Source organism: Enterobacter cloacae complex sp. SHL020, from assembly GCF_049236945.1.
In the GTDB taxonomy this organism is placed as follows: Bacteria; Pseudomonadota; Gammaproteobacteria; order Enterobacterales; family Enterobacteriaceae; genus Enterobacter; species Enterobacter dykesii.
The window spans coordinates 1-57,671 of the sequence record NZ_JBMKJF010000009.1; the positions used below are offsets into that span (position 1 = coordinate 1).

42 protein-coding genes, 1 tRNA gene and 3 pseudogenes (1 of these 46 running past the window's edge) are annotated in these 57,671 nt (G+C 55.8%); 20 read left to right on the plus strand and 26 right to left on the minus strand.

The annotated features are described in order from the left end of the window. The 4 genes and pseudogenes from ACOTZB_RS18420 to ACOTZB_RS18435 form a co-directional block, all read left to right on the plus strand. Positions 1-8,496 (plus strand): annotated as a pseudogene (locus ACOTZB_RS18420) (filamentous hemagglutinin N-terminal domain-containing protein); the annotation flags it as partial. A 2,691-nt stretch (positions 8,497-11,187) separates the two neighbouring features. Continuing rightward, a pseudogene (locus ACOTZB_RS18425) lies at positions 11,188-14,460 on the plus strand (hemagglutinin repeat-containing protein); the annotation flags it as partial. Between the two features lie 246 nt (positions 14,461-14,706). Then, positions 14,707-15,333: pseudogene (locus ACOTZB_RS18430) on the plus strand (hypothetical protein); the annotation flags it as partial. Continuing rightward, positions 15,333-15,833, plus strand: coding sequence for a contact-dependent growth inhibition system immunity protein (locus ACOTZB_RS18435; RefSeq protein WP_421628182.1), 501 nt, complete (start codon positions 15,333-15,335; stop codon positions 15,831-15,833). The pseudogene ACOTZB_RS18430 and the gene ACOTZB_RS18435, both read left to right, overlap by 1 nt. 193 nt (positions 15,834-16,026) lie before the next feature. Here ACOTZB_RS18435 and ACOTZB_RS18440 read toward each other — a convergent pair whose 3' ends face one another. The 4 genes from ACOTZB_RS18440 to ACOTZB_RS18455 all read right to left on the minus strand — a co-directional run bounded on the left by ACOTZB_RS18440 (position 16,027) and on the right by ACOTZB_RS18455 (position 19,559). Beyond that, positions 16,027-17,115, minus strand: coding sequence for an AAA family ATPase (locus tag ACOTZB_RS18440; protein WP_109845917.1), 1,089 nt, complete (start codon positions 17,113-17,115; stop codon positions 16,027-16,029). Between the two features lie 146 nt (positions 17,116-17,261). Then, on the minus strand, positions 17,262-18,221 hold the full coding sequence (locus tag ACOTZB_RS18445) for a YbgA family protein (RefSeq protein WP_193805413.1): 960 nt from the start codon (positions 18,219-18,221) through the stop codon (positions 17,262-17,264). A gap of 102 nt (positions 18,222-18,323) precedes the next feature. Next, positions 18,324-18,734, minus strand: a complete 411-nt coding sequence (gene uraH, locus ACOTZB_RS18450; RefSeq protein ID WP_421628084.1) for a hydroxyisourate hydrolase — start codon at positions 18,732-18,734, stop codon at positions 18,324-18,326. Between the two features lie 99 nt (positions 18,735-18,833). Continuing rightward, the gene (locus ACOTZB_RS18455) at positions 18,834-19,559 is read right to left on the minus strand and encodes a MerR family transcriptional regulator (RefSeq protein ID WP_029740778.1); all 726 of its coding nucleotides are present in this window, start codon (positions 19,557-19,559) and stop codon (positions 18,834-18,836) included. A 117-nt stretch (positions 19,560-19,676) separates the two neighbouring features. On the opposite strand from ACOTZB_RS18455, the gene ACOTZB_RS18460 reads away from it, so the two are divergent. Beyond that, on the plus strand, positions 19,677-20,201 hold the full coding sequence (locus ACOTZB_RS18460) for a lipocalin family protein (RefSeq protein WP_008500115.1): 525 nt from the start codon (positions 19,677-19,679) through the stop codon (positions 20,199-20,201). Positions 20,202-20,204: 3 nt separating this feature from the next. Here the strand turns inward: ACOTZB_RS18460 and ACOTZB_RS18465 are convergent, their stop codons facing one another. Genes ACOTZB_RS18465 through ACOTZB_RS18490 form a run of 6 tightly spaced genes read right to left on the minus strand, consistent with a single transcriptional unit; the run spans position 20,205 to position 26,244 of the window. After that, entirely contained in the window at positions 20,205-21,215 is a 1,011-nt protein-coding gene (locus tag ACOTZB_RS18465; protein ID WP_421628183.1) for a fimbrial protein, read from the minus strand. After that, positions 21,215-21,733, minus strand: coding sequence for a fimbrial protein (locus ACOTZB_RS18470; RefSeq protein WP_126330398.1), 519 nt, complete (start codon positions 21,731-21,733; stop codon positions 21,215-21,217). The genes ACOTZB_RS18465 and ACOTZB_RS18470 overlap by 1 nt, the downstream gene beginning before the upstream one ends. Continuing rightward, positions 21,724-24,249 (minus strand): fimbria/pilus outer membrane usher protein, encoded by a 2,526-nt coding sequence (locus tag ACOTZB_RS18475; protein ID WP_421628085.1) that lies wholly within the window; start codon positions 24,247-24,249, stop codon positions 21,724-21,726. The genes ACOTZB_RS18470 and ACOTZB_RS18475 overlap by 10 nt, the downstream gene beginning before the upstream one ends. A gap of 23 nt (positions 24,250-24,272) precedes the next feature. Further along, positions 24,273-24,950: a molecular chaperone gene (locus ACOTZB_RS18480; protein WP_421628086.1), complete on the minus strand. Its 678-nt coding sequence runs from the start codon at positions 24,948-24,950 to the stop codon at positions 24,273-24,275. A 53-nt stretch (positions 24,951-25,003) separates the two neighbouring features. Further along, complete coding sequence (locus ACOTZB_RS18485; protein ID WP_126330404.1) at positions 25,004-25,588, minus strand: fimbrial protein; 585 nt, start codon at positions 25,586-25,588, stop codon at positions 25,004-25,006. A gap of 53 nt (positions 25,589-25,641) precedes the next feature. Beyond that, positions 25,642-26,244: a LuxR C-terminal-related transcriptional regulator gene (locus ACOTZB_RS18490; protein ID WP_421628088.1), complete on the minus strand. Its 603-nt coding sequence runs from the start codon at positions 26,242-26,244 to the stop codon at positions 25,642-25,644. 706 nt (positions 26,245-26,950) lie between these two features. Between ACOTZB_RS18490 and ACOTZB_RS18495 the strand changes: the two genes are divergently transcribed. The 8 genes from ACOTZB_RS18495 (at position 26,951) to ACOTZB_RS18530 (ending at position 32,468) form a co-directional block, all read left to right on the plus strand. Next, positions 26,951-27,712, plus strand: coding sequence for a winged helix-turn-helix domain-containing protein (locus tag ACOTZB_RS18495; protein WP_126330408.1), 762 nt, complete (start codon positions 26,951-26,953; stop codon positions 27,710-27,712). Between the two features lies 1 nt (position 27,713). Continuing rightward, positions 27,714-28,193: a hypothetical protein gene (locus ACOTZB_RS18500; protein WP_023309865.1), complete on the plus strand. Its 480-nt coding sequence runs from the start codon at positions 27,714-27,716 to the stop codon at positions 28,191-28,193. Between the two features lie 189 nt (positions 28,194-28,382). Continuing rightward, positions 28,383-29,321, plus strand: a complete 939-nt coding sequence (locus ACOTZB_RS18505) for a GlxA family transcriptional regulator (protein WP_421628185.1) — start codon at positions 28,383-28,385, stop codon at positions 29,319-29,321. 85 nt (positions 29,322-29,406) lie between these two features. After that, positions 29,407-30,453, plus strand: a complete 1,047-nt coding sequence (locus tag ACOTZB_RS18510; protein WP_421628089.1) for a class I SAM-dependent methyltransferase — start codon at positions 29,407-29,409, stop codon at positions 30,451-30,453. Between the two features lie 66 nt (positions 30,454-30,519). Next, positions 30,520-30,963, plus strand: a complete 444-nt coding sequence (locus ACOTZB_RS18515; protein WP_421628092.1) for an acetyltransferase — start codon at positions 30,520-30,522, stop codon at positions 30,961-30,963. Between the two features lie 127 nt (positions 30,964-31,090). Next, complete coding sequence (locus ACOTZB_RS18520) at positions 31,091-31,633, plus strand: type IV secretion protein Rhs (protein ID WP_421628093.1); 543 nt, start codon at positions 31,091-31,093, stop codon at positions 31,631-31,633. After that, positions 31,630-31,974: a putative T6SS immunity periplasmic lipoprotein gene (locus ACOTZB_RS18525; RefSeq protein WP_421628095.1), complete on the plus strand. Its 345-nt coding sequence runs from the start codon at positions 31,630-31,632 to the stop codon at positions 31,972-31,974. Before ACOTZB_RS18520 ends, ACOTZB_RS18525 begins: the two co-directional genes overlap by 4 nt. Before the next feature lie 11 nt (positions 31,975-31,985). After that, positions 31,986-32,468, plus strand: a complete 483-nt coding sequence (locus ACOTZB_RS18530; RefSeq protein WP_421628097.1) for an Hcp family type VI secretion system effector — start codon at positions 31,986-31,988, stop codon at positions 32,466-32,468. Between the two features lie 628 nt (positions 32,469-33,096). On the opposite strand, the gene ACOTZB_RS18535 is transcribed toward ACOTZB_RS18530, so the two are convergent. Next, on the minus strand, positions 33,097-33,438 hold the full coding sequence (locus ACOTZB_RS18535) for a SymE family type I addiction module toxin (RefSeq protein ID WP_421628098.1): 342 nt from the start codon (positions 33,436-33,438) through the stop codon (positions 33,097-33,099). 128 nt (positions 33,439-33,566) lie between these two features. Between ACOTZB_RS18535 and ACOTZB_RS18540 the strand changes: the two genes are divergently transcribed. Beyond that, positions 33,567-33,731 (plus strand): YlcI/YnfO family protein, encoded by a 165-nt coding sequence (locus tag ACOTZB_RS18540; protein ID WP_421628100.1) that lies wholly within the window; start codon positions 33,567-33,569, stop codon positions 33,729-33,731. Positions 33,732-33,733: 2 nt separating this feature from the next. On the opposite strand, the gene ACOTZB_RS18545 is transcribed toward ACOTZB_RS18540, so the two are convergent. The 3 genes from ACOTZB_RS18545 to ACOTZB_RS18555 all read right to left on the minus strand — a co-directional run bounded on the left by ACOTZB_RS18545 (position 33,734) and on the right by ACOTZB_RS18555 (position 35,653). Then, positions 33,734-34,417 (minus strand): MAE_28990/MAE_18760 family HEPN-like nuclease, encoded by a 684-nt coding sequence (locus ACOTZB_RS18545; protein ID WP_421628102.1) that lies wholly within the window; start codon positions 34,415-34,417, stop codon positions 33,734-33,736. Next, positions 34,414-35,466: a DUF262 domain-containing protein gene (locus ACOTZB_RS18550; RefSeq protein WP_421628103.1), complete on the minus strand. Its 1,053-nt coding sequence runs from the start codon at positions 35,464-35,466 to the stop codon at positions 34,414-34,416. Before ACOTZB_RS18550 ends, ACOTZB_RS18545 begins: the two co-directional genes overlap by 4 nt. Positions 35,467-35,558: 92 nt before the next feature. Then, positions 35,559-35,653: transfer RNA gene (locus ACOTZB_RS18555), tRNA-Sec, on the minus strand. A gap of 288 nt (positions 35,654-35,941) precedes the next feature. Between ACOTZB_RS18555 and ACOTZB_RS18560 the strand changes: the two genes are divergently transcribed. After that, on the plus strand, positions 35,942-37,333 hold the full coding sequence (locus ACOTZB_RS18560) for a glycoside-pentoside-hexuronide family transporter (protein ID WP_421628104.1): 1,392 nt from the start codon (positions 35,942-35,944) through the stop codon (positions 37,331-37,333). A gap of 12 nt (positions 37,334-37,345) precedes the next feature. Continuing rightward, positions 37,346-39,664 (plus strand): alpha-xylosidase, encoded by a 2,319-nt coding sequence (gene yicI / locus ACOTZB_RS18565; RefSeq protein ID WP_421628106.1) that lies wholly within the window; start codon positions 37,346-37,348, stop codon positions 39,662-39,664. A gap of 157 nt (positions 39,665-39,821) precedes the next feature. On the opposite strand, the gene ACOTZB_RS18570 is transcribed toward yicI, so the two are convergent. After that, the gene (locus ACOTZB_RS18570; protein ID WP_421628108.1) at positions 39,822-41,510 is read right to left on the minus strand and encodes an AsmA family protein; all 1,689 of its coding nucleotides are present in this window, start codon (positions 41,508-41,510) and stop codon (positions 39,822-39,824) included. A 119-nt stretch (positions 41,511-41,629) separates the two neighbouring features. Next, positions 41,630-43,021 (minus strand): xanthine/proton symporter XanP, encoded by a 1,392-nt coding sequence (gene xanP, locus ACOTZB_RS18575; RefSeq protein ID WP_023309879.1) that lies wholly within the window; start codon positions 43,019-43,021, stop codon positions 41,630-41,632. A 225-nt stretch (positions 43,022-43,246) separates the two neighbouring features. On the opposite strand from xanP, the gene gltS reads away from it, so the two are divergent. Continuing rightward, positions 43,247-44,449 (plus strand): sodium/glutamate symporter, encoded by a 1,203-nt coding sequence (gene gltS, locus ACOTZB_RS18580; protein WP_042714437.1) that lies wholly within the window; start codon positions 43,247-43,249, stop codon positions 44,447-44,449. 2 nt (positions 44,450-44,451) lie between these two features. Here gltS and recG read toward each other — a convergent pair whose 3' ends face one another. The 5 genes from recG to gmk are packed head-to-tail and all read right to left on the minus strand — an operon-like array spanning position 44,452 to position 50,318. Next, the gene (gene recG, locus ACOTZB_RS18585) at positions 44,452-46,533 is read right to left on the minus strand and encodes an ATP-dependent DNA helicase RecG (RefSeq protein WP_421628110.1); all 2,082 of its coding nucleotides are present in this window, start codon (positions 46,531-46,533) and stop codon (positions 44,452-44,454) included. Positions 46,534-46,536: 3 nt separating this feature from the next. After that, positions 46,537-47,226 carry a tRNA (guanosine(18)-2'-O)-methyltransferase TrmH gene (trmH, locus tag ACOTZB_RS18590; protein WP_033147052.1) on the minus strand — a complete coding sequence of 230 codons (690 nt, stop codon included), beginning with the start codon at positions 47,224-47,226 and terminating at the stop codon, positions 46,537-46,539. 4 nt (positions 47,227-47,230) lie between these two features. Next, positions 47,231-49,345, minus strand: coding sequence for a bifunctional GTP diphosphokinase/guanosine-3',5'-bis pyrophosphate 3'-pyrophosphohydrolase (spoT, locus tag ACOTZB_RS18595; protein ID WP_023309883.1), 2,115 nt, complete (start codon positions 49,343-49,345; stop codon positions 47,231-47,233). 19 nt (positions 49,346-49,364) lie between these two features. Further along, on the minus strand, positions 49,365-49,640 hold the full coding sequence (rpoZ, locus tag ACOTZB_RS18600) for a DNA-directed RNA polymerase subunit omega (RefSeq protein WP_000135058.1): 276 nt from the start codon (positions 49,638-49,640) through the stop codon (positions 49,365-49,367). A 54-nt stretch (positions 49,641-49,694) separates the two neighbouring features. Then, on the minus strand, positions 49,695-50,318 hold the full coding sequence (gene gmk / locus ACOTZB_RS18605; protein WP_010426438.1) for a guanylate kinase: 624 nt from the start codon (positions 50,316-50,318) through the stop codon (positions 49,695-49,697). Between the two features lie 251 nt (positions 50,319-50,569). Between gmk and ligB the strand changes: the two genes are divergently transcribed. Then, positions 50,570-52,240: an NAD-dependent DNA ligase LigB gene (gene ligB / locus ACOTZB_RS18610; protein ID WP_421628113.1), complete on the plus strand. Its 1,671-nt coding sequence runs from the start codon at positions 50,570-50,572 to the stop codon at positions 52,238-52,240. A 2-nt stretch (positions 52,241-52,242) separates the two neighbouring features. Here the strand turns inward: ligB and ACOTZB_RS18615 are convergent, their stop codons facing one another. Both ACOTZB_RS18615 and ACOTZB_RS18620 read right to left on the minus strand, forming a co-directional pair. Next, the gene (locus ACOTZB_RS18615) at positions 52,243-52,860 is read right to left on the minus strand and encodes a trimeric intracellular cation channel family protein (protein WP_023334014.1); all 618 of its coding nucleotides are present in this window, start codon (positions 52,858-52,860) and stop codon (positions 52,243-52,245) included. A gap of 206 nt (positions 52,861-53,066) precedes the next feature. Next, positions 53,067-53,930 carry a YicC/YloC family endoribonuclease gene (locus ACOTZB_RS18620; RefSeq protein ID WP_023309886.1) on the minus strand — a complete coding sequence of 288 codons (864 nt, stop codon included), beginning with the start codon at positions 53,928-53,930 and terminating at the stop codon, positions 53,067-53,069. 125 nt (positions 53,931-54,055) lie between these two features. Between ACOTZB_RS18620 and rph the strand changes: the two genes are divergently transcribed. Together rph and pyrE are read left to right on the plus strand one after the other, a co-directional pair. After that, a complete protein-coding gene (gene rph / locus ACOTZB_RS18625; protein ID WP_010426431.1) occupies positions 54,056-54,772 on the plus strand; it encodes a ribonuclease PH in 717 nt (238 codons plus the stop codon). Positions 54,773-54,839: 67 nt separating this feature from the next. Next, positions 54,840-55,481 (plus strand): orotate phosphoribosyltransferase, encoded by a 642-nt coding sequence (gene pyrE, locus ACOTZB_RS18630; protein WP_126330432.1) that lies wholly within the window; start codon positions 54,840-54,842, stop codon positions 55,479-55,481. A gap of 40 nt (positions 55,482-55,521) precedes the next feature. On the opposite strand, the gene slmA is transcribed toward pyrE, so the two are convergent. The 3 genes from slmA to coaBC all read right to left on the minus strand — a co-directional run. After that, on the minus strand, positions 55,522-56,118 hold the full coding sequence (gene slmA / locus ACOTZB_RS18635; protein WP_010426428.1) for a nucleoid occlusion factor SlmA: 597 nt from the start codon (positions 56,116-56,118) through the stop codon (positions 55,522-55,524). Positions 56,119-56,238: 120 nt separating this feature from the next. Beyond that, on the minus strand, positions 56,239-56,697 hold the full coding sequence (gene dut / locus ACOTZB_RS18640) for a dUTP diphosphatase (protein ID WP_008502691.1): 459 nt from the start codon (positions 56,695-56,697) through the stop codon (positions 56,239-56,241). Continuing rightward, positions 56,675-57,671, minus strand: the 3' portion of a protein-coding gene (gene coaBC / locus ACOTZB_RS18645) for a bifunctional phosphopantothenoylcysteine decarboxylase/phosphopantothenate--cysteine ligase CoaBC (RefSeq protein WP_024906629.1). Its footprint extends 215 nt past the window's final position; the window shows 997 of its 1,212 coding nt (coding positions 216-1,212); its start codon lies off the right edge, out of view; the stop codon is at positions 56,675-56,677. The genes dut and coaBC overlap by 23 nt, the downstream gene beginning before the upstream one ends.

Sequence of the window (57,671 nt, forward strand, 5' to 3'; positions counted from 1 at the left end):
GTCGCGGCGGCGCTTACGCCGGCCGGGCAGACCACGGTCGATCGGGCGGGGAACGGGGTGCCGGTCGTCAACATCGCCACGCCGAACGGGGCGGGCATTTCGCATAACCAGTTCGGTGAGTATAACGTCGGCAACGAGGGGCTTATCCTCAACAACGGCACGGACCGTTTAACCCGGACTCAGCTGGGCGGGCTTATCCAGAACAACCCCAGCCTGCAGGCCGGGCGGGAAGCGAAAGGCATTATCAACGAAGTCACGGGCGCCAGCCGCTCGCAGCTGCAGGGCTACACGGAAGTCGCCGGCAAGGCAGCAAACGTTATGGTGGCCAACCCGTACGGCATTACCTGTAACGGGTGCGGATTTATCAACACCCCGAACGTCACCCTGACCACGGGGAAACCGCAGTTCGACGCCAGCGGTAACCTGCTGGCGCTGGAGGTGACAAAAGGCGCCATCACGGTTGAAGGCCAGGGGCTGGACGCCAGCAAGAGCGACGCGCTGTCGATTATTGCGCGCGCGACGGAAGTGAACGCCGCTATTCACGCGAAAGATTTGACCGTGACTGTGGGCGCCAACCGGGTTGCCGCCGACGGCAGCGTCACGCCGATTACCGGTGAGGGGGCCGCACCCGTGGTGGCCGTGGATACCGGCGCGCTCGGCGGGATGTACGCCAACCGTATCCGTCTTGTTTCCAGCGAAAAAGGCGTCGGGGTTAACCTCGGGGATCTTAACGCTCGCCAGGGTGATATCACGCTGGATACCAACGGTAAGCTGATGGTGAATAACAGCCTTGCAAGCGGTAGCCTGACGGCAAAGGCGGATAGCGTTGTGCTCAGCGGCGATCATAAAAGTACGGGATCGATGCTGATCAACAGCCGTTCAGACGTGGCGGTAACGAACGGCAAACTGCTTAGCGACGGGGAAATTACGCTTGCCGGTAATGGAAAGCTAAGCGTCGCTAACGGTACGTTAACGGCGGGTAAAAACATCAGCTTGACCTCTGGTTCGCTTACCGCAGATACCACGAGTGAGGTTAATGCGGCTGGCGCCATTCAGGCTAACGTCGCAGGGGCTGCAAACCATGCGGGTAAGATGGCGGCAGGCAGCGGTATCATTCTTTCCGCAGGCCAGATTGCTAACAACGGGAAAATGACCGCAAACGGCGATCTGAACGTGAAGGCGGGAAGTTTTACCAATAGCGGTGCGGTACAGGCGCAGAAAAATACCCGGCTCGAACTGGGCTCGTTTAACCATACCGGTCAGTTGCTGACCGGCGGCGTGCTGGGGATCTCAACGGGGGATGCCTGGATTGACGGCATGCTCAGCAGTGATAGCGATCTGAGCTTTAGCGGTACCGGCGCGCTGAATATCGGGCAAAACGGGCAATTGTTATCCACCGGCAGGCTCGGACTGCAGTCTGACAGCGTTATAAACAACGGGCTGGTCAGTGGGAAACAGAATCTCGTGCTCACCAGCCGTCAATTCAGCGCTGTTAAGGGGAGCACGCTGACCAGCGGGGGCAGCCTGCAGCTCAATGCGGGTGATGCGCAGATCGCCGGGGAGGTTCTGGCCCAGGGCGGCCTGTCCTTCAGCGGCGACCGGCTCACGACGCTGGCGAGCGGGCAGCTTCAGTCGCAGGGCGATATGCTGTTGCAGGCGCATAGCGCCGCCGGGCTGGACGGTGTCCAGGCTGCAAAAGGCAACCTGACGCTCGCTACCGGCAGCTTAACGCATCGCGGTACGAGCCGCGGCAGCAACGTTTCTCTGCAGGCTAACCAGATTGACACCAGCGGCTCTCTGCAGGCGGATAATGCCATGGCGCTGAGCGCCGAAACCATTGTTCAGCAGGCCGGAGGGGCGCTGCTGGCGCAGAAAGCCCTGCAGCTTAATGCCAGCCAGTTGATCAACAGCGGTTCGCTGGATAGCGATGCCTTAACGCTTGCCATTACCGGGCATACGGATAACCACGCGAGCGGCAAAATGACGGCCCGCAACGGACTCACGCTGACGGGAAATACCTTAACCAACGACGGCCAGCTGGCTGCAAGAACGCTGGCGCTGACGCTGAATAACGCGTTTACCAACACGGCCTCCGGCAGCGTGCTCGCCGAAAATACGCTCGATCTGACCGCACCGGTGCTGAATAACGCCGGAAGAGTGGCCTCATCCGCTCTGAACCTGAACGCGAATACCCTCGACAATAGCGGCCTGCTGCAGGGTGGACAAACGTTGCAGCTCGCTTCCGCAAGGCTGGCTAACCAGAGCGGGGGGAAAATCATCAGCGGCAGCGGGCTGATGCTGAATATCCCGCAACTGGTGAATGCCGGGCTAATTTCGGTGAAGCAGGGGCTAACCATTGAAAGCCTGATGCTGACGAACAGCGGCAATCTTGAAGCCCATTCAATGGCGCTAAACGCGGGTCAGAAATTAAGTAATCAGAAAGGCGGCGTACTGCTGGCGGAAGCGTCGCTGGCGCTGACCAGCCCGGAGTTTGATAACGTGGGCAGCGTTCAGGGCAAAACGCTGACGATTGACGCCGGGGAGTGGAGCAACGAGGGGCAGGTTTCGGGGCTGGACAATCTGTCGGTCAATGTCCGCGATACGTTTACTAACCTCGCCGACGGGCGGCTTGTCAGCCAGCAGGGCGGCCGCGTGAACGCCGGGCAGTTTGCTAATTTCGGCGGCGTCACGGCAGGTAATCTGAGTATTAACGGCAACAGCGTGAATAACGACGGCTGGTTGCAAAGCGGCGGGGCGCTGGATCTGAATGTCGGTGCGCTGGCCAACCGGCTTTCCGGCACTCTTCAGGCAGGCAGCGGCCTGTCCATTACCGTACAGCAGCTGGTTAATGCTGGCGCGATCTCCGCTCAGCAAGGCGTAGCCCTTGATGCGTTAACGCTGGATAACAACGGGCGGATTGAAGCTCAGGATCTGCAGCTGACGCTGCGCGAAAAGCTGAATAACCTGGCTGAGGGGATCGTTCTGGCCCAGCGCAGCCTGAATCTCGTGACGCCGCAGCTCAATAATGACGGACGACTGATGTCGGAAAGCGCGACGCTGAACGCAAAGACGCTCGTCAATAGGGGGTTGATGCAGGGGAGCGCGGCACTTGTCGCTGACGGTGATGAGTTTAACAATGCCTCCGAAGGCGAAATTGTAAGCGGCGGTACGCTTACGTTCAATGAGGCCCAGCGGTTCAGCAACGCCGGCAAGGTGCAGGGCGAGACGGTTGGTCTGAATACCAGAAAGGCGGATAACAGTGGGCATATGCTGGGATTATCTGCGCTTAGCCTGAGCGGCACCGAAAGCCTGACCAATAGCGGTAATTTGCTCAGTAAAGGAAAACTGAGCCTTACGGGCGAGCAGCTGGATAACCAGGGGCAGATCGCGGCGCCCGAGCTGAATATCAACACCTGGCAGATGAACAATAACGGTTTGCTACAGGGTGACCAGCTGTTTGGTTTTACCGCCTCCTCACTCCATAACCTGAAGCAGGGCAGCATTATCAGCGGCAGCGGGCTCAGGCTTGCCATTCCCGACTTGGTTAACGCTGGTTTGATTTCAGTCATCCAGGGGCTGGCTATCGAGGCCGCGACACTGGACAACGCCGGGAACATCGAGGCGAAGGATTTACAGCTAACGCTGCGCCAGCAGCTGAATAACCAGGCGAAAGGTGTGCTGCTTGCAGATGATACGCTTCATCTGTCGACGCCTGTGTTCACCAACCGGGGGCAGCTGATTAGCCGCTCAGGCACGATAATCGCCGATACTCTGTCAAATGCGGGGTTATTGCAGGGAAATCAGGGGCTTTCCGTCAGCAGCCAGACGCTGGATAACCTTTCAGAAGGTCAACTCCTGAGCGGTGGTGCGCTTACCCTGAATTCTGTGCTGGGAAAAAACGCCGGTCGCCTGCAGGGGGATACGGTTCAGGCGAGTGCGGGGCGGCTGGATAACAGCGGCCAGGTGCTTGCTATCAACGGTCTGTCGCTCACCGCCGGGGAATTGAATAATACTGCAGGCGCAGAAATGAGCGGCAGCGGAGGCAGTTTACATGTTGATCGGCTGGTCAACGCCGGACTGATTTCCGTCAGTCAGGGGCTGGCTATCGACGCGCTGACGCTAACGAATGGCGGCAATATTGAAGCGGGCAATCTGGCGTTAACGTCGGTACAGACGCTGAATAACCAGGCCAGTGGCGTACTGCTGGCGGACAATACCCTCTCGCTTGACGCTACCAGCGGTGATAACGCCGGGAAGCTTATCAGCAGCAACGCGCGTCTTGCGGTGAGTAGCTTAGCAAATAGCGGGCTGATTCAGGGCAACCAGTCCCTCAGCCTGCAGGGCAGCCAGCTTAACAACATGGCCAGCGGCCAATTGCTGAGCGATGGCGATGTCGGGCTTAACGTTGCCCGCCTGGAGAATGCTGGTCGGGTTCAGGGGAAAAACCTGACGCTTACGGGCGGACAGTCTGGCGGCGTTAACCGCGGACAAATGCTGGGCCGCGAGGCGCTGAATATCCTGTTCTCCGGAGCCTTCAACAACGACGGGCGCCTTATCAGCCAGAATTCCCTCAGCCTGAAAAGCGGGGCGTTTGCTAATACCGGCGTCATTGCTGCCGCGACTATCGACGTCGACAGCGCGGCGGCGCAGGCAAAAAACAGCGGGCTAATTCAGGCCGACGGCAAGCTCAGCTTTGCCGCCGCCTCAGTGTCCAACCAGAAGAGCGGTTCGCTGGTGGCAGGCGATGATATAGCGCTTACGGTGCCTGCGCTGGTCAATGACGGGCTGATTTCGACGGGGAAAAAACTGCGCCTGGACGGGACTTCTCTTGATAATCGCGGTGATCTGGAAGCGCTGAATGTGCAGCTGAATCTGTCCGGTCAGGTAAACAACCTGCCTGAAGGACGTCTGTTTGCCGACGATCTGCTGACGCTTAACGCCGGAGGCTGGCGTAACGACGGACAGCTTATCGGCAACAACGTCATTATTACGTCCGGCCACGGGCAAAATAGCGGCCTGCTGCAGGGGGATACCGGTCTTAAACTTGCCGTTACCGGCCTCGATAACGATCGAGCAGGCAAGATAGTAAGCGGCGGGCTGCTGGATATCACCGGCCTGCAGCTGAATAACAATGGCCTGATGCAGGGGCAGAACGCCCTTCTACACGGCGCGGATTTCAACAATGCGGGTTCGCTGACAGGCAAAAGCGATCTGACGCTGAATGTGGATAATACCGCGATCGTCACCGGGCAAATGCTGAGCCAGGGCAAGCTGCAGCTTGCCGCCAATCATCTCGATAATAGCGGTATTCTGGCGGCGAATGCGCTGAGCGTAAGAACCGGAGAGCTGAACAATACCGGGACGTTGCAAAGTAATGGTGCCCTGGATCTCGTGGCGGACGCGTTCAGCAACGTCGGTACGCTTCTGGCCAAACAGGCGCTTAATCTTACGAGCGCCATGCTGACTAACAGCGGTGTGATTCAGGGCGACACGCTGACCCTCGCGGTAAAAAACGCTCTGACCAACCGGGACGCGGGCAAAGTGCTTGCCACCCAGGGGCTGGCTTTTGACGGCAATACGTTAACCAACAGCGGCACGCTGGCGGCAGATAATGCGCGCCTGGCTCTCGGGATCCTGAACAATAGCGGCCTGGTGCAGGGTAACAGCGGGCTGGCGATCCAGGGACAAGTGGCACAGACCTCGGGCCTGAGGAGTGCTGACGCCGCGCAGACGCCTGCTGCCAGAGTGATTAATAACCTCATCGGCGGACAGCTGTTAAGCGGCGGTGATTTGACGCTTGCCGGGGATCAGGGTGATAACGCCGGCACGTTACAGGGCCGGACGCTGAATGTTAAGGCCGCAAGCTGGAATAACGAGGGGACGCTGCTTGGTCAGCAAGGCGCGAGCCTGAACGTCAGCAGCAAGCTGGCAAACAGCGGAACGTTACGCAGCCAGGCCGGGTTTGATATTCACGCAGGCACTTTAGAAAACAGCGGGCAGCTGGCGGCGGGCACGCTTAACCTGCAATCGGACAGCATCAGCAACAGCGGTTTATTGCAGGGCAGCGCGGCGTTGACGTTCAATACCAGGGCTTTGGATAACCTTACCGGTGGACAAATTCTGTCCGGCGGTTCACTCAATCTCAATCTGCCGCAGTTTACCAACGGCGGGCTCGTGCAGGCGAGTCAGGATATGACGCTGACGACCGGCAGCTTTGACAACCTGGGCACATTGTCTGCCGGAGCGTTAAACCTTAACGTCGCGCAACAGCTGAATAACCAGAGCGGGGGCAGGCTGCTGGCGGCTCGTGAGCTTAGCAGCCAGAGCGCTAGCCTGACGAATAACGGCGTGCTTGCCGCGAAGAGTGTCGATCTCACCAGCGGTCAGATCGACAACAACGGCATCCTGCAGGGAGACAGCGTGCTGGGGCTGCACACGCCGCGGCTCAACAACCTTACGAATGGGCAAATTGTTAGCGGCAGCTCGCTGAATCTCTCCATCCCGCAGATGGTCAACCTGGGGCTGATGTCTGTAAAAGAGGCGCTGATCCTATCCGGAGCAACCCTGGATAACCAGGGCACGCTACAAGGGAGCCGCGTGGGGCTTAGCTTCTCCGGCGACGTCGTGAACCGCGGCAATGCGCGTCTGGTGGCACAAAAAGATCTGACCCTGAGCGCGGCCAGCCTTAACAACCAGGGCACGTTAGCGGGAGATTCGGTGAATATCATCACCAACCTGCTGAACAACGTCGGCTTGCTGCAGGGTAACAGCGCGCTGGAGCTGAACTCCCTCACACCATCCACCCTGGTGCTTAACAATGAAACCGGCGGGCAAATTATTACCGGCGGGGCGCTGACGCTCTCTTTGCCGCAGCTGACCAACCAGGGGCTGCTGCTTTCGCAGCAGGGGCTCACGCTTAATCTCGATAATCTCGATAACCAGGGCATCGTGCAGGCGCGCGATCTGGGCCTGAACATCGGCAACCTGCTGACGAACCAACAAAGTGGACGGCTGCTCGCTCAGCAGGGCTTGACCCTGACGGCCGCACGGCTGGATAACGCAGGTCAGCTGGCGGCGAGTAATGCCGCGCTGGCGGTCAATATCCTGAACAACCGCGGCGTGCTTCAGGGCGACAGCGGGCTGTCGATTACCGCACCGACGCTGAATAACCTGACGGGCGGGAAACTGCTTACCGGCGGACAGCTGACGCTTAAGGCCGGTCAGCTCGCGAATGGCGGGATAATGCAGGGGCAACGGCTCGGCGTGAACGCGAGTGGCTGGAACAACAGCGGCAGCGCGCTCGGTACCGACGGGCTGACCGCTCAGGTTGATAACCAGTTGACCAACACGGGTCGACTGCTTGGCAAGGGGAGTACGCGCGTCACTGCGGGGGCGCTGAATAACCAGGGCTCTCTGCTGGTTGACGGTGACCTGATAGTGGACGGCGGCAGCCTGTCAAACGGGGGCAGTCTTCAGGGCAATACCCTGACGGTAAATAGCGGCACGATCGATAACGTCGGTTCCGTGATTGGGCTGAACGCCCTTACGCTTCAACCTCTTCAGGGGCTGACCAACCGGGCCGGTGCGTCGATGAAAACCCAGGGAACGCTGTTGGCGGGTGGGCAGAGCATCACGAATGATGGTCAGTGGCAGTCGCAGTACCTGAAGGTTAACGCGCGGCAGTTACAGAACAACGGCACGCTGCAAAGCGCGGGGAATATGGATCTCGCACTGACCGCCTCCCTGACCAATACGGGCTCAATGGTGGCGAACGGGACGGCCACGCTCGGGGCGCCAACGCTGAAAAATCAGGGACAAATGCTGGCGAAGAAGATGTCGCTGTCGGGCGGTTCGCTCAGTAACAGCGGCAGGGTCAGCGGTGCTGACGGCCTTGGCGTCACGCTCAGCGGCGATCTTGACCAGCTGGCGGGTGCGAAGCTGTTAAGCAACGGCCTGCTCAGCATGGGCGCCAATATCCTGACCAACCTCGGCCATATCCAGGGGAACACCCTGACACTGAATGCCGGTAGCCTGAATAACCAGGGCCGCATGGAGGCAAATACCGCGCTCAACGCCACGTTGCGCGGTAACGTCGATAACGGACGTAATGCCGTGATGCTGAGTCAGGGCACTTTCCAGCTGGGCGCACAGACGCTGAATAATGACGGTACGCTACAGGGGAACGGTAATACGCAGCTTGACCTGCGCGATCGCGGCAGTAATCAGGGGCAGTTGCTCAGTGGCGCAACGCTGACGCTGAATACGCCGGTGTTGACCAACAGCGGCTGGGTGCAGGGTTTTGCCTTGTGGCTCAACGCCGGTTCGCTGAATAACAGCGGTACGGTGCTGGCGCAGCAGCAGGGAACCCTGGGCGGTAATTATATTGTAAACAACGGCATGCTGCAGGGCGCGACCCTGACGGTTAATCCGGGCCAGCTCGATAATAACGGTACGGTGTATGCAACCCAGAATCTGGGGATCACAGCCTCGCAGGTCAATAACGCTGCCGCTGCCCGAATGCTGAGCCAGGGTAACCTGGCGATTAACGCCGGGAATACCAGCCTGCAGGGGCAGGTTGTGGCGCTCGGGGACCTCTCCCTCGCGAGCAGGACTTCCTATAATCAGCTGACTACGCTCGCCGCCGGGAATACGTTGTCCGTCACCAGCCAGGGCGATATCACGACCAATGGCCTGATGCAGGGCAAGGGGATACAGCTTTCCGCTGCGGGTACGCTGAATAATAACGGCCAGCTGCGGGCGGGCTATGGCGAAAGCCAGCTCAGCGCAGGGCAGCTAAACCTGAATGGTACAGGCAGCGTCGAGGCGGGCGGTACGCTGCGCCTGAGCAGCCAGAACGGGATTAATAACGCAGGGTTTGTCGGAACCGCAGGCGATCTGATCGCCAGCGCCGGAAGCACGCTGCTGAATAGCGCCCTGATGTACGCGGGCAATAATATGAGCCTGCTGGCGAACAGTATCCGTAACGCGCGTGGCGATATTCTGGCTGGCAACAACCTGTGGATGCAGCGCGACAGCGCAGGTAACGCTAACGCGGAGGTCGTGAATACTTCAGGCAGTATTGAAACCCAACGTGGCGACATTTCGATTCTGACCGGGCATTTAGTAAACGAGCGGGATGGGCTCAATGCAGTCCAGAGCGAAACGAATATCGCGCCGTCCTGGGTTAAGGGGGGAACGGCAGATATTCCTGTGGACTGGATTTCCTCTTCCGGTACCGGCAAGTACGGTATATATGTAACGGAAGGACAGCGTTATCACGGCCACGGTGACGACTGGTACCAAATGCTTGGCAACTATGCGCCTTATGAAGATGCGGATGTTCAAAAAGTTGCCGTTAAAACCGTTTCGGTTTCCGTGAGTGCGAAGGGGCAGCAGTCCCGCATTGCGGCTGGCAGAGACATCATCGCCCGGTCTGATAATGTTGAAAATATGGCGTCGTCGATTCTGGCGAACAGAAATATTCAGCTTTCAGGAAGTACCTTAAATAACCAGTCATGGCTAAACGGCACGTCGACGGTTTATAACGTTTATCGCTATGGGGTAGGCGATAAATATGCCCGCAGACCTGATGAGACCACGCGAAGCTATGACAAGCTGGTATCGAAGTCGATTAGCTATGTTCTTGACAGTGTGACCACTGAAGGGGCCAGCGGAGACGTTTATCGCGCCGTTATCCAGGCCGGCGGCGCGGTAGTCGCCAGCTTCAGCAACAATATCAGCAATACCTCCACCACGGCGAACGCTTCGGGCTATAAGCCTGAGCTCAGTGCTCCCGGGCTGAACCTGTCGGGCGGCCCGACCGTTGCGTCTGGGGCTAAAGCCACCGGGCTCGGCGCGGCAACCAGCCAAAGCGTTACTGCACCACAGGCGACCATTAACCTGCCCGGCGGTGGGAATGGCATAGGTAATGCTGAAGCGCTCACCAGTCGCAATGCCGGTAATAACGGTCTGGCATCGATTGATAACCGTCCACAGAGCATCGGTGATTTTGGCCAGGCTGGCGGCAAGCTGGCTGACGTTCATCTGCAGGCTACAGGCTTAACCACCCAGAACAGTGCGAACGGCACGCCGGTTGATTTGAACGGGACCGGTGCAGCCCTGGTGGTTACCGGCAGCGCGGGTGGCAAGCATACGACTATTGCCAGCGATGCCGTGGCGCTGGCGGGTCAGCAGCAGACGGGGACAAGCGGGACGTCCGCGCTGGCTTCCCGCGATAAGATCGGTGAAATCGCTGCGGTAACAGCTCAGATCATTTCTCTTTCCAGCGGCGGGAAAACGCCTCCGCCACCGGGTTATAGCTACCGTCCTATTTCGCTTACCGATACCTCGTCAGTTGCCCCAGCGCTGACCAGCAATGGTTCGCCGATTAAGCTGAGCGATTATCCGCTACCGGCCAACAATAACGGCTATTTTGTGGCAAACCGCGATCCGAAAAGCCCATATCTCATTGTTACCAACCCGAAACTGGCGGGTTTAGGGCAGCTGGATAGCAGCCTGTTTAATGATTTGTACAAGCTGGCCGGGACAACACCGCCTTCGGCGCCGCAGGAAACCCGTACAACCTATACCGATACCACGCAGTTCCTGGGTTCGGATTATTTCCTGGCGCGTCTGAATCTGCGTCCGGAATATGATTACCGTTTCCTGGGCGATGCAGCCTTTGACACCCGCTACGTCAGTAATCAGATCCTGAACGAGACCGGTAGTCGCTACGTTAACGGCGTGGGCTCCGACCTTGAGCAGATGCAGTATCTGATCGATCGCGCCGCTCAGGCCCGGGATAAGCTGGGGTTACAGCTCGGCGTCAGCCTGTCGGAAGAGCAGGTTGCATCGCTGGATTCCAGTATCCTGTGGTGGGAAAGCACGGTAATTGAGGGGCAAAATGTCCTCGTGCCAAGGCTGTACCTGTCGGCGAAGGACGTGGCGTTTAACAAAGGGAGCATTATCGCCGGAAATCAGGTGATCCTTAATGCTGGCAGCATCACGAATGACGGCAGTACGCTGCAGGGTAAAAGCCTGCTGGCTGCCAGCAGCCAGAGCACAATCAATAACATCAATGGCGGCCTGATCGGTTCCAGCGGAAGCCTGCAGCTTAGCGCCCTGGGCAATATCAATAACGTGGGTTCCACCATCAGCGGGCAGACGGTTAGCCTTGAAAGCGTGGGGGGCAGCATTATTAACCAGACGCTGACCAACCAGTGGAATATCTCGGGCGCTACGAACGGATGGAACAGCCAGGCCGTCTCGCTGACGCAAACCGACCTGGGCACTCTTGCTTCCATCAACGCGACGGACAGCCTGACCCTGAGCGCCGGGAAAGATATCATCAATACCGGCGCTAACCTCAGCGCCGGTGGCGATATGTTGCTAAAAGCGCTGGATGATATCTCTATTACCGGGAATCAGCTGGTGACGCGCGATCGCTTTGGCCGCAATCTTAATGAGACCGTCACCAACCAGGGCAGTACGGTAAACAGCGGGGGCAACCTTGGCCTGCTGGCGGGGCACGATCTGAGCGTTACGGGCAGTAATCTGACGGCCGGAGGCAGCGCTGCGCTTTGGGCGGGGAACGATCTGGTACTGGATGTGGCGCAGAATAGCCGCCACAGCCAGACCGCGAAAACGGATTCCCTGAAGACGGATAATACGCGTACAGTCATTAGCGCTGGCGACGATCTGACGCTGGCCGCAGGCCGCGATCTGCGCAGTAACGCCGCGGCGCTTGCCGCACAGGATCGCGTGGGGCTGCAGGCCGGACGGGATATCGATCTGCTGGCGGCAGAGTCCACAACCAGCGATAAATACAGCGCGAAGAAAAAAGTCGAGATCAACCAGTCCGTGCGCCAGCAGGGAACCGAGATCGCCAGCGGGGCGAATACCCAAATCCTCGCCGGACGCGATGTCACCACCGAAGCCGCGCAGGTGACGGCGAAGGGCGATATCGGCGTGGCGGCAGGCCGCGACGTCAATCTCAATACCGCAACCGAAAGCGACTATCACTACAAAGAGCAGACCAAAACCAAAAAAGGTTTCCTGAGCAAGAAAACCACCCACACCATCGAGGAGAACAGCGCGACGCGTGAATCCGGCTCATTGCTGAGCGGCGATAACGTGCAGGTCGTTGCGGGCAATAACCTGCTGGTGAACGGTTCCGCCGTGGCGGGCGATGGCGACGTGCAGCTTAAGGCGGGCAACAACGTCGATATCGTGGCAGCCACGAACAGCGACACCTCGTGGCGCTTTAAGGAAGAGAAAAAATCCGGCCTGATGGGCTCGGGTGGGATTGGTTTCACCATCGGCAGCAGCAAAAGCACGCACGATCTCCGTGAGAAGGGCACCACCCAGAGCCAGAGCTTCAGTACGGTGGGTTCGACGGCGGGTAACGTCGCGATTTCTGCCGGAAACCAGGCCCACATCGGCGGCGCGGATCTTATCGCCGGGAAGGATTTAAGCCTCAGCGGCGACAGCGTCATCATCGAGCCGGGGCACGACAAGCGCACCCGGGATGAAACCTTCGAGCAGAAGAAAAGCGGGCTCACCGTGGCGCTCTCCGGCACCGTCGGTAGCGCTATTAACAATGCCGTGAGCGCGGCGCAGGAGACCAAAGAGCAAAGTGATGACCGTCTGAAAGCCCTTCAGGCCACCAAAACGGTGCTGTCCGGCGTGCAGGCCGGGCAGGCAGCGGATATGGCGGCAACCACCGGCGACCCGAACGCAATGGGTGTGAGCCTCTCGCTGACGACCCAGAAGTCGAAATCACAGCAGCATGCTGAGAGTGATGCGGTGGCAGGCAGCACGCTGAACGCAGGCAACAATCTCGCCATCACCGCGAACGGCAAAAACAAAGGCGAGAACAGCGGCGACATCGTGATTGCGGGCAGCCAGCTTAAAGCCGGGGGCGATACCTCGCTGGATGCACAGAACGACATTCTGCTGTCCGGCGCGGCGAATACCCAAAAAACCAGCGGCAAGAACAGCAGCAGCGGTGGCGGCATTGGCGTGAGCATCGGTGCCGGAGGCAACGGCGCGGGTATCAGCGTGTTTGCCAACGTTAACGCCGCGCACGGCAAGGATAAAGGCAATGGTACTGACTGGACCGAAACCACAATCGACAGCGGCAAAAACGTCACCCTAAAAAGCGGGCACGACACCGTGCTTGATGGCGCTCAGGTTAACGGCAATAAAATCGTGGCAGATGTTGGTCACGACCTGCTGATGCGCAGCCAGCAGAACAACAGCGACTACGACAGCAAGCAGACCAGCGTTGCGGCCGGGGGCAGCTTCACCTTCGGCACCATGTCCGGTTCAGGCTATATCAACGCCAGCCAGGACAAGATGAAGAGCCGCTTTGATTCGGTGGCCGAACAGACCGGGCTGTATGCCGGGGACGGGGGCTTCGACATCACCGTGGGGCATCATACCCAGCTTGATGGCGCGGTTATCGCCTCCACCGCCACGCCGGACAAAAACAGCCTCGATACCGGGACGCTGGGCTTCAGCGATATCCACAACGAAGCGGACTTCAAAACCTCGCACTCCGGTATCAGCCTGAGCGGCGGCGGCAGCTTCGGGGATAAATTCCAGGGCAACCTGCCGGGCGGCATGATCTCCGCTGCGGGTAATAAAGGCCATAAGGAAGGCACCACGCAGGCCGCGGTGGCAGAGGGCTCCCTCACTATCCGCGACAAGGCGAACCAGAAGCAGGACGTGGCCGATCTCAGCCGCGACACCGAACATGCTAACGACAGCATCAGCCCAATCTTCGACAAGGAGAAAGAGCAGAACCGCCTGAACGCAGTTGGGATGATCAGCGACATTGGCAGCCAGGTGGCGGATATTGCCAGGACGCAGGGTGATCTTAACGGGCTGAAGGCGGCTCAGAAAGAAACCGGCGCAACACTCCCCGCAAACGCGACAGAGAAACAGCGTCAGGATTATCTGGCGAAACTGCGTGCTACGCCGGAATATAAAGAGACGCAGGAAAAATATGGTACCGGCAGCGCCATGCAGCGCGGCATCCAGGCGGCCACGGCAGCGCTGCAGGGACTGGCGGGCGGCAATATCGGAGGGGCGCTGGCGGGCGCGTCAGCACCGGAGCTGGCGAACATCATCGGCCATCATGCAGGCATTGATGACAACACGGCGGCAAAAGCGATTGCCCATGCCATCCTCGGCGGCGTAACCGCAGCGCTTCAGGGCAACAGTGCCGCAGCGGGTGCTGTGGGGGCCGCATCCGGCGAACTGATTGCGACAGCTATCGCCAGACAGTTCTATCCGGACACAGACCCGTCGAAACTGACGGAAGAGCAGAAGCAGACCGTGAGTACGCTGGCATCTGTTTCAGCGGGCATAGCAGGCGGAATTGCTGGGGGAAATACGGCTGGTGCGGCGGCTGGGGCCAGTGCCGGGAAGAATAGTGTTGAGAATAACTATTTGAGCAGTACGCAGGCAGTAGCATTCGATAAGGAACTTTCTGAGTGTCGAAAATCTGGTGGTGACTGTCAGGCGATTATCGATAAATGGAAAAAAGTCAGTGATGAGCAAAGTGCTACAGTTGATGAGCTATTGAAGGATGATCCCCTAACGGCTGTTGGATGGAATAAGGAAGTTGCTGAGGGTGGCTACGATATGACGGAGCGCCCCGGCTGGTTGGGAAATATCGGCGCTGATGTTATGACCAGTGACGAAGCCAAGACCTACGTTCAACAGTGGAATGGTCAGGATCTGGCGAAAATAGACCAAAACAGTCCGGAGTGGATGAAGTATGCGGTATTCGCGTCCGATCCGGAAAATCAGGCCATGCTTGTCAGCGGTGGGCTGCTTGTAAAAGACATAACCAAAGCGGCGCTATCGTTCATGAGCCGCAATACTGCAACGGCTACTGTCAAAGCCTCTGAACTCGGAATGCAATGGGGCCAGGGTAATATTAAACAAGGTATGCCTTGGGAGGATTATGTTGGATCATCCTTACCCTCCAGTGCCAGATTGCCCCAGAATTTTAAAACGTTTGACTATTATGATGTATCTACTAAAACAGCTGTGAGCGCTAAATCATTGGATACACAGACAATGGCGAAGCTGGCAAACCCTAATCAGATTTACAGTTCGATCAAAGGAAATATTGATGCAGCTGCAAAATTTGATACATACACACTCTCTCGAAAGACAATTGATTCTTCTATGATTGCTAATAGAGAGGTCCAGCTTGCTGTTCCTGCTACTACAACAAAAACGCAGTGGACAGAAATAAACCGAGCCATTGAATATGGCAAGAGTCAGGGTGTGACAGTTAAAGTGACACAGGTGAAATGATGAAATTTAATAAAAGTCAGGATTACAGGGCTAGTTGTTACTATAACTCTGAATTATTGCTTGTTGAGACTCAATCAGGGCTGGGGATGGTCGCTGCTGATCCCCTCTTTCCTCCCCACTTATTGCACCCCGATGCCGATAATCAAAGTATCGGTGAAGTTGTTTTACAAGCGTTGTCAGATAGCCGGACATTGACGATTGAAGAGTGTGATACGTTCTTTGATGTTGAGAAAGGCAAAGCACAATATGCTGCCTGGATAGCAATGCTGATGAAAAAATACGGCTATAAAACCAAACGTGCTTTATTCAAAGATATGAAGAACTGTGGTGTACATTGTATCAATGGTTTTATCACTTTTTCACCAACTCGCCATGAGAAACTAGAAGGTTGGGGAAGAACTAAAGGTGATGACATAGAGAATGTCGTTCTCTCTGTAGATAGCACTCCAGCCGAAATTGGCGCGGGTCTGCGACTTGCCCTCAGTCGTTGCAAAAGTTGATTCAAAATCCCGCCAAATGTCGGCGGGATTTTTGGATTTGCCCTTTTTCACTTCCAGATAAAATGTATTTGGCCGTATCGTCTTCCGGTCAATTCTGATTCTCCAATAACTACTCTTGCCGTTGGAGGAATATTGCGCGTTACTTCAAAAAAAAAGAAGCGCTCTGAAGATCTACCCGAATGAGGGTATAGAACTACCCCAGCCTCTCCACCCTCGTCTCCCCCTCTACCATCGACAGCTGATACAGCGAGAACGACCTCTGCTTCTCAATCAACTTCGCCAGCTCCGGCGAGTGGCTGGTGAGCCAGATCTGCGAGTAGCGGCTGGCCTCGGCGATTAAGCTCGCCAGGGCGGGCAGCATCTGCGGGTGCAGGCTATTTTCCGGTTCGTTCAACGCGATAAACGCCGGTGGGCGCGGGCTTAGCAGCGCCACAGCCAGGCACAGAAAGCGCAGGGTGCCGTCGGAGAACTCCGCTGGTTCCAGCGGTCTGCTCAGCCCCTCGCGCTGCATCATCATCCGGAAACGCCCGCCGGTGTTGTCGCTGTAAAACACGCAGCCGGGGAAGGCCTGGTCGAGGATGCGCATCAGCAGCAGCTCGTCGCCGATCTCCACGATAGTCTGAAACGCGGCCGCCAGGTTGGCACCGTCGCTGGCCAGCACCGGGGAGCGGAAACCGACCTGCGGGGCGCGCATCGCCGAGCCTATTGATACAGAAAACTCATGATAAAATCGCCAGTTACGCAGGGACTCGCGCATCTGCGACACTTCCGGGTAAAGATGCGGTTCGCCGAGCTGTCCGAACACCGATTCGTTTTCATACAGCGTGCCGCTGTGGGTCACTTTCTCGTGATGCACGTTGTTCAGAAACACCGCCTGATTCTTACGCTTCATCAGCTGTGACGAGGGCCGACGGTGCTGGCCGCTCAGCCAGATGGATTCCTCTTTGATCACCGGGTCAAGCTGAAACTGCGAGGGATAGGGCAGCTTCTCCACAAACCCGACCTGCAGCTCGTATTCGTAGGTCTCTGTTTCCACCGCGAGGTTCATCCGCCGCAGCTGGTCGCTACGGGTTTTGCCTGCCCAGAACACCTTCAGAATGCCGCCCTCGTTCGCCAGCGCCTGGGAAAACTGCCCCTGCGCGGCGCTGTGCATCAGATGTATCGCCTTGTAGATATTCGATTTTCCGGTGCCGTTCGGCCCGAAGACGATATTAAGCTGCTCCAGCTCCAGCGACATCTCGCGGATGGAGCGGTAGTTTTGAATGTGCAGGGTGTTGATCACAGGCAAGCCCCTTTCGCAGAATAAGCCTGTATATAATCACAGTCTTTGAGGTTAAATGCAAAAAAAGAGACGACAGTGAGGATGTCGTCTAAACGGGGTACTGCTTTGGGCCTCTATGGGTCAATGGGGCCTTCGCATTTTTATGATCACTTGACTGCCAGACGCAGACCCAAATCATCAGGATAGGGATCAAAGTAGTTTTGCGTCATCAGATACCGGTCGGGGTATTCGGCCAGGTAGTGCTTCAGCAGCGTGATCGGGGCGAGAATAGGCAACTGTCCGTTGCGATAGTGCAGGATCACGTCGCGCAGCTCGCCGCGCTGGCGGGTGTTCAGCTGGTTACGGAAATACCCCTGAATATGCATCAGCACGTTGGTGTGATTCTTCCGCGAGGCGGGTTTTTTCAGGATGGTCATCAGCTTTTCCCGATACGCCACGAAGAAGGCGTCCAGGTCTTCCCACTCGTGCAGCGAGGCAACGAACGGGCCGATTTCACGGTAGCCCGCCTGATGGTGTGCCAGCAGCTGAAGTTTGTAACGGCTGTGGAAGTCCAGCAGCGCGCGGCGCGTGAGTCCGTTTTTACGCAGCGTGTTTAGCTCGTGCAGGGCAAATACCCGCTCGATAAAGTTTTCCCGCAGCACAGGGTCGTGCAGCCGACCGTCTTCCTCGACGGGCAGCCACGGGTAGGTTTCAAGAAGGGCGGCGGTGAACAGCCCGACGCCCTCCTTGCGGCCCCGGTTGCCGTTTTCATCGTACAGCCGCACGCGTTCCAGGCCGCAGCTTGGGGATTTTGCACAGACGATAAATCCCGACAGATCGCCGATTTTTGGCAGAAAGTCCGCCGTAAAGTCGGCCATTTTATGCGTGAGGTCATCATGAGGCGGCTTGCTGAAACGGAGCTGCGTTTCGCCGCTTTCCGTCAGCGTCAGGCGTATGGCCGGGCGAGGCGTCGGGAGGCCGATGGCCATTTCCGGGCAGACGGGCCTGAAATTCACCCACTGGGCCAGCTCATCCATGACGAAGCCCATACGCTTGTGTCCGCCGTCAAAGCGAACGGCGGATCCGGTCAAACATCCGCTAATACCGAGCACAGGTTTCGTTGTCATGGTGTAGTCCTCCCGTTCATATAATTAAAACTTACACAACATGACTAATTTGTCCAAGTATTCGCGGAACTATTTTTTTTATTCCTTTAAAATCAATGTGGCTTAACTGCCCTTGTAGGTGGAGTAACCGTACTGGCTCAGCAGAAGCGGGATGTGCAGCTTTTCGTTGGTGCGGGTCACGGTAAACAGCACCGGGATCTCCGGGAAGAAGGTGTCCAGCTTTTTGCCGTGGAAGTAATCTGCGGTTTTGAAGGTCACTTTATACACGCCAGGCTGCATGTCCTGATCCTGCGGATAGAGCGATTTGATGCGTCCGTCGTGGTCGGTTTTGCCGCTGGCAATCGGAGCCCATTTGTCCTGCTGCTGCTTCTCCAGCGTAACGGTCACGTCTGATGGCGGCATCCCGGTTTGCTGGTCGAGAATGTGGACGCTCAGCGTGCCGGCAGGGGCGCTAAAGGCGGCAGGGGCAAAGGCCATCGAGGCCAGGATCAGCAGAGGGGCAGTTTTTTTCATGGTGTTTTCCTGTTGAGTTATACGTCACAGGAAAACGTTAGCATCTGCGGCGCGGGAAAATATTCAACTTTTCGTGAAGATTCCCGCAGGAGAAAATTATCAGAGGATAATCACTTCAAGCGATACCTGCTGCTGCCACTGCTCCACCTGTTTTTTACGCCCGGCGGTGAGTTTGCCGCTGGTGACCAGAAGCCATTTACGCTCCGGGAAAATTTCCGGTGCCAGCGCGTCGGGTGGAACCGGCAGGATGTCGATTCGGTGGCCCTGTCCGGTGCGCGTTAAGGCTTCGAGCCAGATCTCGCACGGGTCGTTCAGGTGCCAGCCGCTGAGCAGAATGTTATCGCCCGGCGCTTTTTTATCGCCTTCGAGGCAAAACGAGGTGTAGGCGATGATGATGCCGTCGAGGATCGCGCGCAGGGTCATGGCGGCGGCGACGTTGGCCGAGACCTGGCTGCGCAGCGGACGCAGCACGTTCGCGACCAGCTCCGGCCTTGGGTATTCGCGTCCGGCGTCGTAAATCATCTGGCGCAGGGACTCGACCTTGCCGTCCTGCAGGCGTTGCAGCATGTTCTGCTGCAGGGTTTGCCAGTTGTTGGTCCGTCCCGGCGTTGGGCGTTCCAGCAGCGGTTTGACCTGGCCGATCGGGACGCCTTTTTTTACCCAGTCGAGGATTTTTAGGGCCTGCTGAACGTCCTCATCGCTGTACTGGCGGTGGCCGCCTTCCGTGCGCTGTGGCTTAAGTAAACCGTAGCGACGCTGCCACGCCCGCAGGGTGGTGGCGGTGATGCCGCTGAGTCTGGCGAATTCGCCGATGGAGTAAGCCATGTCCGTGTCCAGAGTGGAGGAATACTCTCAATATACTACGAATTTTCCCGAACGGGATGAAGCGCCGAAACGGTGCACTACACTTAACATCCAACCGTGCAAATGAAAGGAATTCTCATGAAGCTATGGCCTGTTGTGACCGGTGTTGCCATTGCGCTGACGCTGGTCGCCTGTAAATCCCCTACGCCGCCGAAAGGCGTGCAGCCTATCACCAACTTCGAAGCCAGCCGCTATCTCGGCAAATGGTACGAAGTCGCCCGGCTGGAAAACCGCTTTGAGCGCGGGCTGGAACAGGTAACCGCTACCTACGGCAAGCGCAGCGACGGCGGCATTAGCGTGCTCAACCGGGGCTACGATCCGGTGAAGAACAAGTGGAACGAGAGCGAAGGCAAAGCGTACTTTACCGGTGAGCCAACCACCGCCGCGCTGAAGGTGTCGTTCTTCGGCCCGTTCTACGGCGGCTACAACGTGATCAGGCTGGACGATAAGTACCAGTACGCGCTGGTCAGCGGCCCGAACCGCGACTACCTGTGGATCCTGTCGCGCACGCCGACCATCCCGGATGCGGTGAAGCAGGATTACCTGAACACCGCGCGCAGCCTGGGCTTCCGGGTTGACCAGCTGGTGTGGGTGAAGCAATAGCCCCTACTGGTAGGAAAACGTAATGCTGGCCAGCGCGTTGGCCGAGCCGGGGACCAGTTCACCGGTTCGGATGTACTGCGCCTGGAACGGTAGCGTGAGCGTCTGCGCCGCCGTGGTGCTCTGGATAAAGAACTGGCCGGTCGCACCCGCGGCCGAGCTGTCCGGCCCCATCATCAGCGGCCCGCTGCCGTTGTAGAAAAACTGCACTCCAACGCCGGACGCCGTTGAGTCTCCGGTCAGCGTCACCACCGACGAGGTGTTCGACGGCGTGGTCTGATCGGTCATCACCGCGTGAACCGCCACGTTCGCGTCGCAGGTCAGGCCGACGGTAAACGTTCCCGATGGCGACGTGCTTCCCACCGTGGGCAGAGTGCGAATATCAATGGTGCCCAGCGCCACGCTGGCGTTTTTGCTACCGACCGTACACCCGCTGGCGGTCACCGTGATGGTGGTCGGGCTGATAATCACCTGCGCCGTTTTCGTCTCGTTGTTATAGGCGGTGAGCACCGCGGCGCTGATGGTCGGGATGTTATAGACGCCGGATTTCAGGGCGGCACCGGTTTTAATAAAGGTGACCTTTGCTGACCAGCCCAGATCCTGAGCAACCCCACTGGTGCCCTCTGCCGGGTAGCTTTGCGTGATACCGGTTTGCAGGGGAATATATTTTGTACCCTTAAAATCCTTCAGCCCGATGATATACCCCACGCCCGGTACGCCGGTCTCAAAAATGGTGTAGTTCGCGCCGTCGACGGTGACCGTCGTACCGCTTGAGATGGCGCTGCTGCTGGGCTGCAGCGTGCCTTTGCTGCAGGTAAAAATAATTCCGCACCAGAACACCTGCTGCACGCTGGCGGTGGCGCTCCAGGTCGAGCCGATAATGCTGCCCGGCACCACGGAATCCGCTGGCCCGCTGTAGGTCATCGGCTGAGGGGAGAGCGTAATGTCCGATTTCCAGTCCAGCGCCTGTACGCTGGCGCAGAAAAGTAATCCGCTGAGAAGAAACGCTATACGCATCATAGATACTCCGTTGTCCAGGTGGCGAGGGCTGACACATCACCGGCGCTTACCGGTGTAGCGGTGGCAACCAGCTGCGCGTAGAAGGTCATCTGTACGCTGTCATCCCCCGCGGTTCCGTACGCTGCGGTCTTTGTATTCAGGGGAATGAGTACGCTCTCTTTATCGAGGATCTGCACCGCCACGCCGGTAGCGCCACCGTCGGCAATTTTCAGCAGCTGCGGGTTGGCATCATCCGGCGTACCGCTGAAGCGAATTTTTACGCCAGCAAAGGTTGGCCCGCACGCTTCAAGCCTGAGCGTGAAGGGCGTTTTGATATTGCTCACGGCCCCGGCACGGCTGAACTGTTTAATACCAATGGTGCCCAGCGGCACGTTTTGCTCCCCGGAGTCCTGCGCTACCACGCAGGTGTTGCCGATCAAATTGCCGGTGACGGAGACCAGCACGTCGTAGCCGCGAACGGGGAGCGTGAAAACCAGCAGCAGCGCAATGCAGCCGATCCTAAGCGTTACTGACATACCACCTCCTGAGAATAAAGACCGGTGCGGGCGCTATAGTGCTGCTTGTTTAAGGCGTAGGTAATGGCGCAGCGCTGGCGGCTGCCGCGGCCCCACACGGCGTTCAGCGTGCCCTTCTCGGGCAAACCGGAGAGATACAGGCTGCCGCCATCGCCGACGATGCCGCTGGTTTTGTCATCATCGAGCGAGACCAGCGTGCCGAAGGGGAGCACGTCGTTGCCGTGACGCACGATAAACATCGCTTTTGCCCCCTGGTGCGTGGTGAAGGTGGCGCGAACCAGGGCACCGTCGGTAGGCGTTTTGTTGGCGATGGCGTTTTCCAGCTCCACGTCGTTGCCGGCGGTCGTCACGTCCAGCGCGACCTGGTTAACGCGGTACGGCGTGGCGTACGGGATCACCGCGTAGCCCCGGCCGTCCGTTTTGATGCCCTTATGGTTAAGCACGGCGACATTGCTGGCTCCCGGGGCTTTTACCAGAATGTTGGTGTTCCCGAGCGGCTGGCTCAACGTCAGGCCATCTTCATGCACTACCGCACCGCCGCTGATGCCGTAGCTGAGGTTGCGGGAGTCGCTGGCGTAGCTGTAGCCCAGGTTGTAGTCTCCCCACGCGCCTTCGTACTGCAGAGTGGCATCGCCGCCGTAGTGCTGTCGGGAGCTATAGCGCTGGTTGACGCTATAGAACAGGTTTTCCTGGCCCGGCAGGTAGCCGCTCACGCCCGTGCTGGTGGTGGTGCCAGTGGAGTCCGCATGGGTCGTGGTAAAGCGCGCGCGGGTCGACAGCGTCGGGTTGCCCAGCGGGACCGAAATCGACATCGACAGGATGTTATCTTTCTTGTCGTCATACAGGCTCGAGCTTCGCTGGACGCTGACGCCAAGCGACACGTTGCGAAACGTGGCGTTCCACGCAAACTGCAGGCTTTGCGTGGTATTTGACGTGTTCCAGTAGGTCTGCTGATCCCACGACAGTGACAGCGAGCCGTATTGTCCCATCGGCTGCGACAGCAGCAGCTGGTTTTTTGCCTTCCGCGACATGCGCAGGTTGTACACGGTGTCGTATTGGGTGGTGACTGTGCCATCGTCTTCCACCGTCTGCTTTGGCGATCCGCCCGTCATCCCTTTGTACGTAGTGTCGCTGAGGGTATAAAACCCTTTCGTGGAGTAGCGCAGGGAGAAGAAGTTAATCCGCGTGCCAATGTCGTTCAGCAGCTTGCTGTAGCGCAGGCGCACCGAATCACCGGTATAGTGCCGATCGTCCGCCAGCTGGCTGCGGGCGTGGGTCAGGTCGATTGAGTAGGCGCCAAAGCGGCCGAGGTTTTGCCCAAACCCGAGGGCCAGGCCGTTATAGCGATCGGCAAACTGCGCCCCGCCGTAAAACGTCAGGCCGTATCGCCAGCCGTAGAACAGCTCGCCCTGCGCGAAAGAGGGCGCATCCTGATTGCCCGTTGGACGGTACTTGCCGGCACCGAAGGCATATTTCACCTGTCCGTTACGCACCAGGTTCGGCACGCTGGCAAAGGGGAGCGTGTATTGCGTTTTGCTGCCGTCGTTCTCCTGAATGGTGACCGCCAGATCGCCGCCCGAGGAGGTCGGATAGAGATCTTTCAGCACAAACGCCCCCGGCGGGACGGAGGTTTGATAGATGATGTTGCCGTTCTGGCGAACCGTGACCGTGGCGTTGCTGCGCGCGATGCCGCGGACTTCAGGCGCATAGCCGCTGAGGCTGGCTGGCAGCATGTTATCATCGGTTTTCAGGGCGATACCGCGCAGGCCCACGGAGTCGAACACCTGCGCCGAGGTGTACGTTTCCCCGGCATACACCTGCGCGCGCAGGGCGTGAATATCGCGCTGCAGCCATGTCTGCACGTGGGTAAGCTCATTGCTGTCTTTGGTCCACGTGGTGAAATCACGTAGCCGCCACGCGCCCAGGTTGACGCCGCTGTTAAGGCTCGCAAACAGCTGCTGTTCCCGCGTGCGCGTCTCGCCGCGATACTCATTGTTCGAGCCATTCACCACGTAATTCAGCCACGCGGCAGGAATGCCCGCTTCCCAGCTTTCCGGGCTGACGTACCCGCGCGGCAAATTGCGCATCGCACTTTGCGGTACGGTGAAGCTCAGGGTGAGCGTCTTCTGGTCCAGATCAAACTGTGTATCCGCAAACGCCTTCGTTAAGAAGATGCAGCGCTGCGCCAGCGGCAGGTCGCCGCCCTTCGCCTGATGGCTATCGATGCCCAGCGCGGCGAATTGTTCAGGCGTGAGGCAGGGCAGCGCTTCACCCGTGCTGTCTTCAGCAAGGCGGAACGTGACGTTACCCGTGAACGCATAATTCGTATTGATATACACGTTGAGGTTGTAATCACCCGGCGGCAACGCGCTCCCGGCGTTGACCCAGGCGAGATCGGCGCTGTTTGCGCTCTCGCCGTTGAGGAACGCGGGGTTAAATTGCAGCTCGCTTTCAGCAGCCACGGCTTGCCGGATCACCAGGGAGATCACCGTGGCGCACAGGATTTTTATTTTCACGTGGTCACGCCTTACTGTTTTTATTACTGGGATAACGACGCGCGCGTGGCGGGGGTCCATGCCCCGTAATCGTTAATCGTTTGATAGGTCATGCTGCCCGCATGGCTGAAGGTTTCGGCCAGCGTCACGCTGCCTTTCGGGGGCACCATCACCGGCTGCACCGGCATACCGTCAATTTTCACGTTGATGGTGGTGAGGTAGTACGGCGTGGGGTTGCTGAGCGTGACTTTTCCGGCGCGATAGGCACCGGTCAGTTTTTTCCACGCCTCTCCCGGGGTCTCACTGAGTCCTTCCGGGCGATAAAAGACCTTGATGCGGTTAGCCGACGCAAACTGCAGCGTATTCCCGGTGCCGCTTTTCGCCTGCTGTGGGATGGCTTTGACCGTCATCCAGTAGAGCGTCTCCCGATCCGCTGGCAGGGCTTTGCCGTTAAACATGATTTTCACCGCGCTTTCGCTGGCCGGCTTCATGACGTACAGCGGCGGCGTGATCACGAAGTCGTTGGTGCGTTCGCCTTTCTCATTCTCCATCCATGACTGGATGAGGAACGTGGCGTCGGGATGGGTGTTTCTCACCTGCATCATGGCCTGGCTGGTGGCGCTGGAGTAGACCATTCGCGTTGCGCCCAGCCCCACGCCGCCGGCATAGACGGCGGAGGAACATAACGCGCCCGCCAGGCAAATCCATGTGTTTACGCGCATAGTGTTTCTCCTGAAAGCTAAGACAGGCCCGGCTCGCAGACCGGGCCTGAAGGTTACGAATAGGTCACGGTGTAGGTCGCGACGGCGCTGGCATCACCCGCGGTGGCGCCGCCCTTCGGCGAGTAATATTTCGCGCTGAAGTTCAGGGTGTTGGCACCCTTACGCAGAGGGATGGCCGAAGCAGGTTCACCCAGCTTCACCACGTTGCCCTGCTCGTCATAAAGGCGAATAGCCACGTTTTGCGCAGAGTTGGCGCTGCCGTTTGCCCCGACGGACAAGCTATTAACATCGGAACCGTCCGGCGTGCCGGTGAAGGTGACGGCCACGGTTGTGGCGGCAATCGGATTCTCATCCGTAGAGGCTGAGGTATCGGCGATTTCACAATCTTCCAGGGTGATGGCAAACGCTTTTGCCGTGCTGGCTTCGCTGCCGGCGGTTGCCAGCGTTGCGGTACGTACTTCACCCATATCCACGTCAATGTTGGCGCTTCCTGCGCTGATGGCGCAGGCGGAGGTCACCACTTTGCCGCTAAAGTTCACCGTGCCGCCGCTGGTGCCGGCAGCCAGCGCCGAGCCTGCTGGCAGTAATGCTGCAATAGCGATCGCGAGCAGCGTTTTATTATTGAATTGAGCTTTCATTGTCCTGATTCCATGATGGTGTTATGTCGAGATTTGCTCTGAAAGCAGCAGGTCTAACTGGTTAAAAAGACCAGCAAATCTGTCTTGTTCCTGAGCCCGAGTTTTCTTATCGCTGAGCTTTTTAACGCGCTGACACGACGGTAAGAAAGCTGCTCTGTTTCGGCGATGTAACGCATATCCAGACCCTTTCGCAGTTCCTTCAATACCCTCCATTCGCCCGGCGTCAGCGATAACGCCGTGGGTTTTTTTAGTGGGCGATAACGGCTATCGACCATTTTTAATACGCTGGCTCGCCAGTGATAAAGCGGGTCCTGCAGCGAGAGATAGGCGTCTATTTCACCGCGTATCCACAGCCAGGAATTTGCCGGTGCTGAATACATGCAAATAAGTACGTCGGGATAAAGGGCTTTCATCTTCCTGATATATTTCAGGCAGTCATATCCCGCGTGATATTTCTCCATGCCGGATAAAAAAATCACGTCTACCGGTGCGGCCGCGAGTATTGTTTCGATCTCCGCGTAATTATCGAACGATGCCGTAATCTGCATAGTCGGGACAATATTTTTTAATAACGCGGCGATCCCCTGGCGCGCAAAGTGATCTCCACCCAATAGCGCGATATTTAAATGACGTGTGTTGTTGAGCTTATTCGCCATGTCATTCCCTCGATTTATAATTGTAATAAGACTCGTCTGTCTGGCAGATCGATGCCTGTATTTTCGAAGCAATTAAGCATTGCACGGTGTGAGCCCACTATACTCAGGGCGTAAAAGAGGTAACCTGAATTAATCTTAATTTGTTTTAAGTACGGTTTAGGTGTAGCGTCAATTTATCCTCACTGAACCGGCTTTTGCTTATCTGCCTGTAAATAATCATACCGGTAGTTTTTATTGAAAAGTTAGCTTTAATAAATGTTTTGTAAGGAAATAGTCTGGGTACGTCATGAGACGCGGGTTGTTACTGACGGTGGCTAACAGTTTCGCACTGAAATTGTTAATTAAAACGGCAGCTTTCGAATTGGTCGTAATTTCGAAACCCGCTGGCAGAGCGCGTCCTCTCTGCTTTTTAATAAAAAAACTAATTAAGCACGCTGAATAATTCAGACAATGATGGCTGAAGCGTTCAACGGGTGCCTTTGTCGAGTTTTGTCAGTGTCAAGACGGCTTTAAATGGCGGTTAAGAAAACTTCAGACCGGTCAGATAAAGAGAAAGGAAAAATAAGATTTTTCGCCAGGCGCCAGGATATACAGTTGCGCATTAATCCGTCACATTAATCCTTACACAGGCGAGGGATACGCAGGTTAACGGTGAAGGGAATCTACTGGAGCAACAGGCGTTGACCGGAGGTATTTAGCCCATTCTATGCATAAGCATTACATTATTAATGGCCTGGTAGAGTTTCATCCAGCGGCCAGCACATTACGCGATCTCAACAATCCTGACCGGGTGGTGGTATTAAATTCCCCGGCGGGGCGCTGTTTGTTGTTATTAATAGAAAGAGTCGGAAGTATTGTGACTCAACAGGAGTGCATGGATATTGTCTGGCAGCGCCGGGGGATGCTGGTTTCGCCTAATACCTACTACCAGAATATTTCTATTCTGCGTAAAGGGCTGAAGAAGGTGGGTTTCGAAACCGATCCGATTGTCACTATCCCGCGCATTGGACTGACGCTCGCAAGCGATACGCAAATCACCGTTAAAGAGACGCAGCCGCAGGCTGAAGAGGAAGAACGTGCTGCTCCGGATGTCTGCGAAGAGACCGCCGCCCCGCCGGTCCCGATACGCCGCTTCTGGCTGCCGGGCGCGCTGGTGCTATTGCTGATGCTGGCTGGCGTGAGCGTTATCAGCCATAACCTGCTGCATGACAGCTATTTCGTCGACGGGTATCGCTTCGCGATGAAGATGGGCGAATGTCAGCTCTATTTTTCTCGCGATATTGAAACGCAGCGCGACAGGGATAAAGCCCTGGCCTATGCCGCCCCGTTTAAGGACCAGTGCGCGAACTATCCCTGGGTGTACGTCAGCGGCTACATCCTGCTGCCCCGTGCATCGGTCATTCGCTGTGACAGGCCGATGACGGAACCCAACCGCTGTATGTCCGATTATTTTATAGAGGATCGCTAGTATGGTTCGCTACCGTCAAACGCTTGTTGCGCTCTGCCTGTGCCTGCTGATGGGGGCTGTCGTGGCGGCGTATTACCTCTGGCATCGCCATTACATCCAGCCCTTTTCCTGTCAGGCGAACTTTATTCAGCATCACCGTGATGAAACGCTCTCTCTGTGGCTGAATTACACCGTGGAGGGTAACAGCGGAATACTCAGTATGAATGGCCGGTTGAAAAGCGATCCCACGAAGACCCTGAATCGCAAAGTTTTCTTTCAGATTGAGCGCAAAGACAGCGTCTATAATCTGACGTCCATACGCAATATGAAATTCCCGGACGACAACATCAGCGACAGCTGGCTGGAGAAGTACGAGCCCTTATTTTTTATCTATCCGAATAAGAATATTTATATGCGTATTAAGAAACAGCAGAATGAGAATTATTTATTTATTCTGGGAACGCTGCCGACCTATGTGTGCCACACGTCAAAAAACGGATAGCAGCAGGGAGAAATGTTTTTAAGTTTTTGCGGGCATCATTTATGCTTGATTTAACAGCCAGGACCTATCCTAGGAAAATATAACAGCAACAATAATGTTGCGATAATGTAATTATTCTTCGGCAAGTTAATGAAAAATATAATTGATGATAGCGTCAGAATGACGCCTGCACGGAATAAATCCCTGCATATGGGTTTACTCCTGTGGCCCCATTTCTCGCTTTTCGCATATTCAGGATTGATAGAGGCGTTACGTATTGCATCCAGCGTCCAGAAGCGTAGCCAGAAAATACGTTTTAAACTCAGCCTGATAAGCACTTATCCCGACTTACCGGTAGTGAGCAGCTCAGGGCTCAGCGTGCTGCCCGAGGCCGCCTATGCGCCGCCCGGCGACTTTGACTATATTGCGGTGATTGGTGGAGGTCTGGAGCATCTTCACCAGGGACACCGTGGCGACAGAGCGTTTCTCACGGATGCTTATCACAACAACGTGCCCCTGATAGGTATTGGTACCGGCAGTTTTATTCTGGCGGAGGAAGGCTTACTGGACGAGCGCCGCGCCTCGATTCATCCTCATCACCATGACGTTTTCACGCAACGTTTTCCGCAGGTTTATGCCGAGCAAGGCCTCGATTTTATCGACGAAGGCGATGTGCTGACCTGCCCGGGAGGGATCTCAACGCTCACCCTGGTAACGGCGCTGATCCGCGCCCACGGGGGAGATGACATTGCTGCCACCACCTCCCGGCGGCTGTCCCTTCCTCCGCATGACGCCGCCACGCCGCGGCCCGCGAATATCGCCATGATCCCTGATTCACGGCTGCGCAGGGCGGTGACGACCGTCGAACAGTATCTTACTCACCCGCTGAACGCCGCCAGGCTCGCGCAGGACGTTAAGCTGAGCGAACGTCAGCTCAACCGCCTGTTTCACGCCGAGTTTGGCAAAACGGCGCGGGAATTTATTCGCAGCGCCAGGCTGCGCTATGCCTGCTGGCTGCTGAAAAACTCTCAGCAAAGCGTGACGGATATTGCGCGGCGGATGCGGTTTAGCGACTGCGCCCACTTTATTCGTCATTTTCAGACTGAGTACGGCTGCACGCCGGGGGTATGGCGCACGTCGCAGAACTGATGCACCTATTTCGTGCTTTCTTCGTAGGGTATTACTGGCTCGCCTGGATAGACTTCCGTTAAAAGCCCAACGGAGGGAAGACGACATGAACTGGCAGCCTTTTCGCGGCGATGCACCGGAAAATATGACGATTTTCAGCGCGTCATTTCCCGACGTCAGCGACCAGTGGCCGATGAAAGACGACGCTGCCCGTGAGATCGCCTCCCTTGACCGCGCCCTGAAAGCCGAGCCAGCGCTCCGGCCGCCGAGAGTGGAATACGACGAAGGGGGGCAGGCCGTGCTTGTTCCGCAGAACCGCTATTCCGAACAGGCTTTCCGCAACCGTCCGGCGCTCACCGCCTGGCGAACCCGGCTGGTGCCCTCCGCGCTGGCGCTGTTTGTGGTGCAAAACCCGCTGGAGGACCGCCTGCCCGACGGCACGAAAATGGACAGCGACAGCCGCCAGTGGTTTATCCACGCTAACGATGCGGTTGGCGTGCGTTCCCGCGCCCGGGTGCTGGCCGCGCTGGTGGATAAGTACATTCATAATGAAAGCGAGAATAACTGGGTCAGCCTGGCGAGCGGCGCCGCCATCCCGGTGCTGGAGGCGCTGCGTGAAGCAAAGCTCGACGGCCAGCGGGTGTATCTCACGCTGGTGGACAAAGACCCGGTGGCGCTCAGCTGGGCCGAAACCATGGCGGCGCAGGAAGGGATTGTGGTGGGGGAACAGCTGACCCTGCTCAGGCGCAACCTGCTCCATACGCTGGTGCGTAACGAAGATCTGCTGCTGGAGCTGGGCGAGCAGCAGGCCGAACTGGTCGACGCGCTGGGGATTTTCGAATACTTCAACGATACCGACGCGGTGATTTTTCTCCAGCGCGCGCTGCGGCTGGTCAAGCCCGGCGGGGCGGTAATTGTGTCAAACATGCTCACCAGCAGCCCGCAAATTGACTTTGTGCTGCGGGGTATCGGCTGGGAGGATATTCACCCGAGGTCGTTACAGCAGCTGCAGGATATTCACCTCGCGGCGGGCGTGCCGGTGGAAAACGTCACCGTGGTAGTGCCGAAGGACGGGGTGTACGCGGTGATGGAGATTAGGGTAGGGGATGAAAAACCGCACGGTCAGTTCCCTCTCCCTGAGGGAGAGGGTTAGGGTGAGGGGGGAACAGACCGCAAAGCGTGGCTTGAAATAGTTCGGTCTTCCAATCATGATCCACCCATGAAAATTGAAACCGCACACCCCACACACTTCGAACGTCTGGTCACGATCTGGGAATCCTCCATCCGCGCCACCCATCACTTTTTACAGGAAAGCGATATTGCGGCGCTGCGCCCGTTATTACTCAACGCCTATCTGCCAAACCTCAAGGTCGTGATCGCTCGCGATGACGCAGGCGTTATTCACGGCTTTTCAGGCGTGGATGAAAACCGCATTGAAATGCTGTTTGTTGACGACGCGAGCCGGGGTAAGGGCGTCGGGAAATTGCTGCTGCAACACGCCATCGTAGCGTTCGGCGCGAACGAGGTGGACGTGAATGAGCAGAATCCGCAGGGCGTCGCGTTTTATCGCCATATGGGGTTTGAGCAGGTCGGACGCTCGGAACTGGACGGGCAGGGGAATCCGTTTCCGCTGTTGCATATGCGGTTGGGAGAGTATAAATAATCAGTAGATAACTTAAAACGTTAGCGTAATTTCTTAGGGATATAATTACACCCTTATCATTCATTAAAAAAATAATTGTATTAAGTTACGATGATATTAATATAGCTCTCGCAAAAGGACAGCGCAGATGAGCGATGGAATAAAAATTGGCGGAGTGCGACTACTAACGCTCGGTGAAATTAACCTTGCCAAAACGCTTTATGGTTTAAGTATTCGTTATAATGAAGTGTGGATTCATCGGGGAAGTTATTTGCCCTTCAATATGCAGAATTTCAGAACCGCAATGACGCCAAACGGTGAGATTTACTTTATGGAAGGTACGTATGAAAACGACTTTTCCATGTCCCATCAAAGAATGTCTCGTATCGTCGGAGCACATCTTTTTCTGCATGAAATGATGCATGTTTGGCAGTATCAGCACGGTATGATGGTACGCCTTCGTGGAGCATTCTCCTGGGCTGTCGACTATTCCTACCATTTAGATAAACATCACTTGCTTGATTACGGTCTCGAGCAACAAGCCTCTATCGTCAGTGATTTCTGGCTGCTCAATACCTATGGATTTGATCCCCGCAGCAACCTGCATAAGCTCATTGATTACGACCCGTTGGAACCAAAACAGAATCTTCTCAGGCGGTATGAAGCTGTTTTAGGAGATTTTCCACAGTGAAACTAAAAATTCTATTCATTCCGATTATCTCAATGTTGACCGGTTGTCCGGGTGAAACCCTGAATATTCCTGAGCAGCGAACGATCATGATAAATGGCAATCATTTTTGTTTTAGTGTTGACGAAAAAGATATTTTGAATGGATATACTATTTCGTCTATGCAACACGGTGAATATAAAGAGTTTGCGGCCGAATTTCAAAGAAGTTCATATCCAGATAGTTGTATCGAGATTGCCCTGCCAGCTGGCTATGCCTATGAAATCTCTTATACCTTGAATGAGCGAAATTATTACTATCCATTTTTCAAGGATAATGACGGCAGAGTCATAAATTATCATTAAGAGGAAAGTCAATGTCATTACCCGCATACATGTTTCTTTATGATGAAAATGGAAACCCGATCAAAGGCAGCTGCAACGTTTCGGGCAGAGAAGGCGCGATTGAGATCCTTAACAGCAATTACCACATCCATCAGGTTTGCAGCGCCAGCACGGGCAATCTTATGGGGGCCAGAGAACATGGGGCATTTACTATCCATAAGCAGATCGACAAAACGTCGCCTTACTTTGCGGATGCCTTATGTCAAAGCAAAAGGCTACAGAAAGCGGTTATCCACTACTATGATGTGAACGAAGCAGGATTTGAATTCGAGGTGTACCGCATAACGTTGGATAGTATCGTGATTATGTCCGTCGATGCTGCCCATAACTGGGTTCCAGGGGCGCCTGGTCACAATATGATGGAAAGCATCGGGATTCGTTATCGCGGTATCGAATGGTTTTATCTGGAGGGGCACATTAAATATGAGGATCACTGGAATAAGGTGCCTCAGTGATGCCGTAGTTAAGATGGACCCCTCTCCCTATAGGGAGGGGTCGAAATGAGTTAGTTAGCGCACTGAACTTAATAATTGTAAAGAGCAGTTATGGTCTTTTTGATAAAAGAATGTAGAAGCCTACGATTGTAACAAAAATCCATACTAAATTCATTGCGGTTTTTTCTGGTAGCCATGTTACGGCAAACAAGGCAAAAATAATGACACATAGTAATGGCACTAAGCCTCGAAGAATGAAGAGAACTTGTTCTTTTAACCAGAGCTTAATACTATTCATTATAGTCCACTTTTAGAATGGCCATCTCAAATATTCTCATGATTTTTACTTCTTCTTTTTATATGGTGCCTTGTTCAAAATAAAAATTATCCGTCGATGTTGGTCTCACTAAAATCTTAATATACGAAGCGAAATTAAAATGTGACTGGACTTGCAAAACCTCCAACAATAAATTCGATAAAACATTAACAATTAGTGCAATGAATATTTTCTATCTATCAATAGATAGAAAGAATGTGCTAAAGCTTATTGAAAAATAAAAGAGGATTTCATGTAGGGAGACATCTCATATGTCGCCTCCCTCTTTTTAAAGATTAACCCAACTCACTTGTAGTATGCCAGAAACAGCCGCTAAGCCAGGTGGTTTGTATTTGATTTTGCGAGGCGCTTTCCAGTATGCGGAATTTGGATCGCCGCAAGCGCGTCCTCTATCTCAATGAGCTTTGCCTTCGTCCGTTTATAATCATCCTGCAAACGCTGCTCCTGCTCGTTATACGCCACCAGAACGATGCATCCTTTCATGACTTTTATCGTGACCTGCTGTCCGGTATCAAAACCCGCCGCACGCAGCCACTTGCCGGAAAGGATGATTTTCGGCGTGGATTTGTCGAAAACATTCGGGCGGTATCCCACAATTAACGAACGCTCGGTTCCGGATTGGTCGGTGTCTGGGGTAGAATGCGAATCAGCCATAATCAACTCCTTGATAGTTGGTGAGGTTAGACGCCCTTTAGTGCTCCAACACTGCTGGGCGTTGTCAGAATTCCGAATCCATGTGGTAGGTACCACATGCAGATAAATTAACCGAGGTGGTACCTACCATGCAAGAGAAAAAGAAACCAAATTTTGACCGTACCAAAAGCACGATGAAGAACATCCGGTTCGAGGATGAGCTTTTGGAACAGATCGAGAAGGCTGCAGGGAAAGGGAATTTTAGTAAGTGGGTTAAAGAGGCTTGTATTATGAGATTAGCAAATAAAAAATAATACTAATTATAAATGTTTTTACTGCTCTCTTTTATATAAGATTTAGATTCAAGATAACTATCAAGTATGTCTATATAAGAGAATATGATACCTTGCACACTCATCATTTTTGTTCTTAATTGCTGACAATTGAAGGACTGGCCAATTTCTGAAGCTTGTTCTCTTCCGTGTGCAACTGCATTCCTTTTGCTAACAATCTCATCAATTATGATTTGATCAAGTGGGCTAGGAACAAAATTAGGTAATTCAAATAAAATACTTAAATTTTGCAAGGTAGAGTAGTGTATATTCTGCATATACATACCCATCATTGTCTCATTAATTGGGAAAATATCATCACTCTCGGTCCCTAAGAAAAGGCTTTTCGCTCTTTCTAAAAAATTCTTCGAACTACAATCTTTAAAAGATAGCAATTTTGGATGTAATGAAATTACATTAACATGTATTTTTAGATCTTTATTCCTAATATTTTTGTTTTTAATGGTGAGTAAAGTGTCTTCAACTAGTTCATTTAAAGTTTTTTCTATTGCTGCATATAAATGAACATAAAAAAGCCCACGCATTATTTTTATTTCAAGCGAAGGAGGAGTAAAATCTTGAGGCTCGAGGCTGGAAATAAATGTTAGATATGTAAAGACCTCGCCAAATCGCGCTCTTGCTGAGCTTCGTACTAAGTCTATGCTCATTTTAAAAGCTCATCACGTACGTATTCAACACGAATTAATAATGTTTTTTTATTATTTGTAGCGCCAGTTGTATGTTTTTTTAATTCAGAATCATTTAAAAGATCGACAAGTCTTTCCGGATGGACATTTTGTTCATTTTCTTGAATAGCGAGAGCAGTACCGACAGTAATGGCCTCAAATAAGACTGAAGGCGTGATATTTACTCTATTGCCACGTACTATACCATTAGGAAGGAATGTATTTAGAAGCGTAAAAACTTTTGTAAAAATAACTTGCAACTCTTTTTTATTTCTAAAGTTAAGAGTTTTAGACTTCATATAATCATTTAGAAAACCTTGTACGCTATGTACAAATTCATTTCTTGCCTCAAAGTAAGCAAAAAATCTTAATGTAAGTTCTTCAAAGCTGCCACTCCGCTCGGCATTGGCTGTTGTTTTGACGACAGATCTAAAATTAATGTCTACTGCACATTCTTTTAGAAAATCATTGAATTCCCCTAGATATACACAGTTTCTAATTTCTTGTGGATGTAAAATTACCCCACCAGTGTTTAATCGTTCGAATAAATCATAGCGAACATTAAAATCACTCTTGTCATTTAGCACAGTTAATCTAATTGGACGTGTGAGTAACATTAGTTGTATTGATTTAGGCAAATCCTCGAAAAACAGGTCGTTCATTGAAGATAGTTTTTCTAATCCACTTAATTTGCTTTTTTTAGGCGAAATAAGTATATTTGAAGATTCTTCTACTGAGCATACAAAATTGATCAATGTTGTAAGGCGCTGAACACCATCTATTACTTCCCATGTTGCGTCTTTATTCGTAGCCATGAAAAGACTCGGTACGGGAATACCAAGGAATATTGACTCAATTAGTTGGGATTGTCTCTTTTCATCCCAGACAAAATGTCTTTGATATTCCGGAGAAATATCTATTGTTCCTTCAATGATCATATCTATCAATTGTCTAACAGTTATATCATAGCTATCAAAAGATACTGAGCGTCTATTGTCATCAAGTTCTTGTTTAATTAGTTCAATATTCATTATAAAAACACCATGAAATTTATGGAGTTAATAATATAAACATAAAAGACGAAAAGATATAGTATCAGTAAAGTAGAATTGATAAAAACTTTTGGCGGAAGATCACAGGAGTCGAACCTGCCCGGGAACGCTGGCGTCCCCAACTGGATTTGAAGTCCAGCCACCTCACCGGAGATGACGATCTTCCGCGCCTCGATTGCTACATGGAGGCGGGGCGCATTATAGCTACTTTCAGGCATTTACCACATACCCCCGCACACTTTTTTCACCGCTCTTTTGACCTGTACCCCCCTGTTTCAGCTAATTCTTAAGAAAATCCTCAGGTTAGCCTTTCGTGCTCACCAGTATTTACCGCGATCACAAAAAACAAGAAACGTAATCTGCTAACCAGAAAACGCAATACCCGCTACTGAAACAATGGTTTAAAACTCTGTAACCGGTCTCAGCGCCCCCTACAGCGTGAAGGATAAAAAAGATGAGCGAAGTATTGTCAGTAAAAGAGAAGATCGGCTACGGCATGGGAGACGCCGCCAGCCACATCATTTTTGATAACGTCATGTTGTACATGATGTTTTTCTACACCGATATTTTCGGCATTCCCGCCGGGTTTATCGGCACCATGTTCCTGCTGGCGCGCGCGCTGGATGCGATCTCCGACCCGTGCATGGGGCTGATTGCCGACCGCACCCGCAGCCGCTGGGGCAAGTTTCGTCCGTGGATTTTGTTCGGCGCCATCCCGTTCGGCATCGTCTGCGTGCTGGCCTACACCACCCCGGACCTCAGCCTCAACGGCAAAATGGTTTACGCCGCCGTTACCTACACCCTGCTGACCCTGCTCTATACCGTGGTGAACATTCCCTACTGCGCGCTCGGCGGCGTGATCACCAGTGACCCGACGCAGCGTATCTCCCTTCAGTCCTGGCGCTTTGTGCTGGCGACCGCGGGCGGCATGCTCTCCACGGTGCTGATGATGCCGCTGGTGAATCTGATTGGCGGCGACGATAAAGCGTTCGGCTTCCAGGGAGGTATCGCCGTGCTGTCGGTAGTCGCGTTCCTGATGCTGGCGTTCTGCTTCTTTACCACCAAAGAGCGCATCCAGGTGCCGCCGAGCACCACCTCCATGCGGGAAGACCTGCGCGACATCTGGCACAACGACCAGTGGCGCATCGTCGGCGTGCTCACCATCCTCAATATACTCGCCGTCTGCGTGCGCGGCGGCGCGATGATGTACTACTGCACCTGGATCATGGGCTCGCCGGAGGTGTTCGTCGCCTTCCTCACCACTTACTGCGTCGGCAACCTGATCGGCTCCGCGCTGGCGAAACCGCTCACCGACTGGAAGTGCAAGGTCAGCATCTTCTGGTGGACCAACGCCGCGCTGGCGGTGGTCAGCGTGGCGATGTTCTTCGTGCCGATGCACGCCACCGTGCTGATGTTCGCCTTTATCTTCGTCATCGGCGTGCTGCACCAGCTGGTGACGCCGATCCAGTGGGTGATGATGTCCGATACCGTCGACTACGGCGAATGGACCAACGGCAAACGCCTGACCGGCATCAGCTTCGCGGGCACGCTGTTCGTGCTGAAGCTCGGCCTGGCGCTGGGCGGGGCGATGATCGGCTGGATGCTGGCAGGCGGCGGCTACGACGCGGCAGCCAAAACCCAGAACAGCGCGACCATCAGCATCATTATCGGCCTGTTTACCCTGGCCCCGGCGGCCTGCTACGTGCTGAGCGCCATTATCGCCAAACGCTACTACACGCTGAAAACCCCCTTCCTGACCAAAATCCTGGGCGAACTGGCGCAGGGCGCGCGCCGCAATCAGCAGGAATTTGAAAACCTGCCGGTCAGCAAAGAATTACAGAACTAAGAGGACGAAAGCATGAAAATCAGTGATGGAAACTGGCTTATTCAACCGGGCCTGAACGTCACGTATCCGGTTCAGGTGTTCGACGTGGAGCAGCAGGGCAAGGACCTGGTGGTGTACGTGGCGCCGCGCGACGTGCGCGAACGCACCTGGCAGCTCGACACGTTGATGTTCACGGTGCGCCTGTTTTCCCCGCAGGAAGGGATTGTCGGGGTGCGCATCGAGCACTTCCAGGGCGCGCTGAACAACGGCCCGCACTATCCGCTTAACGTTCTGAAAGACGTGAAAGTAGAGATTGAAAACAACGCCGAGTTTGCCGAGCTGAAAAGCGGCAACGTCAGCGTGCGCGTCACCAAAGGCGAGTTATGGGCGCTGGATTTCCTGCGCAACGGCCAGCGTATTACTGGCAGCCAGCTGAAAAACAACGGCTACGTGCAGGACAACAATACCGATCGCAATTACGTATTCGAACGTCTGGATCTGGGCGTGGGGGAAACTGTCTACGGTCTGGGCGAGCGCTTTACCGCGCTGGTGCGCAACGGCCAGACGGTCGAAACCTGGAACCGCGACGGCGGCACCAGCACCGAGCAGTCCTACAAAAATATTCCGTTCTACCTGACCAACCGCGGCTACGGCGTGCTGGTGAATCATCCGGAAAACGTCTCGTTTGAAGTCGGCTCCGAGAAGGTCTCCAAAGTGCAGTTCAGCGTGGAAGGGGAATATCTCGAGTACTTCGTGATCGACGGCCCGACGCCGAAAGAGGTGCTGAACCGCTATACGCGGTTCACCGGGCGTCCGGCGCTGCCGCCTGCCTGGTCGTTCGGCCTGTGGCTCACCACCTCGTTCACCACCAACTACGACGAAGCGACGGTAAACAGCTTTATCGACGGCATGGCCGAGCGCAACCTGCCGCTGCACGTGTTCCACTTCGACTGCTTCTGGATGAAGGCCTTCCAGTGGTGCGACTTCGAGTGGGACCCGGTGACCTTCCCGGACCCGGAAGGCATGATCCGCCGTCTGAAGGAGAAAGGGCTGAAGGTCTGCGTGTGGATCAACCCGTACATCGGCCAGAAGTCACCGATCTTCCGGGAGCTGAAAGAGAAGGGCTACCTGCTCAGGCGCCCGGACGGCTCCCTGTGGCAGTGGGACAAATGGCAGCCGGGGCTGGCGATTTACGACTTCACCAACCCGGACGCGTGCCGGTGGTATGCCGACAAGCTGAAAGGCCTGGTGGACATCGGCGTCGACTGCTTCAAGACCGACTTCGGCGAGCGTATCCCGACCGACGTGCAGTGGTTCGACGGGTCCGATCCGCAGAAGATGCACAACCACTACGCCTACATCTATAACGAGCTGGTGTGGAACGTGCTGAAAGAGACGGTGGGGGAAGAAGAGGCGGTACTGTTTGCCCGCTCCGCGTCCGTCGGTGCGCAGCAGTTTCCGGTGCACTGGGGCGGCGACTGCTACGCCAACTATGAATCGATGGCCGAAAGCCTGCGCGGCGGGCTGTCGATTGGCCTGTCCGGGTTCGGGTTCTGGAGCCACGATATCGGCGGGTTCGAAAATACCGCTCCGGCGCACGTCTACAAGCGCTGGTGCGCGTTCGGGCTGTTCTCCAGCCATAGCCGACTGCACGGCAGCAAATCCTATCGCGTGCCGTGGGCGTACGACGACGAGTCCTGCGACGTGGTGCGCCATTTCACGCAGCTGAAATGTCAGCTGATGCCGTATCTGTATCGTCAGGCGGCGCTGGCCCGCGAGTTCGGCACGCCGATGCTGCGGGCGATGATGTTGGAGTTCCCGGACGATCCGGCGTGTGATTACCTCGACCGCCAGTACATGCTGGGGGATGCGGTGATGGTTGCGCCGGTGTTCTCCGAGGCGGGCGACGTGCAGTTCTACCTGCCGGAAGGCCGATGGACGCACCTGTGGCACAACGACGAAATTCAGGGCAGCCGCTGGCATAAGCAGCAGCACGATTTTATGAGCCTGCCGGTCTACGTGCGCGATAACACGCTGCTGGCGCTGGGTAACAATAACCAGAAGCCGGACTACGCGTGGAATGAGGGGACGGCCTTCCAGCTGTTTAACCTGGACGACGGCGCAACGGCGGTGAGCGAAGTGCCTGCGGCGGACGGCTCTGTGGCGTTTACGCTGAAGGCGTCACGTCAGGGCGACACCGTGACCTTTACCGGTGCGGGAGACGCGCAAAACTGGTCGGTGTGCTTGCGCAACGTGCAGAAGGTGAGCGGCGTAGAAGGTGGTTCACACGCGGGCAGCGAGTGGGGTGTGGTGGTGAAAGCGGAGGGGAATGAGGTGGTGGTTCACTTCTGAGCTGGAAAAATGCCCGGTGGCGCTTCGCTTACCGGGCCTACGATAATTATGCGGTCTGGTGCCCTCACCCTGACCCTCTCCCACAGGGAGAGGGAACAAACATCAAAAACGGCAACAGGGTTGCCGTTTTGCATTTACCTTGCGCCACCCGGCTTGTTTATTGCACCGGTGTTGAAACCACTCCGCCCGTCATCGTCTGCTGTACCTGCTGTTTATCCATATTCACCGCGTTCAGCTTGCCGTTCACCGTTGACTTCAACGGGGCATTTGCCTGCACGCTGCCGCTGGCGGTGAGCTGAATATTGCCGTCGCCCGTAATCGGCAGCGCAGGCCAGCCCCACTGCTGCAGCACGTTGAGCGGCACGCCGCGCCCGTTCAGGCTCACCGTGGTCTGCCGCTGCGGCAGCTGTGAAACCGTCGCCGTGGCTTCCAGAATACCTTTCTCGGTAAAGGCGCTCAGGTCGGTAATGTTCACCGTGGCGGCGTTGGCATTCAGCGCCAGCGACGGACGGCGCACGTCCACGCGGTTAAAGGTCGCTGCCGCGCCGTTCAGGGTTGCGCTGCCGCCCCAGATACCCCACTGGCGATCTTTCACCAGCTGCAGGTTTGCGCCGTAGCCGTCCAGAGAGGTGATCTGCCACGGGAAGGCGGGATCGATGTCGATCACCAGGTTACGGCTCAGGCCGAATTTTTGCAGCGTGACGCTGTTCAGCCATTCCGGCAGAGGCTCCATCCACAGCGTTTTCCAGTTCTGCGGCAGGGTGTACTCCAGCCCGGCGATGGCAACATCGTCCAGCACCAGCGCTTTACCGTCGCGCAGCCAGTTACCGGAGGTGCGCACCATGCCGCCCTCCCAGCGGGAGGTGAACTGACGCAGCGCCATTCCCTGCGGGGAAAACTCCGCATTCAGGATCGGATCAAAAAGATGCAGCGAGCCGTAGATAAACTCGCTGGCATTCATGGATAGCCGGCCTTCCTGGCTCTGCCAGTCGCCTTTGCTGAGAGTCAGGTTGCGCAGGCTTAAATCGAGATCGGTCACCGCCCAGTCCGGGCCCTGAAGCCGGGCGTCGGTTACGTCCAGACGACCAATCTGTAGAGAGGGGATAGTGGCTAGCGGCGCGAAGAACGCCATCAGCGTTTTGTCGCTCTGCAGGCGGATCTCGTTCAGGCGCATGGTGTCGATAATCCAGCTCCCGTCGGCGTTGCGCAGGGCGGAGCCGGTAAGCGAGCCACGGGCCATATCGGCGCCAATCGTTTTCAGCACCACTTCCTTGCCGTTAAGCTGGCCCTCGATCAGCACGTTGGTGGCCGGTACGCCGTTCAGGGTCAGCGAGCCCGCGCTCATCTGGATCTGCGCGTTGTTCCCCAGCACGTTGCCCGCTTCCGGTTGCCACGGGCTGACGCCGCCCGTGACCTTCTGCGCGCTCAGGTCCCATTCGGTATTCGGGCTGTTAAACGCCATGTTGTTCAGCTGCAGGCGATCCGTCTGGAAGGGCAGCGGTGCCGTCTGGGGCGAGAGATTCAGCGTGCCGTCGAACAGGGTGATGGTGTCCATATGCAGCGGATCGGTTATCTGGCGGCTGCTCAGGCCGATATCGACTTTTTTGGCTACCAGCGTGGCGGGTTTACCGTCCCGACCGAAGGTGACGTTTTCCAGAATGATGTGGGAAGGCGACGAAAAGCGGTGATTCATCTTGTCGAAACTGAGTTCGTAGTCGGTATTCACCGTCACCCAGCTGCTGACCTGAGACGCGCCCCAGCGGGTCTGGAGCAGAATGTAGAATGCCAGCAGCACAATGAGCAGGGCTACCAGAAGATAGATAAGGAGCTTTCCAATAAATTTCATGGTCTTCCATCCCGCAAAACGCACATAAGGGAGTTATGCACGATTTATGCGCAATCCTCAAGGCGGGAATGGTGTAATTAGATGTCACGGCAGGCATTGACTGCCTGCCGTGAAGAGGATCAGTTCTTTTCAGGCGGGAAAACGAGGTTCAGAACGATAGCGGTGATACCGCCCGCGGCAATGCCGGAAGAGAGCAGGTTTTTCACCCAGTCAGGCGCAAACTGCAGGATCAGCGGCTGCTGGGAAACACCCAGACCAACGGCCAGCGACAGCGCGATAATCATGATCGCGCGGCGGTTCAGCGGCTCGCGGGAGACAATACGCACGCCGGAGGCCGCGATAGTGCCGAACATCACCAGCGTCGCGCCGCCCAGCACCGGCTCAGGAATGTGCTGCACAAAGCCGCTTACCGCCGGGAACAGGCCGAGGACGATCAGCATCAGTGCCACCACGAAGCCAACGTAGCGGCTGGCCACGCCGGTCAGCTGGATCACGCCGTTGTTCTGACCGAAGCAGGAGTTCGGGAAGGTGTTGAATACCGCAGAGACAAACGAGTTCAGGCCGTTCGCCAGCACGCCGCCTTTCAGGCGCTTCATGTACAGCGGGCCGGAAACGGGCTGCTCGGAGACGTCCGAGGTAGCGGTGATGTCACCGATGGTCTCCAGAGAGGTGATCATAAAGACGAGCATCAGCGGCAGGAGCAGACCCCAGTCAATGCCCAGACCGTAGTACAGCGGCGTAGGAACGACGATCAGCGCGCTGTTGGTCGGCGCGGTGTTCTCCGGCAGCATGCCCAGCGCCCACGCCAGCAGGTAGCCCGCCGCCATGGCGATCACCAGCGAGGCGACGCGCAGGTAAGGATTACGCTGACGGTTAAGCAGAATAATGATCGCCAGCACGACACCCGCCAGCAGCAGGTTTTTCGGCGCGCCAAAGGTGTGGTCGCTCATTGCGGCATAGCCGCCGCCGATGGAGGTCAGGCCCACCTGAATCAGCGACAGGCCGATAATCATCACCACCACGCCGGAAACCAGCGGGGTAATGACGCGGCGAGCCAGATGCAGAACGCGGGAGATGACCATCTCCGTGCAGCTGGCCAGCATCAGAGTGCCGAACAGCGCCGCCATCATGGTTGGGACATCCGCACCACCGGTTTTCAGCGCCGTACCGCCCATGATCAGCGGTGCCACGAAGTTAAAGCTGGTGCCCTGAATCGACAATAAACCTGACCCCACCGGACCCCACGCTTTAATTTGAATAATCGAGGCCACGCCGGAGGCGAAGAGAGACATGCTGATAATGTGCTGCGTGTCCTGCGCCGGTAAGCCGAGCGCCTGGCAAATCAGCAGCGCCGGGGTGATCACCGCAACAAACATCGCCAGAAGATGCTGGCAGGCGGCGAAAAGCGTTTGCGGCAGCGGAGGGCGGTCTTCAAGGCGGTAAATCAGTTCGCTATTTTGCTTCTGCGCAATCGGTTGCGCATCAGGCGACTCTATGGTGTTAACGGACATCGGCGGCAATTCCACGGTGGAAAAGCGGGCATTTTATCTGACCACCTGGTAAAAGCAAACGATTGCCAGCAAAAAAAGGGAAGAAAATCTGCTGCTGTGAGCAGGTTTTCTACAACGCATCGGGAAAAAAAATTACACTTTTTGCGCCGGGGGCTCATGAAGAGCGCAAACCGGCCCAGGATAACGCCGCGTGTGTATGGAGCACGCGCATTACAGGAGCCTTTTATGATTCATCTCGATACGTTGTCGACCCTTGTTGCCGCAACGCTGGTTCTTCTGCTTGGTCGCAAGCTGGTACATAGCGTTTCCCTTCTGAAGAAATACACCATTCCTGAACCTGTCGCCGGTGGCCTGCTGGTGGCGCTGGCCCTGCTGATACTGAAAAAAAGCATGGGCTGGGAAATCGATTTTGATATGTCCCTGAAAGACCCGCTGATGCTGGCCTTCTTTGCCACTATAGGCCTGAACGCCAACCTGGCGAGCCTGCGCTCGGGCGGTAAGGTGCTCGGCGTATTCCTGATTGTGGTGGTGGGGCTGCTGCTGATGCAAAACGCCATTGGTATCGGCATGGCAACGCTGCTGGGGCTGGATCCGCTTATGGGTCTGCTGGCGGGGTCGATTACACTTTCGGGCGGTCACGGAACCGGGGCCGCGTGGAGCAAGCTGTTCATCGAGCGCTATGGGTTTGAAAACGCGACGGAAGTGGCGATGGCCTGTGCGACCTTTGGTCTGGTGCTGGGTGGCCTGATTGGCGGCCCGGTGGCGCGGTATCTGGTGAAGCACTCCACCACGCCGAACGGCAGGCCTGACGATGAGCTGGTGCCGACCGCGTTCGAAAAGCCGGACGTCGGGCGCAGCATTACCTCGCTGGTGCTGATTGAAACTATCGCGATGATCGCCATCTGCCTGACCGTGGGCAAAGTGGTTGCGCAATGGCTGGCGGGTTCCGCGTTTGAACTGCCGACCTTTGTCTGCGTGCTGTTTATCGGGGTGATCCTGAGCAACGGTCTGGCGCTGATGGGTTTCTATCGCGTGTTTGAACGGGCGGTATCGGTACTCGGCAACGTCTGCCTGTCGCTGTTCCTGGCGATGGCGCTGATGAGCCTCAAGCTGTGGGAGCTGGCCTCGCTGGCTCTGCCGATGGTGGCGATACTGGCGGTGCAGGCGCTGTTTATGGCGCTGTACGCCATGTTCGTGACCTGGCGCATGATGGGCAAAAACTACGATGCGGCGGTGCTGGCGGCGGGTCACTGCGGGTTTGGTCTGGGGGCCACTCCAACGGCTATCGCCAACATGCAGGCGATCACCGAACGGTTCGGGCCATCGCACATGGCGTTTCTGGTGGTCCCGATGGTTGGCGCCTTCTTTATTGATATCGTCAACGCGCTGGTGATCAAGCTGTACCTGATGCTGCCGATGTTTGCCTGACATCAGGCGTTGGAATAACGCTCGGTTTCCGGCATCCAGCGCTCAATTAACGCTGCCGCCTGTTCGGGGTAGCGTTCATGAATATGGCGGGCGAGGCGCTGAACCTCGGGGATCAGGGCCTGATCGCGCAGTAAATCCGCAACCTTGAATTCCGCGTTACCCGTCTGACGCGTGCCCAGCAGTTCGCCCGGGCCGCGGATCTCCAGGTCTTTTTGCGCAATCACAAAACCGTCGTTGCTGTCGCGCAGCACCTGCAACCGCATCTGTGCGGTTTTGGAAAGAGGTGCTTTGTAGAGCAGTACGCAGTGGGACGCAACCGCGCCGCGGCCGACGCGCCCGCGCAGCTGGTGGAGCTGGGCAAGGCCGAGACGCTCCGGGTTTTCGATGATCATCAGGCTGGAATTCGGGACGTCCACGCCAACTTCGATCACCGTGGTGGCGATCAGCAGATGTAAATCACCCTGTTTGAACGACTGCATCACCGCCTGTTTTTCAGCGGGCTTCATGCGGCCGTGAACCAGACCGACGTTCAGCTCCGGCAGCGCCAGCTTAAGCTCTTCCCACGTTGCTTCGGCAGCCTGCGCCTCCAGCAGTTCCGATTCTTCAATCAGCGTACAGACCCAGTAGGCCTGACGCCCTTCCTGGGTGCAGGCGTTGCGCACGCGGTCGATGATATCGCTGCGGCGCGTGTCGGGAATGGCGACCGTGGTGACCGGCGTACGGCCCGGCGGCAGTTCGTCGATGGTGGAGGTATCCAGATCGGCGTAAGCGGTCATCGCCAGGGTGCGCGGGATCGGCGTGGCGGTCATGATCAGCTGATGCGGGTGGAAGCCCTGCTGCAGCCCTTTCTCCCAGAGCGCCAGACGCTGATGCACGCCGAAGCGGTGCTGCTCGTCGATAATCACCAGCGCAAGACCGTTAAACTGCACCTGCTCCTGGAAGATGGCGTGCGTGCCGACAATCATCTGCACCTGCCCGCTGGCAATAGCCTCCTGTTGCGCAAGGCGCGCTTTGCCTTTTTGCTTCCCGGCAAGCCAGCCCACTTCAATTCCGAGTGGCGCAAACCAGGCGCGGAAATTGTTGGCGTGCTGTTCAGCCAGCAGCTCGGTCGGCGCCATTAGCGCCACCTGTTTACCGTGGGCAATCGCGCGCAGGGCCGCCAGCGCGGCAACCAGCGTTTTACCGGAGCCCACGTCGCCCTGCACCAGGCGCATCATCGGCACGTCAAGCGCCATATCGCGTTCAATCTCTGCGGTGACGCGCGCCTGCGCGCCGGTGGGTTTAAACGGCAGCGAGGCCAGCAGCTTATCTTTGAGCGCATCATTCTGGCTTAACGGCTGAGCGTGGAAACGCTGCGCGCCCGCGCGAAGCGCCAGCATGCTCAGGTTATGTGCCAGCAATTCCTCAAGGATAAGACGCCGTTGTGCGGGGTGTTTGCCGCTTTCTAAATCGCTGAGCTGCAGCGTTGGCGGCGGGCGGTGCAGGGTTCGCAGCGCCTCGGGCAGGCTCATCATGCCCTGCGCCAGTTCGGGCGGCAGCAGCTCGGTAATGGCGCAGGTATCCAGCAGCTCCAGCGCCTGATCGGTGAGCTTGCGCAGCGTCGCCTGCTTGATGCCTTCGGTCGTTGGATAAACCGGAGTGAGCGTCTCCTGCATTTCCGGCGTGCTGAGATCGCCCTGCACGCGGTACTCCGGGTGGATCATCTCTGCGCCGTATTTCCCGCGTTTGGCTTCGCCATAGGCCAGCACCCTGCGGCCCGTCGCCAGGCTGTTTTTCATCGCCGCGTTGAAGTTGAAAAAACGCATGGTGAGAATGCCGGTGCCGTCGCTTATCTGGCAGGTCATCATCCGGCGTCCGCCGAAGGTGATGTTGCAGTTCAGGACTTCGCCTTCAACGGTGGCGTAAATGGCGGGAAGGAGATCGCCAATCTTGTAGAGCTGGGTGCGGTCTTCGTAACGCAGGGGGAGGTGAAGCAGGAGATCCTGCACGGTGTGCAGGCCAATTTTTGCCAGCTTATTGCTTTGCGCCGCGCCCACGCCCGTCAGGCTGTTAAGCGGGATGGCATCCAGCAGGCGGCCTTTCATCGCTTACCCGGCGTACTGCATGGTGGCCCACCACTCGGCATCGGCTTCAATTTCGCCCTGCGCGTTGACGTGGGGGTAAGGCAATTTTTTCTGCTTCGCAACGCGAGCCAACACCGGATAACCACCTTCAAACAGCAGGCGCTGCTGTTCCTCTTCCGGCAGCATGCTGTTGCTGCGCTCGTACATCCCGGCGTTCTGACGCTGACGCTGCGCTTCATACAGAATGAGCGCGGACGCCACGGAGACGTTCAAAGACTGCACCATGCCGATCATCGGAATGATGATGTCACGATCCGCCAGATCCAGCGCTTCCCGGGAGATCCCGGTTTTCTCCTGACCCATCAAAATGCAGGTCGGGCGGGTGTAGTCGATCTCGCGGAAATCTACGGCTTTGGCGGACAGGTTAGTGGCGAGGATCTGCATCCCGCGCCCTTTCAGGTGCGATACGGCTTCGCCAATAGTGTGATGATTTTTGACAGACACCCAGCTGTTGCTGCCTGCCGCCGCCGAGACCGTATTGCGCATACGGCCGTCCGGCCAGACGGCGTGCACTTCATGCACACCGACGGCATCTGCGGTACGAACGATAGCAGAGACGTTATGAGGTTTATGCACCTGCTCCATGCAGACCGTCAGGTCAGGCTGACGCCTGGCGAGCATTTCGCAGATACGTGCATAACGTTGTGAATTCATAAACCTAGTTTCGGTTTCGGGTGACTTTAATCACGTCCGGCATGACGCGGATCTTGCGCATAATATTCGCCAGATGCACGCGGTCGCGGGCGGTCAGACGAATAAAGGCGCTATACACGCGGCCATCTTTTTCTTCCGTATTCAGGCTCTGAATGTTGGAAGAAGCCGTGTTGATCGCTGCCGTCAGGTTCGCCAGGGCACCCTGATGGTTGAACATATCCACCTTAATTTCGGTGATAAATTCCTGCGCGGTCTCTTTATCCCACTCAACCGCCATAAATTTCTCGGCTTCTTTCTGGTAGCCGCGAATGTTACGACAGGATTCGTGGTGAATAACCAGCCCTTTACCCGGGCTGACGTGCGCAATAATCGGGTCGCCAGGAATTGGACGACAGCATTTTGCGAAGGTGATCAGCACCCCGTCTGCGCCTTTAATCGGCAGGTGTCCGTGGCTTTGCGTGGTTGCAGGCACCGCTGTCGTGTCGCCTTGCTGCAGGTTCTTCGCCACCACCACGCTCATGGCGTTGCCAAGGCCAATCTCTGCCAGCAGGTCGTCAAGCGACGCAAGCTTCATGCGCTCCAGCTCACGCTGGACGTTCTCCTGCGGAATTTCAGCCAGCTTACGGCTACCGCCCAACGCGTGGTTGAGCAGACGACGCCCCAGGCTGACGGAATCATCGCGCTTGAGGTTTTTCAGCAGCTGGCGAATTTTGGCGCGCGCTTTGGAGCTCACGACAAAGTTCAGCCAGGCCGCGTTCGGACGTGCGCCCGGCGCGGTAATAATTTCTACCGTCTGGCCGCTGGAGAGCGGCTGAGACAGCGGATAAGGCTGTCTGTCGACACGCGCGCCGACGCAGGCATGCCCAATATCGGTATGCACAGCGTAAGCGAAGTCGACCGGCGTTGCGCCCGCAGGCAGTTCGACAATGCGACCTTCTGGGGTGAAAACGTAAATCTCATCCGGGAAGAGATCGGATTTAACGCTCTCGATAAATTCAAACGAGCTACCCGCACTCTGCTGAAGCTCCAGCAGGCTCTGCATCCAGCGCTGGGCGCGGATTTGGGCGGTCGTGCTGCTTTCGCCACCGTGCTCTTTATACGCCCAGTGTGCGGCAACACCCATCTCTGCCATCTGGTCCATGTCCTCGGTGCGAATTTGCACCTCAACAGGCACGCCGTGTGGCCCAATCATCGAGGTGTGCAAAGATTGATAGCCGTTCGCTTTTGGGATAGCGATGTAATCTTTCATGCGCCCCGGACGCGGTTTGTAGAGGCTGTGCATCTGCCCCAGCACGCGATAGCAGGTGTCCGAGTCGTGGACGATCACGCGGAAAGCGTAGATATCCATGATCGAGTGAAAACGCTGCTCCTTGAGCACCATTTTGCAGTAGATGGAGTACAAATGTTTCTCGCGACCGCTGACGCGGCACGGAATTCCCGCTTCCTGTAAGCGCCCTTCGATTTCCGAGAGGATTTTTTGAATCATCTCTTTACGGTTACCGCGCGCGGCTTTCACCACCTCTTTAATCACGCGATAGCGGTTCGGGTACAACGCTTCAAAGCCCAGCTCTTCCAGCTCGGTTTTAATGTGGTGAATACCTAAACGGTGCGCCAGCGGACTGTAGATTTCGAGAGTTTCACGGGCAATGCGGCGACGTTTATCCGGGCGAAGTGAGCCCAGCGTGCGCATGTTATGGGTACGGTCAGCGAGTTTGATGAGAATGACGCGGATATCCTGCACCATCGCCATAATCATCTTGCGGAAGTTTTCGGCTTGCGCCTCTTTCTTGTCGCGGAAATTCAGCTTATCAAGCTTAGAGACCCCTTCCACCAGTTCGGCAACGCTTTTGCCAAACAGCTGTTCCATGTCCTGATAAGTGGCAGGGGTATCTTCGATCACGTCATGCAGCAGAGCGGCCATCAGCGTTTCGTAGTCGAGTTTCATCTCGGCCAGAATACAGGCCACCGCTACCGGGTGCGTGATATAGGGTTCACCGCTTGAACGTGTCTGGCCCTCGTGAGCGTCACGTGCAACGAGATACGCCTGCTGAAGACGCTTAATCTGGTCTTCAGGCAGGTAGGTTTGAATCAGTTGATTCAGGCTTTCAAACAGATACAAGGGCGACCCGCAGGTTTAATTAACGACGACCTTCAGCAATAGCGGTTACGGCCTGCAGTTCTGCGGCTTCCTGCTCTTGCTGCTCCTGGCGCTCACGCACGTCGAGGATCTGGTTGTTGATCAGACCTTCTTCGATTTCACGAAGTGCAATAACGGTGGTTTTATCGTTTTCTTCCGGTACCAGCGGATCTTTACCGCCTACCTGCATCTGACGAGCGCGACGCGCGGCGACCAGCACCAGGTCAAAACGGTTACCAATTTTCTCTACAGCGTCCTGAACAGTTACGCGTGCCATACTTAAAATGCTCCACAGGTGAAGAAATGACTGGGCATGATACTGAAAGTGGGTTCAGTCTGCCAACAGTTTGGTGATTAATGCGTCATGTCGCTGCTTCTGGCGGCTCATACGCAGACGTTCTGCACGAAGAATGGTTTTGAGATCGCTCAGCGCGGCATCAAAATCATCATTCACAATAAGGTAATCATATTCCGCGTAATGGCTCATTTCTGCAACAGCCTGTTCCATACGCTTTGCGATCACTTCTTCGCTGTCCTGACCGCGGCCACGCAGGCGGCGATCCAGCTCATCTTTCGATGGCGGTAAAATAAAGATACTGCGCGAGTCGGGCATTTTCTTGCGAATTTGCTGTGCGCCCTGCCAGTCGATATCCAGGAACACATTCACGCCCGTGGCCAGAACCTGCTCAATGGTTTCACGCGACGTACCGTAGTAATTACCGAATACTTCAGCGTGTTCAAGAAACGCGTCTCTGCCGATCATCGCTCTGAATTCGTCGTGATCCACAAAGAAATAGTGTTCACCGTGCACTTCACCCGGACGCGGCGCTCGCGTGGTGTGAGAAACAGAAACCTGTGTGTCGTACAACGGTTGGGTTTTTAACAGTGCCTGAATAAGGCTGGATTTACCCGCGCCACTAGGGGCAGAAACAATATAAAGCGTGCCTTGAGCCATGAGAGTCTTTTGTATGTGTTAACGAAGAAGTCCTACATACGGGCTTATTATACACGTCACCGCCGTGTGACGTAGCCTTTGTCACACTTTTTCCCCTGGATTATTGAATTTTGCGTGCCGTTTTCAGGTTTTATCTGTGGTTTTCAGCAACCAAAAGAAACACCGGATAGCGTCTCGCATTGTGAAATGTTGCCGTTAGCGTTGTTTCAGGCATTCGGGTATATCTCCTGCAATGAAAAGGAGGGGTAGCGATGTGGCGATGGATAAGCGGGTTAATGCTGTTGTGGTGTGGCTATGGCGCGGCGGTGTGTCCGGTGTGGTCGCAGGCAAAAGCAGAAAAAGAGATGGCGTCGTTAAGCGCGCAAATCAAACGCTGGGATGAGGCTTACTGGAAGCAGGGCGTGAGTGAGATCAGCGACGAGATTTACGACCAGCTTCACGGGCGGTTAACGCAGTGGCAGCGCTGTTTTGGCAGTGAGCCTTCAGAAGAGAAACTCCCCGCGCTGGCGGGAAGCGTAAAACATCCTGTTGCCCATACGGGCGTTCATAAAGTGGCCAGCAAAGAGGAGTTGAGACAGTGGATGCGTGTCCGACAGCATCTGTGGCTGCAGCCAAAAGTTGACGGTGTGGCGGTAACGCTGGTCTATCGCAACGGAAAGTTAACCCAGGCTATCAGTCGCGGGGATGGCCTCAAAGGGGAAGACTGGACCGGGAAGGTACGTTTAATCCCGTCAGTTCCGCAAAATCTCACCGGCGCGCTGGCGAATAGCGTCTTGCAGGGCGAGCTTTACTGGTTATGCGACAACCACATTCAGAGCCAGTTGGGCGGAATGAACGCTCGCGCAAAGGTAGCGGGGGCGATGATGCGGCAAAAGGATAACTCGCTATTGAGCAAGATCGGCGTATTCATCTGGGCCTGGCCGGATGGGCCGAAAGATATGCGTACCTCTTTAGCTGAACTGTCTCAGGCCGGTTTTCCGTTGTCGGCACAGTACACGCTACCCGCCGATTCTGTCGATGCCGTCGAGAAGCAGCGCGCGGCCTGGCACGTGACCGCATTACCTTTTGCCACGGATGGCATTGTGGTGCGTTCGGAGGATGAACCTGCGGGCGAAGAGTGGTTACCGGGAGAAGGCAGCTGGGTTGTCGCGTGGAAATATCCTCCTGCATCCCAGGTCGCTGAGGTGAGTGATATTCATTTTTCCGTGGGGCGCACGGGCAAAATTTCCGTTGTAGCAGCGCTGGAACCCGTACAACTGGATGATAAACAGGTGCAGCGGGTGAGTCTGGGCTCGGTTGGGCGCTGGCAGAGTCTGGATATTGCTCCGGGGGATCAGATACAGATCAGCCTGGCCGGGCAGGGCATCCCCCGGTTTGATAAGGTGCTCTGGCGCGGAACGGACAGACATAAACCAGAGCCTCCGGCCTCGCGCTATCATGCTCTTAGCTGTTTCTATGCTTCGCCGGAGTGTATGGAGCAGTTCTTTGCCCGGCTGACCTGGCTCAGTTCAAAGCAGGTATTCGATATTGAAGGATTAGGCGAGTCAGGCTGGCGGACCCTCTGGCAGGCGCATCATTTTGAACATCTCTTTTCATGGCTATTATTAACGCAGGCGCAGCTGCAGGCTACACCGGGGTTTTCCTCAGCACGCGGGCTGGCGCTTTGGCACCGCTTTAATCTGGTGCGCGAGAAGCCGTTTATCCGCTGGCTCATGGCAATGGGTGTGCCATTGACCCAGGCTTCGCTGAAGGCGATGGGAGACATATCGTGGCAGAAGATGAGCGGGCGCAACGCAAAGGACTGGCAGACCCTGCCGGGAACGGGAGAGGAGAAAGCGCGACAAATCGTTAACTGGATTCACGCCCCTCAGATAGATGTGCTGGCGAAATGGCTCGCTGAACAGCACATCAACGGGTTCTGAAGCTAGTGGGCGCTGTGTTTGTAATGAAAAACGGGCAGCCCGAGCTTCAGACGCAGCGCCAGCATGCGGGCCGTAAAGCCAAACAGCAGCGTTGAGATGACCACCACATCATGGTTTGAAACGTAATGCTGCAGGGCGATATAGAGCACCGCTGCCGCAAAGGAGATGCCGGCATACAGCTCTTTTTGAAAGACCAGGGGGATGCGTTTGCAGAACATATCTCGCAGCACACCGCCGAATACGCCCGTGACCACGGCGGCGATGGTGGCGATAACCGGTCCTTCCCCCATATCGAGCGCGATTTGCGCGCCGATGATCGAAAAGACAATCAGCCCCAGCGCATCAAGCACAAGGAACAGGCGGCGAAGATGGGGCATAACGGGCGCCACTATGGTGGTTAACACGGCGGCCGTCGCCACAATAATCACGTACTCAGGGTGTTTAACCCAGCCGAGTGGGTAATGGCCAAGCAGAATATCGCGCACAGAACCGCCGCCCAGTGCGGTTGCGGTAGCAATAATGATCACGCCGAAGGTGTCCATGCGGCGACGTCCGGCGGCAAGCGCGCCGGTCATGGCTTCTGCGGTGATGCCAATGAGATAAAGGATGTGAAGCAGCATATACCCTCCGGTGTGAACGCGGGGCAGGTTAGCGATTTGTGCGCAAGATCACGATTGAGATTTTCTAAGGCGAGTCAGTTTGCCCTATAAATTTTTATCAAGTTATATTGAGCAGGCTTGATGAAAGGCGGTAAAGCAACAAAATGGGCGTTGAGATGGATTAGAAAAAATAATGGGGTGGTGCGGTCGACACCACCCAAATAGCGTTACTCGATATTCTGGATCTGCTCGCGCATCTGCTCAATCAGCACTTTCAGCTCAATCGCTGAATTCGTCACTTCTGCATTGATCGACTTAGACGCCAGGGTGTTCGACTCGCGGTTGAACTCCTGCATCATAAAGTCCAGACGGCGGCCCACAGCTTCTTTCTTCTTCAGAATGTTGTAGGTTTCTTTAACGTGCGCTTCCAGACGGTCCAGCTCTTCAGCGACATCAATACGCTGCGCCATCAGCACCAGCTCTTGTTCCAGACGGGTGTTTTCCAGCTGAACTTCCGCTTCTTCCAGTTTGGCGACAAGGCGCTCGCGCTGCCATTGCAGCACTTCTGGCATATGGGTGCGGACTTTCGCTACTTCGGTGCTCACGCCTTCAAGGCGCTGCTCAATCATCGCTTTCAGCGCCTGGCCTTCGGTTTCGCGGGCAACGATAAAGTCGTCCAGCGTGCCGTCGAGGGCTGCCAGGATTTCAGCGGCAATAGCATCCAGATCCTGCTCACCGGCCGCCATGACGCCAGGCCAGCGCAGAATATCAACCGGGTTAATTTCGCCTTCATCGCTCTGCATTTTGACCCAGTTCGCTGCATTCACGAGCTGTTTCGCCAGTTTTTCGTTGAGGATGAGCTCGCCCTGTGCGCTGGCATCGGGCTCAAAGCGCAGGTTGCATTCGACTTTTCCGCGCGTCAGGCGCGTACGGATACGTTCACGTACGACAGGCTCAAGGCTGCGGAACTGCTCCGGCATACGGAAATACGTTTCCAGGTAACGCTGGTTTACCGAGCGCATTTCCCATGTGGCGCTGCCCCAGCTACCCTTGATTTCACGCCGGGCGTAGGCGGTCATACTGCGGATCATAGACATTCCCGTTTTTAAAGGAGAGATGGGGGGATTATAGCTTTCGGGGGCTTCTCAGGATAGGAATAAGCGTCCTTTATCCGTATAATGCGCAGCCACATTCGTTTCAAGCCGGAGAATCCATCATGCGTCCATCAGGTCGTAGCGCCAACCAGGTGCGTCCCGTCACCCTGACCCGTAACTATACAAAACACGCTGAAGGCTCCGTGCTGGTTGAGTTTGGTGACACTAAAGTGCTGTGCACCGCCTCCATCGAAGAAGGCGTTCCGCGCTTCCTGAAAGGTCAGGGCCAGGGCTGGATCACCGCAGAATACGGCATGCTGCCGCGTGCGACCCATACCCGTAATGCTCGTGAAGCGGCAAAGGGTAAGCAGGGCGGTCGTACCATGGAGATTCAGCGTCTGATCGCGCGTGCGCTGCGCGCCGCCGTTGACCTGAAAATCCTCGGTGAATTCACCATCACGCTGGACTGCGACGTGATTCAGGCAGACGGCGGTACGCGTACGGCGTCGATTACCGGTGCCTGCGTGGCGCTGGCGGATGCCCTGAACAAGCTGGTTGCGGCCGGTAAGCTGAAAACCAACCCAATGAAAGGCATGGTTGCGGCGGTTTCTGTAGGTATCGTTAACGGCGAAGCGCTTTGCGATCTGGAATACGTTGAAGATTCCGCAGCCGAAACCGACATGAACGTGGTGATGACCGAAGATGGTCGCATCATTGAAGTACAGGGCACGGCGGAAGGCGAGCCGTTCACCCACGAAGAGCTTCTCTCCCTGCTGGCGTTGGCCCGAGGGGGAATCGAATCCATTGTAACGACGCAGAAAGCGGCGTTAGAAAATTGATTTTAAAGGCGACCAATGAGTCGCCTTTTTTTTGCCTGTAAGACAGAAAAACCAAAGGAGCAAATCCATGAAATCGTATCAGCGCCAGTTTATTGAGTTTGCGCTTAACAAGCAGGTACTTAAGTTTGGCGAATTTACGCTGAAATCCGGGCGTAAGAGTCCCTATTTCTTCAACGCCGGGCTGTTTAATACCGGGCGCGATCTGGCACTGTTAGGCCGTTTCTATGCCGAAGCGCTGGTGGATTCCGGGATTGATTTTGACCTGCTGTTTGGCCCGGCCTATAAAGGCATTCCAATTGCGACCACCACCGCGGTGGCGCTGGCGGAGCACCATGACCGCGACGTGCCTTACTGCTTTAACCGCAAAGAGGCCAAAACCCATGGTGAAGGCGGGAATCTGGTCGGCAGCGCGCTGCAGGGCCGCGTCATGCTGGTCGATGACGTGATCACTGCGGGCACGGCGATCCGTGAATCGATGGAGATTATTCAGGCCAACGGTGCGACGCTTGCTGGCGTGCTGATTTCTCTGGATCGTCAGGAGCGTGGTCGCGGCGAAATTTCCGCTATCCAGGAAGTCGAACGCGATTACAGCTGTAAAGTGACGTCGATTATTACCCTGAAAGACCTGATTGCGTATCTGGAAGAGAAGCCTGAGATGGCGGACCATCTGGCGGCGGTAAAAGCGTATCGCGAAGAGTTCGGGGTGTAATTAAATTGCCCGGTGGCGCTACGCTTACCGGGCTTACGGATTACTGCAACTGAGCAGCCACTAACGGCCAGCGGGCGTCAAAATCGTCCGTTGGACGGTATTTGAATTCGCTACGCACAAAGCGGGAGAGCATCCCTTCACAAAACGCCAGAATCTGGCTCGCCAGCAGCGTCTCATCGATGGTGTAACCTTCGCCTTCACGCATTTTCTTTTCGCGCAGTACCTGGCGCAGCTGGGCTTCAATACGTTCGAAAAGCTGGTTAATGCGGCCCTGCAGTCTGTCCTGTTCAAACATCAGCGCGTGGCCGGTGAGGATGCGGGTTAAGCCCGGATTGCGTTCACCGAAGCCCAGGATTAACAGCACAATCAGACGCAGACGCGCGGTGGTGTCTTTTTCGTCTTTTAGAATCAGGTTGATGCGCGTGATCAGGCTGTCTTCAATAAACTCGATCAGACTGTCGAACATCCGGGTTTTGCTTGGGAAATGACGGTACAGCGCCGCCTCAGACACGCCTACAGAGGCGGCCAGTTTAGCGGTGGTGATGCGTTGACTGCCATCGCTGGATTCAAGCATCAGAGCCAGAGATTGAAGTATTTCTTCGCGACGATTCCTTTTCGCGGTTTGTTTTTCTGCCATGTTACAAAATACCCCTGAAAATAAGCACTTGCCAGGCTGGCACCCACACAGCGACCGCAAACGGGCGTTTGCGGTTTGTTATTGCATTATGACGCTGTGAGATACGTGTCTTTCGGGCCGTTATTTGCGCCCGGAATGGCCGAAGCCGCCTTCGCCACGGTCGGTGGCGTCAAAGTCTGCCACCAGGTTAAATTCTGCCTGCACCACCGGTACAAAGACCATTTGTGCGATACGTTCGCCCGGTTCAATAGTGAAGCTGTCCTGACCGCGGTTCCAGACGGAAACCATCAGTTGACCCTGGTAGTCGGAGTCGATCAGGCCCACCAGGTTACCCAGCACAACGCCGTGCTTATGACCCAGACCAGAACGCGGCAGGATCACTGCTGCCAGAGACGGGTCAGCAATGTGAATTGCCAGGCCAGTTGGAACCAGGGTAGTGGCACCCGGAGCCAGTTCTACGGCGTCATCGAGACAGGCGCGCAGGTCAAGACCGGCAGAACCGGAGGTGGCATAGGTTGGCAGCGGGAATTGCTCGCCAACACGCGGGTCCAGAATCTTAACGTCGATTTTTTTCATCATAACGGGTAACGATCTCGTCCAGTAATTGTTGGCCCAGGAGTTCCTTGCGCTCAAGCGGTAAGACTTTATCTCCATCCTGCCAGAAAAGGTGCAGTGCGTTGCTGTCGCTGTTAAATCCTTGTGTGGCCAGCGATACGTCGTTCGCGCAAATCAAATCGAGGTTTTTGCGGGTACGTTTTTGCCGGGCATATTCTTCCACATTATTCGTTTCTGCGGCAAACCCAACAACGTATGGACGATGGCTTTTTAGTGCGGCGACACCGGCAACAATGTCCGGGTTTTTCACCATTTTTAGTGTTAATTCATCGCCTTGCTTTTTAATTTTAGCCTCGGCGATCGTTTCGGCACGATAGTCTGCAACGGCCGCACAGCCGATAAAAATCTGCTGGCTTTGCGCATGTGCCTGCACGGCGGCTTCCATCTCCAGCGCGGTAGTCACGTCAATTCGCTTCACAAACGCAGGGGTAGGTAGCGATACCGGGCCGCTTACCAGCGTGACGTTGGCACCGCGTTTTGCCGCCGCGGCAGCTATCGCAAAGCCCATTTTACCGGAACTGTGGTTGGTGATGTAACGCACCGGGTCCAGCGGTTCGCGCGTCGGGCCCGCGGTAATCATGATGTTGAGATGTTGCAGATCGTTGACAGGCGAAAAATGGGCTGCGGCCATATCAACAATCGTCAGCGGATCAAGCATGCGACCCGGGCCAACGTCGCCGCAGGCCTGGCTGCCGCTGTCCGGACCCCAGATAAGCAGGCCGCGCGAGGCCAGCGTCTCCAGATTGTGCTGGGTGGCCGCGTTACGGTACATCTGCTGGTTCATGGCAGGAACGACGGCAACAGGCGCAGGGGTAGCCAGACAAATAGTGGAGACCAGATCGTTTGCCATACCGGCCGCAACCCGAGCGATTAAATCAGCCGTGGCGGGGGCGAGGATAACCAGGTCTGCCCATTTTCCCAGCTCAATATGGCCCATC

Excerpts from the sequence above, each read along its gene's own strand:
- ACOTZB_RS18435 (WP_421628182.1), top strand. The coding sequence starts at position 15,333 with ATGAAATTTAATAAAAGTCAGGATTACAGGGCTAGTTGTTACTATAAC.
- ACOTZB_RS18445 (WP_193805413.1), bottom strand. The coding sequence starts at position 18,221 with ATGACAACGAAACCTGTGCTCGGTATTAGCGGATGTTTGACCGGATCC.
- uraH (WP_421628084.1), bottom strand. The coding sequence starts at position 18,734 with ATGAAAAAAACTGCCCCTCTGCTGATCCTGGCCTCGATGGCCTTTGCC.
- ACOTZB_RS18455 (WP_029740778.1), bottom strand. The coding sequence starts at position 19,559 with ATGGCTTACTCCATCGGCGAATTCGCCAGACTCAGCGGCATCACCGCC.
- ACOTZB_RS18460 (WP_008500115.1), top strand. The coding sequence starts at position 19,677 with ATGAAGCTATGGCCTGTTGTGACCGGTGTTGCCATTGCGCTGACGCTG.
- ACOTZB_RS18465 (WP_421628183.1), bottom strand. The coding sequence starts at position 21,215 with ATGCGTATAGCGTTTCTTCTCAGCGGATTACTTTTCTGCGCCAGCGTA.
- ACOTZB_RS18470 (WP_126330398.1), bottom strand. The coding sequence starts at position 21,733 with ATGTCAGTAACGCTTAGGATCGGCTGCATTGCGCTGCTGCTGGTTTTC.
- ACOTZB_RS18480 (WP_421628086.1), bottom strand. The coding sequence starts at position 24,950 with ATGCGCGTAAACACATGGATTTGCCTGGCGGGCGCGTTATGTTCCTCC.
- ACOTZB_RS18485 (WP_126330404.1), bottom strand. The coding sequence starts at position 25,588 with ATGAAAGCTCAATTCAATAATAAAACGCTGCTCGCGATCGCTATTGCA.
- ACOTZB_RS18490 (WP_421628088.1), bottom strand. The coding sequence starts at position 26,244 with ATGGCGAATAAGCTCAACAACACACGTCATTTAAATATCGCGCTATTG.
- ACOTZB_RS18495 (WP_126330408.1), top strand. The coding sequence starts at position 26,951 with ATGCATAAGCATTACATTATTAATGGCCTGGTAGAGTTTCATCCAGCG.
- ACOTZB_RS18500 (WP_023309865.1), top strand. The coding sequence starts at position 27,714 with ATGGTTCGCTACCGTCAAACGCTTGTTGCGCTCTGCCTGTGCCTGCTG.
- ACOTZB_RS18505 (WP_421628185.1), top strand. The coding sequence starts at position 28,383 with ATGGGTTTACTCCTGTGGCCCCATTTCTCGCTTTTCGCATATTCAGGA.
- ACOTZB_RS18510 (WP_421628089.1), top strand. The coding sequence starts at position 29,407 with ATGAACTGGCAGCCTTTTCGCGGCGATGCACCGGAAAATATGACGATT.
- ACOTZB_RS18515 (WP_421628092.1), top strand. The coding sequence starts at position 30,520 with ATGAAAATTGAAACCGCACACCCCACACACTTCGAACGTCTGGTCACG.
- ACOTZB_RS18520 (WP_421628093.1), top strand. The coding sequence starts at position 31,091 with ATGAGCGATGGAATAAAAATTGGCGGAGTGCGACTACTAACGCTCGGT.
- ACOTZB_RS18530 (WP_421628097.1), top strand. The coding sequence starts at position 31,986 with ATGTCATTACCCGCATACATGTTTCTTTATGATGAAAATGGAAACCCG.
- ACOTZB_RS18535 (WP_421628098.1), bottom strand. The coding sequence starts at position 33,438 with ATGGCTGATTCGCATTCTACCCCAGACACCGACCAATCCGGAACCGAG.
- ACOTZB_RS18540 (WP_421628100.1), top strand. The coding sequence starts at position 33,567 with ATGCAAGAGAAAAAGAAACCAAATTTTGACCGTACCAAAAGCACGATG.
- ACOTZB_RS18545 (WP_421628102.1), bottom strand. The coding sequence starts at position 34,417 with ATGAGCATAGACTTAGTACGAAGCTCAGCAAGAGCGCGATTTGGCGAG.
- ACOTZB_RS18550 (WP_421628103.1), bottom strand. The coding sequence starts at position 35,466 with ATGAATATTGAACTAATTAAACAAGAACTTGATGACAATAGACGCTCA.
- ACOTZB_RS18560 (WP_421628104.1), top strand. The coding sequence starts at position 35,942 with ATGAGCGAAGTATTGTCAGTAAAAGAGAAGATCGGCTACGGCATGGGA.
- yicI (WP_421628106.1), top strand. The coding sequence starts at position 37,346 with ATGAAAATCAGTGATGGAAACTGGCTTATTCAACCGGGCCTGAACGTC.
- ACOTZB_RS18570 (WP_421628108.1), bottom strand. The coding sequence starts at position 41,510 with ATGAAATTTATTGGAAAGCTCCTTATCTATCTTCTGGTAGCCCTGCTC.
- xanP (WP_023309879.1), bottom strand. The coding sequence starts at position 43,021 with ATGTCCGTTAACACCATAGAGTCGCCTGATGCGCAACCGATTGCGCAG.
- gltS (WP_042714437.1), top strand. The coding sequence starts at position 43,247 with ATGATTCATCTCGATACGTTGTCGACCCTTGTTGCCGCAACGCTGGTT.
- recG (WP_421628110.1), bottom strand. The coding sequence starts at position 46,533 with ATGAAAGGCCGCCTGCTGGATGCCATCCCGCTTAACAGCCTGACGGGC.
- trmH (WP_033147052.1), bottom strand. The coding sequence starts at position 47,226 with ATGAATTCACAACGTTATGCACGTATCTGCGAAATGCTCGCCAGGCGT.
- rpoZ (WP_000135058.1), bottom strand. The coding sequence starts at position 49,640 with ATGGCACGCGTAACTGTTCAGGACGCTGTAGAGAAAATTGGTAACCGT.
- gmk (WP_010426438.1), bottom strand. The coding sequence starts at position 50,318 with ATGGCTCAAGGCACGCTTTATATTGTTTCTGCCCCTAGTGGCGCGGGT.
- ligB (WP_421628113.1), top strand. The coding sequence starts at position 50,570 with ATGTGGCGATGGATAAGCGGGTTAATGCTGTTGTGGTGTGGCTATGGC.
- ACOTZB_RS18615 (WP_023334014.1), bottom strand. The coding sequence starts at position 52,860 with ATGCTGCTTCACATCCTTTATCTCATTGGCATCACCGCAGAAGCCATG.
- ACOTZB_RS18620 (WP_023309886.1), bottom strand. The coding sequence starts at position 53,930 with ATGATCCGCAGTATGACCGCCTACGCCCGGCGTGAAATCAAGGGTAGC.
- rph (WP_010426431.1), top strand. The coding sequence starts at position 54,056 with ATGCGTCCATCAGGTCGTAGCGCCAACCAGGTGCGTCCCGTCACCCTG.
- pyrE (WP_126330432.1), top strand. The coding sequence starts at position 54,840 with ATGAAATCGTATCAGCGCCAGTTTATTGAGTTTGCGCTTAACAAGCAG.
- slmA (WP_010426428.1), bottom strand. The coding sequence starts at position 56,118 with ATGGCAGAAAAACAAACCGCGAAAAGGAATCGTCGCGAAGAAATACTT.
- dut (WP_008502691.1), bottom strand. The coding sequence starts at position 56,697 with ATGATGAAAAAAATCGACGTTAAGATTCTGGACCCGCGTGTTGGCGAG.